The sequence below is a fragment of the Microbulbifer mixtoriginis (SeqCode) genome (genome assembly GCF_052466765.1).
In genome coordinates, this window is record NZ_CP174289.1 from 3,885,001 (window position 1) to 3,942,671 (window position 57,671).

Annotated in this window: 41 protein-coding genes, 1 tRNA gene, 2 rRNA genes, 3 pseudogenes and 1 riboswitch (2 of these 48 only partly in view); of the genes and pseudogenes, 26 read left to right on the forward strand and 21 right to left on the reverse strand. The window is 50.6% G+C overall.

What is annotated here, in order from left to right; genetic code table 11:
* The 3 genes from ACJJIV_RS16940 to ACJJIV_RS16950 all read left to right on the forward strand — a co-directional run.
* Positions 1-1,151, forward strand: a 23S ribosomal RNA gene (locus ACJJIV_RS16940); it begins 1,731 nt to the left of the window's first position.
* A gap of 204 nt (positions 1,152-1,355) precedes the next feature.
* Positions 1,356-1,471 (forward strand): 5S ribosomal RNA (rrf, locus tag ACJJIV_RS16945).
* A gap of 721 nt (positions 1,472-2,192) precedes the next feature.
* Complete coding sequence (locus ACJJIV_RS16950) at positions 2,193-4,403, forward strand: hypothetical protein (RefSeq protein WP_444889702.1); 2,211 nt, start codon at positions 2,193-2,195, stop codon at positions 4,401-4,403.
* A gap of 449 nt (positions 4,404-4,852) precedes the next feature.
* Here the strand turns inward: ACJJIV_RS16950 and ACJJIV_RS16955 are convergent.
* From ACJJIV_RS16955 to ACJJIV_RS16965, 3 genes and pseudogenes are all read right to left on the reverse strand, one after another.
* Positions 4,853-5,041 (reverse strand): annotated as a pseudogene (locus ACJJIV_RS16955) (thiamine pyrophosphate-dependent enzyme); the annotation flags it as partial.
* A 257-nt stretch (positions 5,042-5,298) separates the two neighbouring features.
* Positions 5,299-5,553: pseudogene (locus ACJJIV_RS16960) on the reverse strand (hypothetical protein); the annotation flags it as partial.
* 334 nt (positions 5,554-5,887) lie between these two features.
* A complete protein-coding gene (locus tag ACJJIV_RS16965; protein ID WP_444889703.1) occupies positions 5,888-6,160 on the reverse strand; it encodes a thiamine pyrophosphate-binding protein in 273 nt (90 codons plus the stop codon).
* 287 nt (positions 6,161-6,447) lie between these two features.
* On the opposite strand from ACJJIV_RS16965, the gene ACJJIV_RS16970 reads away from it, so the two are divergent.
* Positions 6,448-8,016 carry a thioredoxin domain-containing protein gene (locus ACJJIV_RS16970; protein WP_444889704.1) on the forward strand — a complete coding sequence of 523 codons (1,569 nt, stop codon included), beginning with the start codon at positions 6,448-6,450 and terminating at the stop codon, positions 8,014-8,016.
* 78 nt (positions 8,017-8,094) lie between these two features.
* Here ACJJIV_RS16970 and ACJJIV_RS16975 read toward each other — a convergent pair whose 3' ends face one another.
* The gene (locus ACJJIV_RS16975) at positions 8,095-9,021 is read right to left on the reverse strand and encodes an SGNH/GDSL hydrolase family protein (RefSeq protein ID WP_444889705.1); all 927 of its coding nucleotides are present in this window, start codon (positions 9,019-9,021) and stop codon (positions 8,095-8,097) included.
* 273 nt (positions 9,022-9,294) lie between these two features.
* A riboswitch (TPP riboswitch) is annotated at positions 9,295-9,393 on the forward strand.
* Positions 9,394-9,478: 85 nt separating this feature from the next.
* Here ACJJIV_RS16975 and thiC point away from each other — a divergent pair.
* The 7 genes from thiC to ACJJIV_RS17010 all read left to right on the forward strand — a co-directional run bounded on the left by thiC (position 9,479) and on the right by ACJJIV_RS17010 (position 16,701).
* On the forward strand, positions 9,479-11,389 hold the full coding sequence (gene thiC / locus ACJJIV_RS16980; RefSeq protein ID WP_444889706.1) for a phosphomethylpyrimidine synthase ThiC: 1,911 nt from the start codon (positions 9,479-9,481) through the stop codon (positions 11,387-11,389).
* Positions 11,390-11,495: 106 nt separating this feature from the next.
* A complete protein-coding gene (thiO, locus tag ACJJIV_RS16985; RefSeq protein WP_252082747.1) occupies positions 11,496-12,572 on the forward strand; it encodes a glycine oxidase ThiO in 1,077 nt (358 codons plus the stop codon).
* Positions 12,572-12,772: a sulfur carrier protein ThiS gene (gene thiS, locus ACJJIV_RS16990; protein WP_108734077.1), complete on the forward strand. Its 201-nt coding sequence runs from the start codon at positions 12,572-12,574 to the stop codon at positions 12,770-12,772. Before thiO ends, thiS begins: the two co-directional genes overlap by 1 nt.
* 2 nt (positions 12,773-12,774) lie before the next feature.
* On the forward strand, positions 12,775-13,581 hold the full coding sequence (locus tag ACJJIV_RS16995; protein WP_252082745.1) for a thiazole synthase: 807 nt from the start codon (positions 12,775-12,777) through the stop codon (positions 13,579-13,581).
* 7 nt (positions 13,582-13,588) lie between these two features.
* Complete coding sequence (gene thiE / locus ACJJIV_RS17000; protein WP_444889707.1) at positions 13,589-15,142, forward strand: thiamine phosphate synthase; 1,554 nt, start codon at positions 13,589-13,591, stop codon at positions 15,140-15,142.
* Positions 15,136-15,885: a HesA/MoeB/ThiF family protein gene (locus ACJJIV_RS17005; protein ID WP_444889708.1), complete on the forward strand. Its 750-nt coding sequence runs from the start codon at positions 15,136-15,138 to the stop codon at positions 15,883-15,885. Before thiE ends, ACJJIV_RS17005 begins: the two co-directional genes overlap by 7 nt.
* Before the next feature lie 342 nt (positions 15,886-16,227).
* On the forward strand, positions 16,228-16,701 hold the full coding sequence (locus ACJJIV_RS17010) for a Dps family protein (protein WP_444884144.1): 474 nt from the start codon (positions 16,228-16,230) through the stop codon (positions 16,699-16,701).
* 38 nt (positions 16,702-16,739) lie between these two features.
* Here ACJJIV_RS17010 and ACJJIV_RS17015 read toward each other — a convergent pair whose 3' ends face one another.
* Complete coding sequence (locus ACJJIV_RS17015) at positions 16,740-17,621, reverse strand: LysR family transcriptional regulator (RefSeq protein ID WP_252082740.1); 882 nt, start codon at positions 17,619-17,621, stop codon at positions 16,740-16,742.
* Between the two features lie 158 nt (positions 17,622-17,779).
* On the opposite strand from ACJJIV_RS17015, the gene ACJJIV_RS17020 reads away from it, so the two are divergent.
* The 4 genes from ACJJIV_RS17020 to ACJJIV_RS17035 all read left to right on the forward strand — a co-directional run bounded on the left by ACJJIV_RS17020 (position 17,780) and on the right by ACJJIV_RS17035 (position 26,232).
* Positions 17,780-19,759 carry an acetoacetate--CoA ligase gene (locus ACJJIV_RS17020; RefSeq protein WP_444889709.1) on the forward strand — a complete coding sequence of 660 codons (1,980 nt, stop codon included), beginning with the start codon at positions 17,780-17,782 and terminating at the stop codon, positions 19,757-19,759.
* A 110-nt stretch (positions 19,760-19,869) separates the two neighbouring features.
* Positions 19,870-20,250 carry a hypothetical protein gene (locus tag ACJJIV_RS17025; protein ID WP_252082736.1) on the forward strand — a complete coding sequence of 127 codons (381 nt, stop codon included), beginning with the start codon at positions 19,870-19,872 and terminating at the stop codon, positions 20,248-20,250.
* Between the two features lie 130 nt (positions 20,251-20,380).
* Entirely contained in the window at positions 20,381-22,216 is a 1,836-nt protein-coding gene (locus ACJJIV_RS17030; protein ID WP_444889710.1) for an autotransporter assembly complex protein TamA, read from the forward strand.
* Positions 22,216-26,232 carry a translocation/assembly module TamB domain-containing protein gene (locus ACJJIV_RS17035; RefSeq protein ID WP_444889711.1) on the forward strand — a complete coding sequence of 1,339 codons (4,017 nt, stop codon included), beginning with the start codon at positions 22,216-22,218 and terminating at the stop codon, positions 26,230-26,232. Before ACJJIV_RS17030 ends, ACJJIV_RS17035 begins: the two co-directional genes overlap by 1 nt.
* Before the next feature lie 233 nt (positions 26,233-26,465).
* Here the strand turns inward: ACJJIV_RS17035 and ACJJIV_RS17040 are convergent, their stop codons facing one another.
* The 3 genes from ACJJIV_RS17040 to ACJJIV_RS17050 form a co-directional block, all read right to left on the reverse strand.
* Complete coding sequence (locus ACJJIV_RS17040) at positions 26,466-27,068, reverse strand: hypothetical protein (protein WP_444889712.1); 603 nt, start codon at positions 27,066-27,068, stop codon at positions 26,466-26,468.
* Between the two features lie 351 nt (positions 27,069-27,419).
* Entirely contained in the window at positions 27,420-27,998 is a 579-nt protein-coding gene (locus ACJJIV_RS17045; RefSeq protein WP_444889713.1) for an HD domain-containing protein, read from the reverse strand.
* 106 nt (positions 27,999-28,104) lie between these two features.
* On the reverse strand, positions 28,105-28,962 hold the full coding sequence (locus ACJJIV_RS17050; RefSeq protein ID WP_444889714.1) for a M90 family metallopeptidase: 858 nt from the start codon (positions 28,960-28,962) through the stop codon (positions 28,105-28,107).
* A 747-nt stretch (positions 28,963-29,709) separates the two neighbouring features.
* On the opposite strand from ACJJIV_RS17050, the gene ACJJIV_RS17055 reads away from it, so the two are divergent.
* Positions 29,710-30,474, forward strand: a complete 765-nt coding sequence (locus tag ACJJIV_RS17055) for a substrate-binding periplasmic protein (RefSeq protein WP_444889715.1) — start codon at positions 29,710-29,712, stop codon at positions 30,472-30,474.
* Positions 30,475-30,670: 196 nt separating this feature from the next.
* On the opposite strand, the gene ACJJIV_RS17060 is transcribed toward ACJJIV_RS17055, so the two are convergent.
* Positions 30,671-30,747, reverse strand: a tRNA-Arg gene (locus tag ACJJIV_RS17060).
* A 368-nt stretch (positions 30,748-31,115) separates the two neighbouring features.
* On the opposite strand from ACJJIV_RS17060, the gene ftsH reads away from it, so the two are divergent.
* The 3 genes from ftsH to ACJJIV_RS17075 all read left to right on the forward strand — a co-directional run bounded on the left by ftsH (position 31,116) and on the right by ACJJIV_RS17075 (position 37,372).
* Positions 31,116-33,074, forward strand: coding sequence for an ATP-dependent zinc metalloprotease FtsH (gene ftsH / locus ACJJIV_RS17065; RefSeq protein WP_444889716.1), 1,959 nt, complete (start codon positions 31,116-31,118; stop codon positions 33,072-33,074).
* 786 nt (positions 33,075-33,860) lie between these two features.
* A complete protein-coding gene (locus tag ACJJIV_RS17070; protein ID WP_444889717.1) occupies positions 33,861-36,149 on the forward strand; it encodes a TonB-dependent receptor in 2,289 nt (762 codons plus the stop codon).
* Between the two features lie 245 nt (positions 36,150-36,394).
* Positions 36,395-37,372: an NAD(P)H-quinone oxidoreductase gene (locus tag ACJJIV_RS17075; RefSeq protein WP_444889718.1), complete on the forward strand. Its 978-nt coding sequence runs from the start codon at positions 36,395-36,397 to the stop codon at positions 37,370-37,372.
* 25 nt (positions 37,373-37,397) lie between these two features.
* Here ACJJIV_RS17075 and ACJJIV_RS17080 read toward each other — a convergent pair whose 3' ends face one another.
* Both ACJJIV_RS17080 and xseA read right to left on the reverse strand, forming a co-directional pair.
* A complete protein-coding gene (locus ACJJIV_RS17080; protein ID WP_444889719.1) occupies positions 37,398-39,713 on the reverse strand; it encodes a transporter substrate-binding domain-containing protein in 2,316 nt (771 codons plus the stop codon).
* A gap of 66 nt (positions 39,714-39,779) precedes the next feature.
* Positions 39,780-41,132, reverse strand: coding sequence for an exodeoxyribonuclease VII large subunit (gene xseA, locus ACJJIV_RS17085; RefSeq protein WP_444889720.1), 1,353 nt, complete (start codon positions 41,130-41,132; stop codon positions 39,780-39,782).
* 172 nt (positions 41,133-41,304) lie between these two features.
* Between xseA and guaB the strand changes: the two genes are divergently transcribed.
* Positions 41,305-42,792, forward strand: a complete 1,488-nt coding sequence (gene guaB, locus ACJJIV_RS17090) for an IMP dehydrogenase (RefSeq protein ID WP_444884158.1) — start codon at positions 41,305-41,307, stop codon at positions 42,790-42,792.
* A gap of 87 nt (positions 42,793-42,879) precedes the next feature.
* The gene (gene guaA / locus ACJJIV_RS17095) at positions 42,880-44,457 is read left to right on the forward strand and encodes a glutamine-hydrolyzing GMP synthase (RefSeq protein ID WP_444889721.1); all 1,578 of its coding nucleotides are present in this window, start codon (positions 42,880-42,882) and stop codon (positions 44,455-44,457) included.
* A 368-nt stretch (positions 44,458-44,825) separates the two neighbouring features.
* Here guaA and rlmB read toward each other — a convergent pair whose 3' ends face one another.
* The 7 genes from rlmB to ACJJIV_RS17130 form a co-directional block, all read right to left on the reverse strand.
* Positions 44,826-45,596 (reverse strand): 23S rRNA (guanosine(2251)-2'-O)-methyltransferase RlmB, encoded by a 771-nt coding sequence (rlmB, locus tag ACJJIV_RS17100; RefSeq protein WP_444889722.1) that lies wholly within the window; start codon positions 45,594-45,596, stop codon positions 44,826-44,828.
* A complete protein-coding gene (locus tag ACJJIV_RS17105) occupies positions 45,593-46,462 on the reverse strand; it encodes a Rossmann-like and DUF2520 domain-containing protein (RefSeq protein WP_444889723.1) in 870 nt (289 codons plus the stop codon). The genes rlmB and ACJJIV_RS17105 overlap by 4 nt, the downstream gene beginning before the upstream one ends.
* Positions 46,462-47,220, reverse strand: coding sequence for a pyridoxine 5'-phosphate synthase (locus ACJJIV_RS17110; RefSeq protein ID WP_444884162.1), 759 nt, complete (start codon positions 47,218-47,220; stop codon positions 46,462-46,464). The genes ACJJIV_RS17105 and ACJJIV_RS17110 overlap by 1 nt, the downstream gene beginning before the upstream one ends.
* Before the next feature lie 3 nt (positions 47,221-47,223).
* Positions 47,224-47,814 (reverse strand): peptidylprolyl isomerase, encoded by a 591-nt coding sequence (locus ACJJIV_RS17115; RefSeq protein WP_444884163.1) that lies wholly within the window; start codon positions 47,812-47,814, stop codon positions 47,224-47,226.
* 128 nt (positions 47,815-47,942) lie between these two features.
* Complete coding sequence (locus tag ACJJIV_RS17120; RefSeq protein WP_444889724.1) at positions 47,943-48,623, reverse strand: TIGR04211 family SH3 domain-containing protein; 681 nt, start codon at positions 48,621-48,623, stop codon at positions 47,943-47,945.
* 26 nt (positions 48,624-48,649) lie between these two features.
* Positions 48,650-48,949: a YciI family protein gene (locus ACJJIV_RS17125; RefSeq protein WP_444884164.1), complete on the reverse strand. Its 300-nt coding sequence runs from the start codon at positions 48,947-48,949 to the stop codon at positions 48,650-48,652.
* Positions 48,950-48,987: 38 nt separating this feature from the next.
* A complete protein-coding gene (locus ACJJIV_RS17130) occupies positions 48,988-49,713 on the reverse strand; it encodes a VC0807 family protein (RefSeq protein WP_252082700.1) in 726 nt (241 codons plus the stop codon).
* A gap of 192 nt (positions 49,714-49,905) precedes the next feature.
* Between ACJJIV_RS17130 and ACJJIV_RS17135 the strand changes: the two genes are divergently transcribed.
* The 5 genes and pseudogenes from ACJJIV_RS17135 (at position 49,906) to rluB (ending at position 54,782) form a co-directional block, all read left to right on the forward strand.
* On the forward strand, positions 49,906-50,877 hold the full coding sequence (locus ACJJIV_RS17135) for a PHP domain-containing protein (protein WP_444889725.1): 972 nt from the start codon (positions 49,906-49,908) through the stop codon (positions 50,875-50,877).
* A 116-nt stretch (positions 50,878-50,993) separates the two neighbouring features.
* Positions 50,994-51,617: an L-threonylcarbamoyladenylate synthase gene (locus ACJJIV_RS17140; protein ID WP_252082697.1), complete on the forward strand. Its 624-nt coding sequence runs from the start codon at positions 50,994-50,996 to the stop codon at positions 51,615-51,617.
* 72 nt (positions 51,618-51,689) lie between these two features.
* Positions 51,690-52,571, forward strand: a pseudogene (locus ACJJIV_RS17145) (segregation and condensation protein A); the annotation flags it as partial.
* 178 nt (positions 52,572-52,749) lie between these two features.
* Positions 52,750-53,928 (forward strand): SMC-Scp complex subunit ScpB, encoded by a 1,179-nt coding sequence (scpB, locus tag ACJJIV_RS17150; RefSeq protein ID WP_444889726.1) that lies wholly within the window; start codon positions 52,750-52,752, stop codon positions 53,926-53,928.
* On the forward strand, positions 53,925-54,782 hold the full coding sequence (gene rluB / locus ACJJIV_RS17155) for a 23S rRNA pseudouridine(2605) synthase RluB (RefSeq protein WP_252082694.1): 858 nt from the start codon (positions 53,925-53,927) through the stop codon (positions 54,780-54,782). The genes scpB and rluB overlap by 4 nt, the downstream gene beginning before the upstream one ends.
* Before the next feature lie 70 nt (positions 54,783-54,852).
* Here rluB and ACJJIV_RS17160 read toward each other — a convergent pair whose 3' ends face one another.
* From ACJJIV_RS17160 to ACJJIV_RS17170, 3 genes are all read right to left on the reverse strand, one after another.
* On the reverse strand, positions 54,853-55,560 hold the full coding sequence (locus ACJJIV_RS17160) for an SRPBCC family protein (protein ID WP_444889727.1): 708 nt from the start codon (positions 55,558-55,560) through the stop codon (positions 54,853-54,855).
* 90 nt (positions 55,561-55,650) lie between these two features.
* The gene (locus ACJJIV_RS17165; protein WP_444889728.1) at positions 55,651-57,027 is read right to left on the reverse strand and encodes an ATP-binding protein; all 1,377 of its coding nucleotides are present in this window, start codon (positions 57,025-57,027) and stop codon (positions 55,651-55,653) included.
* Positions 57,028-57,038: 11 nt separating this feature from the next.
* Positions 57,039-57,671: the 3' portion of a response regulator gene (locus ACJJIV_RS17170; RefSeq protein ID WP_444884168.1), read on the reverse strand. It continues 72 nt past the right edge of the window; only the last 633 of its 705 coding nucleotides appear in the window; the start codon falls outside the window, past its right edge — the gene reads right to left on this strand; its stop codon occupies positions 57,039-57,041.

The window sequence follows — 57,671 nt, forward strand, 5'->3', positions numbered from 1 at the left end:
AAGTGACCAGGTGGCTGCGACTGTTTATTAAAAACATAGCACTCTGCAAACTCGTAAGAGGACGTATAGGGTGTGACGCCTGCCCGGTGCCGGAAGGTTAATTGATGGGGTTAGCTTCGGCGAAGCTCTTGATCGAAGCCCCGGTAAACGGCGGCCGTAACTATAACGGTCCTAAGGTAGCGAAATTCCTTGTCGGGTAAGTTCCGACCTGCACGAATGGCGTAACGATGGCCACGCTGTCTCCACCAGAGACTCAGTGAAATTGAAATCGCTGTTAAGATGCAGTGTACCCGCGGCTAGACGGAAAGACCCCGTGAACCTTTACTACAGCTTTGCACTGAACTTTGAGCCTACTTGTGTAGGATAGGTGGGAGGCTTTGAAGCAGTAACGCTAGTTACTGTGGAGCCGTCCTTGAAATACCACCCTGGTATGTTTGAGGTTCTAACTCTGGTCCGTTATCCGGATCGAGGACAGTGTATGGTGGGTAGTTTGACTGGGGCGGTCTCCTCCCAAAGAGTAACGGAGGAGTACGAAGGTGCACTCAGCATGGTCGGAAATCATGCAATGAGCATAATGGTATAAGTGCGCTTGACTGCGAGTCAGACATGACGAGCAGGTACGAAAGTAGGTCATAGTGATCCGGTGGTTCTGTATGGAAGGGCCATCGCTCAACGGATAAAAGGTACTCCGGGGATAACAGGCTGATACCGCCCAAGAGTTCACATCGACGGCGGTGTTTGGCACCTCGATGTCGGCTCATCACATCCTGGGGCTGAAGCCGGTCCCAAGGGTATGGCTGTTCGCCATTTAAAGTGGTACGCGAGCTGGGTTTAGAACGTCGTGAGACAGTTCGGTCCCTATCTGCCGTGGGCGTTGGAAATTTGAGAAGAGTTGCTCCTAGTACGAGAGGACCGGAGTGAACGAACCTCTGGTGTTCGGGTTGTCACGCCAGTGGCATTGCCCGGTAGCTATGTTCGGACGGGATAACCGCTGAAAGCATCTAAGCGGGAAGCCTCCTTCAAGATTAGATTTCCCTGACTCCTTGAGAGTCCTAAAGGGCCGTGGAAGACTACCACGTTGATAGGCTGGGTGTGGAAGCGTTGTGAGGCGTTGAGCTAACCAGTACTAATTGCCCGTGCGGCTTGACCATACAACAGAGATGGTTACTAACGACTAGCTAAGCTAGCGGATTGTGGAATGAAAGACACACAATGATCGCTTGCGGTGTATTACTACAGATTGTTTTACCGACTTATTTGGGGTTATCGCCGGTCAACAGACCGAGGCAAACAGCGATAACACGGTAGGCCAAGCAAAATTGCTTATAAGACCAACGCCAACCCAAGCCAGTTTGCCTGACGACAATAGAGTTGTGGAACCACCTGATCCCTTGCCGAACTCAGAAGTGAAACGCAACATCGCCGATGGTAGTGTGGGGCTTCCCCATGTGAGAGTAGGTCATCGTCAGGCTTCTAATCTGAAAAGGGCCACCCAATAGGGTGGCCCTTTTTTTATATGTAAAAATATTTACAGAAAAAGATAAGATGGGCTGAAGAAAATTGAGTTCTTAATTTGCTTGGTCAATCTTCTGGTTCAAGCTAGCAATACTTCAACTTAAAACTTAAATCCGGCATTGATCATCAATCTAATCTTGATTTTGTTTTCCATGACAATAACAAAGGGTTCGACTGCTAAGCAGGCGGGCTTTTTTTGTGGATGAAAGAAATATCAGCGAATTGCGATTGGGAATTAAAAATAAAAAAGGGGAGATTAAAAGCTTCCGCCAAATTTATCCTCTCAATAATGTTGCTGGATAATCAATGAAGCTTTCTTTGTCCTTTGTTTATGCTGATGTAATAACTTGAGCTTGATGCTCTTATAAGAAATTATTTGATCTAAATCTCATCCTGGCCTCATTTTTGTGAGACAGTCGTACAACATAGGCATAAAGAACTTGATTTTAATATAGCGATTCAGGATAGTCGCCCGTTGCCTTTTCTTGTGGGTTGAAGGGTTTTTATCTGCTCTTATACGCAACACGATAGAGGCACGTTAAGGCTTCTCACTTGTATGAGTGGTCGATGATAGCTAAAGACGTATTCAGCCGTGTCGGGGAAGACTATACATACCCAGTTTGGGCAGTGATGGCTGTTGCTGCCATTGGGCGCTAAAGATATTGAAGGATAGTTAGATGCACATTCTTACGCTGTACCAATCAATTTCGCGATGGTTTCTATTGCTGACCATTGCAGTTTCACTAGCCGCCTGTGGTGGTGGTAGTGGCGGTAGCGATGACGGGGCTTCTTCCCCGGATCCAACTTCACCAGAAACAGATCCCTCTTATAGCATTACTGTAGAGCTACGTGACTTAGATACGGATGAGTTGATTGAAAACCCCAATCCAGAAGAGCCGGTAAGTATCCATGTGACAGTTAAGAGCGACAATAGTGATCTTGTTGTCTCTGAGAACGTAACTGTTACCACAACCTTGGGTGAGTTGAGCCCTAAAAGTGGCATAGTCAAGACAAATGACAGTGGTGTCGCTACTCTGGAACTGAGTGTTGAAGGACAGGAAATCGGGAGTGTTGGTGAGATTGTTGTTGCCTACGATAGTGTTAGTACAGATCAGGCACCCTACTCGCCACTAAGATTTAGTATCGAAGAGCCTTCTCTACAGCTTGGCTACCTGGATAATAGCCAGCAGTTTGTGTCGGGTGAACTGGAGATTCTTGCTCAGAACCTATCTTCTAAGGGCACAACGCCAGTTAGCGTCTATTTACAGGGTCCTGATGGCAACCTTTACTCCAAAAGGATGCAAGTAGAATTTTCCAGTAATTGCAGTTTGAGCCAACCAGCCGTTGCTACTCTTGATTCTCCGGTTACTACGACAGAGGGTAAGGCAACTTCTACATATACTGCAGAGGGCTGTGAAGGTCAGGATAGCATCACTGCAACGTTAGTAGCTTACCCAAGTATATCTGCCAGCGGCCAGCTTACTGTAATGCCTCCAGAGGTAGGCTCCATTGAGTTTGTGAGTGCTGAACCTGAGATAATCAATATCCAAGGTTCTGGAGGCAAGGAAACATCAGAAGTACGTTTTCAGGTCTTCAGCAAAGATGGCTTGCCAATGAGCGGGGTGGAAGTTAACTTCACTTTGGAAGAGGGAGAGGGAAACGTCAACCTTGCTAGTAGTTCCGGAACGACCGATGCTGCGGGCGAAGTAATTGCTTTGGTTTCTGCTGGAAGCGTAGCGTTGCCAGTTCGGGTTAAAGCTACAATTACTGATAGCAACGGGAACACTTCTTATACTTTTTCTAGTGATTTAGTAGTCTCAGCAGGCATTCTTGATCAAGACTCGTTTTCTTTGTCTGCTAGCGTCCTTAGAGTGAATGGTGATGACTATGATGGTGTCACTTCCGAGATCACTATTAGGGTTGGCGACGATAACAATACGACTCCTGATGGTACCGCTATTTCTTTCAAAACTGAGTATGGGCGCATTGCCGGCTACTGTACTACTGTCGATGGGAATTGCTCAGTGGATTGGAATAGTCAGAACCCCCGAGCACCTCTGGATTATAAATTCCTTGGTGACGATGGTGTGATGCATTCTCTTCGGACTATTTTTAACACGACCTGTCCGGTTACTGGGCTAATGGGCGGCTACCCATGTCCACAGCCACTGGGACAACCTTATGGCGGCCGCTCTACTATCCTCGCTTATGCGCTGGGACAGGAAAGTTATACTGACGCGAATAGTAATGGGCAATATGATACCGGAGAAACGTTTGTAGATTTACCGGAAGCATTTTTAGATCACAATGAAGATGGAGCCTTTGGGAACTCGAGGAGTATTGGTAGCTGCTATCCCAATTGCCCAGAAGAGGCTGGTGATGAAGAGCTATTTATCCCACTAAATGGCAACGGAAAGTACGATAGTGGCAATGGTATTTATAACGGCCTTAGCTGCTCTGTGGCAGCTGAAGCGGATGGTACTTGCTCTAAAGAACTTGTTCATGTAAGTGAGGAGCTCGTAATTCTTGTGGCAGGGAGTGAACCCTACGGAATATTTAGAACCTTAGATGGTAATTATACTTCCAGTCCTGAAGTTGAAGTTGGTTTAGGGGGCGCGACTTACCTTTATTTTTATCTTTCTGACCTTTACAACGGGCTCTTGCCTGAGGGTACTACAGTGAAGACTTACTCAGAAAAATGTCAGGTTAGTCACGGCTCTAATGAGATTGAGTTTGGCCCGGAACTGGTTGCATTTACTATCGTCGCCCCCAGTGACGCTGAGTTAGGTTCTGAGTACGTGAAAGTTGAGGTTAATGTTCCTGCTCCAGGCGGTGATTCGGATAGCGGTGTTACTAAGACTTGGCAGTTTAAGTGTACTGTTAATTAGTTTAATCTGATCAGGTAAGAATCTAGATTCTTAAGCTGATTTTGACAATTACCGGGCCACATAAGTGGCTCGGTTTCATTAATGATTAGTGAATCTCAGGCTTGTGTAGATCACAGTTTTATTCTTTGTAGTGAAACTCTTTTGCTGTGTGGATAATAATCGGAGCAACTTGGTTTCTCTAGGGATTGCTATATTTAAGTAAAAGTGTAATCGCTACTTGCAACTAAGTTTGTGAAGCTTTTATAAATTAAAAGTAAGTGCTCAGATAGACTCTACAAGCTCACTCAAATGATCGGTTAACTTATCATTCTCAGAATAATATACAGGGCAGGCAACCACTGGAACTGTGTGGGCTGCCAAGGCCTTTTTAACAATTTGCTTGACTCTGGAAGTCGACATGACAATGGCGCTCGAGTTCCAGATCTATTTTCCATTTAAAAAGCACATAGCTACTGCCAAAAAATTAAAATAATAATGGGAATACTCTCACTAATTGCAGTTTCAATTTCTTGAGAATTCATCATGAAGCTGCGATCGCCCATCACCGCTAGTACTCTGCACTTAGAGTGGACCAGGTTGATATCAGTAGCATCAGGTAGGGCATAGGACATAATGGCAAGCCTATTAGGAGTTAGGAAGGCTGTTGGGCTTGTAGGCTAGGTATAGGCGTGCCACCCACATTTTCACTGCGCAGGTGTCTGAAAGCACAATATCACCTGTTTGTATCGCTTCTTGAAAGTCTGCGACCACCCTTTGGGATTTCATTGGGTAGGCATTGGTGGCTTTGCCATTGTTAATTTATCTGAAAAGAAGTTTTTGTATTTTTTAATCTTCACTGACCAGGCTTGGCTTTTTCAACCGTGCTAAACTTTTGTAAAAAAAGAGATTTTGGCTTTTATATCACGGCTAATGCAAATGTTGGCATCAACCTCTGCTGGGAAATTATGATTATGGATAATTTTTTGTCTGCATTTAGGAGTATGGGGGATGGAGGCATCTCATGCAGTTCATAGCCAACGCAGATAACAATATCGACACAATCAAAACCAAAATTGGCATAGTCGTAAACCATAACACCCAGAGAGCTTGGATGCTCCTCTGGTATTGTGCTCTTTCCATGAAGTGTGCTGACGAAAACCATATTTAGAGCCTCGGAGAATTGAACCTAAGTATCTTAGGTGTTTGCGATTGGAGGGGTGGGATTTATCTTGGTATTAACAAGCAGGGGCCACTTATTTTGGGGTGCCGCCATATCTAAAATGTCTTCGGGAACACACAAGATAATAGGCCCTTGGCTGATCTTCCTGATAGCTTTTGAAAGCTGCACGTACCAGCTCGGAAGTGGATTCTGGATTTTTAATCATCTTTGATGGCTTGGGGATCAGCTCAAGCATCTTTACTAGAGCAATATATTGATACTTTTCTTTAAAAAGCCCGTCGATACCAGCTTGAGCATTGATGGGCTCGAGAGGCGTGCTATCCGCTTACGTATCGGCGATTCCTACTAGCATATTAGTAACTTCTCGTCCAAGTGTTCCATAGCAGACACCGACGTTCCCAGTTACCAGACCATACATAACTGTCATAAATAAAACGGCCTGTTCTGATAAAGCGAGAATAAATCGTAAGAGGGCGCCATTTTTTACATCGATAAAGCGTATATTTTTTTCTGAGGGGGTTCCAAATAGGAATTTAAGCCCTTCATTTTCAAGACAGGAAATCAAAGGTTCTGAAGTACTTTTAGGAGTATCATTCATAACTAACTCCTTGGTTAAGGTCTTTTTTTATTAAATAAGAAGCTTTGTAGGTTGGAGTCTGGCCAGATTTTCAATGAATGTCGATCAGTTTGTAGATGTTAGCTGAAGGCGCTGTCAGTGATGGCGCTAAACTTATCCGCCCTGTCAGATATCGCATCCTAATGAAATTTCTGACAGATAAATGAACAAGGGTCTCAGTTTCAGTGTGATTCTTACGTTTGTTTTGTAATTATTAGGTCTCAGATTGTGGGCTTGTTAGGATCGGCATGGAAAATAAGGAGGTTATAATGAAAAATTTCAAGCTGAGATTTTGGCTGATTTTATTGGTTATTTTTACCTGTGTTGTTTCTTCGTGTGTAGAAGAAGGAAAAGTGGGCTTGCGGAGTCCTAAACCAGGTGTTGGCTCTGAAGTGGTGGCGCGTATTGGCCGTAATAATATTACATTGCAGGATTTGGATAATGATTTACAGCTGGTTTTTTATGATATTGCAGAGCAAAAATATAATTTGCGTTTGGCTAGACTGAATGCCTTGGTGAATGGAGAAGCTAATTTTAGCTCAAAGAGGGATGATATAGAAATTTATCTGAAGTTGCCCGAGCCGCCACGAATTCAATTACCCGAGAGTTCTAAATTTATTAGGGGTAATCAGGATGCTCCAGTTACCTTGGAGATGTATTGTTCTTACCAGTCTCCACATTGCAAAACGATACAGCCTGTAATACGCCGTCTACTAGAGGTTTATAAGGGTTGGGTTCGTCAAACGCACTTTGATTTTCCACTTAAATTTCATCGTGAAGGAATTCAAGCTGCATCTGCAGCGCGTTGTGCGGCGGTGCAGAATAAATTTTGGGAGTATCACGATGCCTTGTATGTTCTAACTCCTGAGTTTGATAGTGATACTTACCTTCAGTTGGCCAAGCAATTGCAATTAGATATTCATCTTTTTGAAGATTGCTTATCCAGTGATAGCCCAAAAGATTCTGTAGTAGGGTCCCGGGATCGTGCACTAGATCTTGGTCTTAAAAATGTACCGATCATTTTTATTAATGGGTTGTATCTGAAAGGGGTGCGTAACTTTGAGCAGTATGCTTTTTGGGTGGATAAAGAACTGCAATCTATGGGGATAAAATCAAAAGAAAAGTATAGATGGAAGGATAGCGAAACGATTGATGATAGAAATCTACCGGCTACCAGATTGCCACTAATGTTACTGGGGGTTAGCGAATCAACTGTAGAAGGTAAGTCGAAAGCATTGATTGCAGTAAAGGAAGCTACTGCGGAGTATTTCAGTGCAGGGCAAAAAATTTCAGACAATATTTTATTGTTGCGCATCCACTCTAATTTCGCGGTGATAGAGAGTAGAGGCGGACTGGAAAAGTTACCCTTAAAGGGGAGAGAGGGCGCTGAGGTTTTACTCACCTACACTCATGGACAAAGTGAGGAGTTGAAGCGACGTATAGAGCAGCCATTGGGCCCTGGAACGCGCAAGTTGATAGCCTCTTCTGGTGTGCTGACTCTAGGGCAGGCTTGGTTAAGTCGTCACTTGGAGCAGCGAGAGGCTTTGGAGGCTAAGTTTACCGAGGCCGAATTGGAAGTTGAGGGACACCATTTGATGCGACTTGAAGGTGTCGCAGATAATGAGTTCTTCACTGCCTTGGGTTTTCAAGAAAATGATGTATTACTGAGAGTGAATGATAGTTGGGTACATAGCGGTCAAAATAAATTGTGGGATGCGCTTTCTAGTGGCCAGCTTATTGATGTGGCCTTTATGAGAAAGGGACTACCACAACGTATACAGTATGTAGTTGAAGAGTTTAGCTACTTTGAGAAAAATTCAAACACAGAAAGAGAATAGTTTAGGCTGTGAGATAAACTTGGGCTCTCATGAAAGCTCTAGTCAGAGAGCCCAATGTTCACCGATTAGGGAAGTTATTTACTTATCGGGATTACCCTGCCAAAAGATATCGGCAACGATATTTTGGCCTTGTACACTGGGATGGAAACAGTCTCCACCACCCACATCGTCCTTTCCAAACTGGAAAGTCCCAGCATTTACCTCATCTTCACCAGTGTATTCCGCTATAACCTCAACACCATTAACACCATTGTAACTTTCGGCTTCTTCGGCAAGAATCTCGTTGTAACGCCGCTGGGCTGCAGTAATCGCATTATAGCGGGTGGTGAAGTCCTCTCCGTTCATGATACCGCCGTTGGTTGCAATTCGGCAGATACCAAATGTTGACCAAACGTTTTCACAATCTACTCGGGAGTTTTCCGCCTGCTTTTCCAGGCCTGCTCCACGAAGATCCTGTACCCTAGGTACAGATCCGAGCAGAATGGTGGAGCCATTGGGAAGGCCGTCGACGAGTTTATCCAAGCCGGCTTGAACAGCTGAGCGCCATTCATTGTCGGTATATAGTGGGTTATTACAGTTGGCTGGATCGGCACAATCTCGGTTGCAGATGTCATTCCCGCCAAGAACGATTTCAACATGATCTGCCACATTGGTTTGAGCCAAAATGCGATCGGCCTGCACTGCAAAATTCTTATTACCTCCACGCATCTCGGCACCGGATTCAGCCGCTTTTTTATTTGCAGCGATATTGGGTGAAATAATTTTATATCTATCGTAAATACTTTCTACAGAATTATTGTCACCATCAAACCAAGAGTGTTCCGGTTGATCTCCACCCAGGAGGCAAAATAGGTCCCAAAAATACTTATTGCGTGTACAGTCTGCACCGAATGCCATGGTAATGCTGTCTCCTGCAGCGACAGATTTTGACGGGGCTGCCATCACTGATGGCAGCGACATAACACTTAAAAAAAAGACTGCTATAATTCCGTATCTTTTCCACATTGTGATTTCTCCCACACCGACTCTCGTCGTAGATAGTTATTGTTTTAAAGCTATATCGGTGAACCTGAGGAGTTTAGGTTGGTGGGTGAGAGGTGCTACTGCGAATACGCTAGACTACCCGGTCAGATTTTAATAAGTTGAAGCATGTTGAAATTCTGTCGTCGAGAACATTAAGTGATTTTGGTTTCACTTCAAATGATGATTGTTGTCAGACCTAGATACGCCTCTTTGATAGACCACCTATTCATATTCGATGGCTTCCTCTATACTGCGCATTACTTGTCGGAGTGCCTGTGGGCTGAGATCGCTGTTGCGAGATCCGTTGAACCTGATCGGGGTAACCCCCGCGTAGGGAACAAGATCTGAAGTCGCCTGTTTTTTTACATTTTGGCGTCTTTTCTCTTTGTATGTGCCCTGGATGCTGCGACCTTTAAATTCCCAAGTTTTAAGGTTACGCATGTCTGAGATCATTGAACAATCCGGTAAAGCCGGAAAGTCCTCCCGCGCTGCCAGTCGCGATTCCGCTAAAGAATTTCTTGAGAATCTCACGGTTCAGTCTTTTCCCAATTCGCGCAAGGTGTTTTTGCCTAGTGAAACCCCTGGTATCCAGGTTGGCGCTCGCCAGATTTGTCTTGGGGATAGTGTGGTAGGTGGGGATGCCGATAATCCTATTCTAGAACCCAACGCGCCTCTCACCGTATACGATACCTCCGGGCCATATTCAGAGCCCAATTTTAAAGTCGATGTACGCCAAGGTCTGCCCAAGCTACGCAAAGGCTGGATAGAGACACGAGGAGATACTGAACAGCTGGACTCCCGCCAAGCGGCCTACAGTCAACAGCGTATGGCGGCCCAGGGGCTGGACCACATTCGCTTCGAAAAGCTTCCCAGTCCGCGCCGAGCCAAGCAGGGACGTAATGTATCGCAAATGCACTATGCCCGCCGTGGCGTTATCACGCCGGAGATGGAGTTTGTTGCAGTCCGTGAAAATATGGGACGCATAAAGTTAGCGGCGGAGATGAGTGAGAGTGAATACCAAAAAGCGCGTGATGGTATTTACATTCCGGAACAAATCACGCCGGAATTTGTTCGTAGGGAAGTTGCAGAAGGACGCGCAATTATCCCAGCGAATATCAATCACCCGGAAGTGGAGCCGATGATTATCGGGCGCAACTTTCTGTGTAAGGTGAATGCAAATATCGGCAATTCCGCTGTGACCTCTTCCATTGAAGAGGAAGTGGAAAAACTGGTTTGGTCTACCAAGTGGGGGGCAGATACGGTGATGGATCTGTCTACCGGAGCCAATATCCACGAAACTCGCGAGTGGATTCTGCGCAACTCACCAGTCCCCATTGGTACCGTACCCATTTACCAAGCATTGGAAAAAGTAAATGGAATTGCCGAAGACCTCAACTGGGATGTTTTCCGAGATACCTTGATTGAGCAAGCGGAACAGGGAGTGGATTATTTCACTATTCATGCCGGCGTGCTCTTGCGCTATGTACCACTCACAGCCAAAAGAATGACCGGGATAGTGTCTCGTGGTGGTTCCATCATGGCGAAGTGGTGTCTCGCTCATCACAAGGAGAATTTCCTCTATACCCACTTTGAGGAAATCTGCGAGATTATGAAAGCTTATGATGTGAGCTTTAGCCTTGGTGATGGCCTGCGTCCGGGCTCTATTGCCGATGCCAATGATGAAGCTCAGTTCGGTGAGCTGCATACGCTGGGTGAATTAACCGAAGTTGCCTGGAAGCACGATATACAGACCATGATTGAAGGCCCTGGCCATGTGGCTATCCATAAGATCAAAGAAAATATGGATGAGCAGTTGAAGCACTGCCACGGTGCCCCCTTCTATACTCTTGGCCCATTAACGACAGATATTGCTCCCGGTTACGACCACATCACTTCCGGCATCGGTGCAGCGCTTATCGGCACCTATGGTTGCGCCATGCTCTGCTATGTGACACCCAAAGAGCACCTGGGCCTACCCAATAAAGAGGATGTTAAAGAGGGTCTGATGGCTTATAAGATTGCGGCCCATGCCGCAGACCTGGCCAAGGGGCATCCATGGGCACAGAAGCGCGATGACGCTCTGTCAAAAGCCCGCTTTGAATTTCGCTGGGAAGACCAATTCAATCTCGGTTTGGACCCGGAGCGCGCACGCTCTTATCACGATGAAACCCTGCCGAAGGAATCCGGCAAGGTAGCGCATTTCTGCTCCATGTGTGGGCCTAAATTCTGTTCTATGAAGATTACTCAGGACGTGCGTGATTACGCAGCCAAACAGGAGGCGGAACGCGGGATGGAAGAGATGGCAGTTAAATTTAAGGAAATGGGCAGCGAGATTTATCACAAGGGCTGATCGGGTGTTGGGGGAGGGTAACTCCCCCAGCATATTAGAAATACAGTGATGTAAAAGGAGCTTGCTATCGCTGGTATCCAATTGGAATTGTGAAGATAGGTAAGCTGTGTCAAACGAAACCAAAGCCAAAGTGGCTATTGCCGGTGGCGGCCTGTTGGGGCGATTACTCGCCTGGAGGCTCTGTCAGCTTGATGTAGATATTACCCTGTTTGAGGCCGGTAACTTATCGGAATCAAAAGGTGGAGCCTGTTGGACAGCTGCGGGAATGATCTCGCCTTTATCGGAGCTGGTACATAGTAATAAACACATTTATAGCCTGGGGTTAAAAAGCCTTGAGCTTTGGTCTGAGTGGGTCCGGCAGTTGGAGGAGCAGAGCGGGCAGGACGTGGAATACCGCCGAGCGGGCTCAGTCCTGGTGGCGCATGGCAAGGATAAAAGCGAGCTGCTGCAATTTCTGCGGGAACTACAGGGTAAGCTTGGCGAGTCTGCCAGGGGGCAGCTGGAGCCACTAGATAGCAATACTTTAGCGAAATTAGAGCCCTCCTTACATGGCTTTGAGCAGGGGCTTTACCTGCGGGGTGAGGCGGATATCAATAATCACCGCCTATTGCCTGCGTTACTCAGGGTGTTGCACCGAGGTGCTGTCACTCTGCGAGAGCACAGCAAGGTAAATTGCGAAGCCGGGTATATCTCTGTGAACTCGGAGCGCGAACAATTTGATTGCGTGATCGACTGCCGTGGTCTCGGTGCCAAGGGACAGATTGAAGGCTTGCGCGGCGTCCGTGGTGAGGTGATGGTGGTGGAATCCCGGGAAGTGGTTTTGCAGCGTCCAGTGCGCCTGCTCCACCCACGCTATAAGCTCTACGCTGTACCCCGTAGCGATGGACGCACCGTGATTGGTGCCACGGAAATTGAGAGCGAAGACCAGTCGCCCATTTCCGTGCGCTCCAGTATGGAATTGTCTTCTGCGCTTTACTCCCTCAACCCGGCTTTTGCCGAGGCTCGTATTGTTGAGACCCGCGTAAATTGTCGCCCCGCCACTATGGATAATATGCCTTATATCCACAGCGAGGATGGGCTGATTAGGGTGAATGGCCTTTACCGTCACGGTTATCTTTTAGCGCCGGCAGTCGTGGAGCAAGTGGAGAATCAAGTGGCACAACAACTGTTACAGGTGGCTTGATGCAGGTACTAATTAATGGGGAAACACAGAGCCTTGAATCCCCGCTAAAACTCTCTGCGCTTTTACAGCAGCTCGGCTATCGCGGAGAAACGTTTGCCGTTGCGATCAACGGTGGATTTATTCCCCGTACGGAATATAGCAATACACAGATAAATAACGGCGATAGCCTGGATATTGTTGCTCCGGTAGTGGGGGGGTAAAGGTGAGCGATCTATTAACACTTTACGGAAAAACATTTAACAGCCGGCTTTTGGTGGGCACCGCTCTGTATCCCTCCCCAGCGATTATGCGCGAATCCGTGCAAGCCTCAGCTTCGGAAATTATTACTTTGTCTCTTCGCCGGCAAAATCCGGCACAGCAGCAGGACAATCGATTTTGGGATTATATTCGCGAGTCCGGTTGTCAGTTGTTGCCCAATACCGCCGGTTGTAAATCGCCGCGAGAAGCGGTGGAGCTGGCAAAAATGTCCCAGGAAATTTTCCAGACCGATTGGCTCAAGCTGGAAGTGATTGGTGATGATTACAATTTGCAGCCAGACCCCTTTGGTCTGGTAGAAACTGCGCGGGAATTAATTCAGTTAGGCTTCAAGGTTTTGCCTTATTGCACAGATGACCTGGTTCTGTGTCGAAAACTTTTGGATGTGGGTTGCGAGGTATTAATGCCCTGGGGGGCTCCCATCGGTACTGGGCAGGGACTACTCAATAAATATAACCTGCAAACACTGCGCGAGCGCCTGAGTGATGTACCGCTTATTATTGACGCGGGAATCGGTGCGCCATCACAGGCGGCAGAAGCACTGGAGATGGGCTTTGATGCGGTGTTATTGAATACCGCGATTGCAAAAGCCCAGGATCCGGTACTGATGGCTAATGCTTTTAAACTGGCTGTGGAATCCGGGCGCGCCGCCTTTAATGCCGGCTTGATGCTCAGGCGTCAAACTGCCAGCCCCAGCACCCCCACCCTTGATATGCCTTTCTGGCAGCAGGCAGAGAGCATATTGCAGGATTAGTATTTTTATGCGCGATCAACTCCAATTGAAAAAGCCAATTGTCTGGACCATTGCCGGCAGTGACTCCGGCGGTGGCGCCGGCATTCAGGCGGACCTGCTGACTTTTGCCGACCTCGGCTGCTATGGTTGCAGTGCTATCACGGCCAATACTGCACAGAATACGGTGGAAGTTACTGCAATTAATGCAGTTTCCCTAGAGGTCTTGGGTTCTCAGTTACAGGCTTTACAGCGGGATCTATTTCCTGCCGCAATTAAAATCGGTCTGCTAGCGAATGCTGAACAAGTTGTTGCGGTGGCAGATTTCCTGCGCCAGCTGCAAGCGGTGCAGCCGGTTCCGGTTATTTACGACCCGGTTGCAGTTGCTACCAATGGAGCCGGACTCACTGAAGGAAGTATTACCGCAACGGTGTTGGCTCAGTTGATGCCACAGTGTGATCTGGTCACTCCCAATTTACATGAATTGGAATGGCTTACCGGAGCCAGTGTCACGGGTGCGGAATCTATTGTGCAGGCTGCGCGTCAGTTGCACGCCCACGGCGGTACCGCAATTTTAGTTACCGGCGGCCATACGCAATTGCGTGCGGGAGAAGTTGCCGACTTACTGTGGGATGGTGGAAAAGCCGATTGGTTTATTGGCCGGGAAGTGTCCAGTACAGGCACACATGGCACTGGCTGCACCCTGTCCTCCGCTATTGCCGCTTGCCGCGCTTTGGGCTACCCGTTGAGAGATGCCTGCGTTGTGGGTAAAGCCTATGTTCAGCGGGGTTTGCGCCGGGGAAATAATGCACACATCGGCGCTGGTGCCGGCCCTGTAGGCCACTGTGGCTGGCCCCTGGATTTAATCGACTTCCCGGAGATTCTACTGCCCGGAGAAGAGCGTGCGTCGGATTATGGCTTTGATACTGTCCGACCTCTTGTTCGAGGGTTTGCTGAAACAGATACTCAAGCATTGGGCTTATATCCGGTTGTGGATACGGTGGAGTGGTTGCAGCGCCTGGCTGAGCTGGGGGTGCGTACTCTACAGTTGCGAATAAAGAATCCGGGTGGGGACCTGCGCGCACAGATTGAGCGTGCAGTGGCTATTGGCAGGACGTATAACCTGCGCCTGTTTATCAATGATTACTGGCAGTTGGCGATTGAGTGTGGCGCCTACGGTGTGCATTTGGGCCAGGAGGATTTGCAGGCTGCTGATCTGAGGGCAATTCAAGCGGCAGGATTGAAGCTGGGTATCAGTACTCATGGCTTCTATGAATTACTGTTGGCCTACCGTTATCGCCCCAGCTACTTGGCGATTGGTGCAATTTATGCGACCAACACCAAGGATATGTCGGATCAGTTGCAGGGCGTGCAGAAACTTGCGCGAATGGCAGCACTATTGCCCGATTATCCTCTCGTGGCAATTGGTGGTATTAATATGCAACGGGCCAGTGAGGTTATTGCAAGCGGTGTTGGCAGTATCGCCGTGGTCAGCGCTATTACTAAAGCGGAAGATTACAAGCAGGCGGTTGTCGATTTTAATGTCCTGTTGAAAGGTAAGCATGCGGAAGTAGAGCCATGTTAAGTAGTAAAGAATTACAGCGTTACAGTCGCCAGATAATGTTGTCCCAGGTGGGTGAAGAGGGGCAGAAAAAACTGTCTTCTGCGCGAATTCTGATTGTTGGCTTAGGTGGGCTCGGCAGCCCGGCAGCGATGTATCTGGCCGCAGCCGGTATTGGAGAGTTGCACCTGGTGGATGGTGATCATATCGATCTCTCCAATTTACAGCGCCAGGTTTTGTACAAAACCAATCACCAGGGAAAATCCAAAGCCATGGTGGCTGCACAACAATTGGCTGCAGCCAATCCAACTATTCGCATTCACCCCCACAGCCAAATGGCGAATGAATCCTGGCTGCGCGAGCAGGTAAAACAGGTGGATCTGGTGTTGGACTGCACCGATAACCTGGAAATCCGCCATACGATCAACCGGGTTTGTTGTCAGGCAGGGTGTCCGGTGGTAATGGCATCGGTGCAGGGGTTTTCCGGCCAGCTGATTAGTTTTGATTTTTCTGAAGGAAAAGGCCCCTGTTATGCCTGTCTGTTTCCGCCCCAGGAGCAGGCTGAAGTGCAGAACTGCGCTACAGCAGGGGTGATCGGTCCTGCGTTGGGGGTCGTTGGCAGTCTGCAGGCTCTGGAGGCCATGAAGTACCTGATGGATTTGCCGGTATCGAGCTTGAATAAATTGCACTTAATCGAGACGGAAACCTTAGCTCTGCAAACTTTGCAGCTGCCGAGTCATAGTAATTGCCCGGTTTGTAATACCTAGCTAACTTTGTTTTCTCTTAAATTTTTCTTTCCGTAGATTGATACAGTGTTAGCACTATAAGTGTATGCATAACCAACATGTTTTATTTATTTTTCTTTTTTGGCGGATTAATTAACTTTTCAGTTTGGACACACAGTTGTTCCAGGGCAGGATACCGCTAGATTCAAGGCATGTTCCGAGTTAGTTGCCAGGATAAATATGTTTGTCTTTTTAGTGTCTTATAAACTTGGCTCGGCTATATAGATAAGCTATCAACCCGATAGCTTGTGGTAAAACCATAAAACTATCAGAATGGCAGTGAAACCATTTCGGTGGCAAAGTCTTGGAAGAAGGATTTGTTTAATGAAAAAAATTGATATTGGTATTAGTGAAAAGGATAGGGAAAAGATTGCTGGCGGCCTCAAGCACTTGCTGGCGGATAGCTACACTCTATACCTGCAAACGCACAACTTCCATTGGAATGTTACCGGGCCATTTTTTCGTGAACTGCACCTGATGTTTGAGGAGCAGTACAACGAACTGGCTACGGCGGTAGATGACATTGCAGAGCGAATTCGCACTTTGGGTGTTTCTGCACCGGGCACCTATCAGGCTTTTGGACAGCTGAGTTCTATTGAAGAAGTTGTAGAAGTTCCCGCAGCAGAAGATATGGTGAAAATTCTCACCAAGGGCCATGAGCAGGTAATAAAAACTTGTCGCGATGTATTAAAGGCCGCGCAAAAGGGCGAGGATGAATCGACTATTGCCCTGGTATCTGACCGTATGCGTGTGCATGAAAAAACTACCTGGATGCTGCGCGCTACCAGTAGTAAATAGTTACTGGCACTCTGGGTAAATTACTATTCCTGTAGTGACTACTGCCCGGTGAGTAACTCCAGGAAAGCGCTGGCGGGTGCAGAGAGGTTACCGCGGCTTTTAAATAGTGCGCCAACTTCTTGCATTACCGCCGGCGCGGTAAGAGGCAAGCAGATTAAACCGTACTCTCGCATTTGTGCCTCACAAAGGCTTGGTACAGCACTGATTCCCAAGCCCGCTCTGACCAGCTGCCCGATAGTACTGAGCTGATTAGCTTCACAAATATATTGAGCAGCTTGTCCACACTGGTCAAAGGCAGTATCCGTCCAGCGTCGCACTGCCGATCCACGGTTCATCGATATAAAAGGATGAGCGGCCAAGTCGCGCCAGCGTACGGCCTTCTTTTCCGCCAATATGTGGTCTTCGGGCATTATTGCGATAAAACGGTCGTGTTCAATGGGTGCGAACTCCATTCCACCCAGTTCGTCCGGGCGAAAGCTAATGCCCAGCTCCGCGCGTCCCTCCTGTACAGATTCTACAACCCGCTCCATAACCACATCTTCCAGCACAACATTGATTTGTGGATATGTCAGGTGAAAGTTAGCTAATAGAGCGGGTACTCGGTTTAAGGCGAAAGCGGGGATAACTGCCAGTTGCAGTTGTCCACGTTCCAGGCGGAAGCGCTGCTGTATAGCATCCAGTGATTGATCCCAGCTGTTAAGTAGTTGCTCCGCACGAACCAGGAACTCACGCCCTTCTGGGGTCAAGACCAGTTGGCGGCTATCGCGACTAAATAGAGGCCCTCCAGCGGCCTCTTCCAGATTGCGGATAGCCACGGAGAGCGCCGGCTGGGAAGTGTGTAACTGGGCACTGGCCTGCGCCAGACTGTGGCTTCGGGCTACAACAACGAAGGCGCGAAGCTGTTTAATGGTGGCGCTCACTATGGCTCCGGATGCATTCTATGAATGTTAAGTTTTATTTAATAAACCATCGAAAGATTAAAATAGTTTAAAGTTGTCGGGCAAGGCATGATTGCCGCTTTCGCCCTGGCGAAGGTCAAACAATCACCGAGAATAATGAACCTAAAAGGTCTGCTGAGATGAAGGACAACGCACAAGCCCTTTGGCAACCGAGCCCCAAGGCCGTAGCCGCCACCCAGATGGATGAGTTCCGTCGCCTGGTTAATGTGAAACACCAGCTGCAGCTTGAAGACTACAGTGCGCTTTACCAGTGGTCTGTAGAAGAGCGTGAGGTCTTCTGGAGCGACTTATGGGATTTCTGTGAAGTGCGGGCCAGTGCGCGTGGAGAAGAGATCTTGGGCCGCGACAACATGCCGGGTGCTGAGTGGTTCCCCGGTGCACGACTCAATTTTGCCGAAAACCTGCTGCGCTACCGCGACGATAAGACGGCTTTGGTTGAGCGCCTGGAGAATGGCAGCCGCCGCCAGCTCAGCTACGCGCAGTTGTACGGTCGGGTAGAACGCTTGGCTTCAGCCCTGGCGAATCAGGGCATATCCGAAGGGGATCGTGTAGCTGGCTTTATGCCGAATGTGATGGATACCGTAGTGGCCATGCTGGCAACCACCAGTCTTGGTGCTATATGGACTTCCTGTTCGCCGGATTTTGGTATCAATGGCGTGTTTGATCGTTTCGGCCAGGTAGAACCGAAGGTGCTGATCGCCTGCGAAGGTTATTTCTACAACGGCAAAGTGATCGATTCCCTGCCGCGATTGCGCGAGATAGTGGCCCGTATCGACTCGATCGAGAAACTGGTGGTAGTGCCAGTTGCCCGCTCGCAGGAAAAAGTGGCTCAGGTACTAGCAGCAGAGCCGCTGGATAAAGCGGTGTTGCTACAGGAGTTCGAAGCCACAGCGCCTGAGCGCGAGCTTACCTTTGTTCAGACTGCTTTCGATCACCCCCTATACATCATGTATTCCTCAGGGACTACTGGGGTGCCGAAGTGCATTGTGCACGGGGTGGGCGGCACCTTGCTTCAACACCTGAAGGAGCATCGCCTGCACTGCGACTTGCGTCGTGAGGATTCCTTATTCTACTTCACTACTTGCGGCTGGATGATGTGGAACTGGCTGGTAAGTGGCTTGGCTTGTGGTGCAACCCTAGTGTTGTTCGATGGCTCTCCCTTCTATCCAGAGGCTAGGAGCTTGTGGGATATGGCGGATGAGGAGGGCATCAGCGTATTTGGCACCAGTGCCAAGTATATCGCCGCCTTGGAAAAGAGCGGCTGTAAGCCCCGCGAAAGCCACAAATTGGAGAAGCTGCGCGCGGTACTGTCTACAGGCTCGCCACTGGCTCATGAAGGCTTTCTATATGTCTACCGAGATATAAAGGAGGATCTGTGCCTGTCTTCTATTTCTGGAGGCACGGATATTATTTCCTGCTTTGCCTTGGGTAACCCTACGTTGCCAGTTTATGCGGGAGAACTTCAGTGTCGAGGATTGGGCATGGCTGTGGAAGTCTGGAATGACGATGGCAAGCCGGTAACTTCAGAGAAGGGGGAGCTCGTGTGTGCCAAATCTTTCCCTTGTATGCCGATCGGTTTCTGGAATGATCCCGATGGGGCGAAATATAACAGCGCTTACTTCGAAAGTTGGCCGGGAGTTTGGGCACACGGCGACTATGCAGAAATTACTACCCATGGAGGAGTGATTATTTACGGTCGTTCCGATGCGGTACTGAATCCCGGTGGCGTGCGTATTGGTACTGCCGAGATCTATCGCCAGGTAGAGAAAGTTGAGGAGGTGCTTGATAGCATCTGTATCGGTCAGCAGTGGCAAGACGATGTACGGGTTGTACTGTTTGTGGTGTTGCGCGAGGGCGTAGAGCTGAATGATGATCTGGTGCAGAGAATCCGCTCCACCATTCGCGCTAATACGACCCCGCGCCACGTACCCGCCAAAGTGATTCAGGTGGCCGATGTTCCGCGTACTATTAGTGGAAAAATTGTCGAGTTGGCGGTTCGCAATGTCGTGCATGGTAAGGCGGTTAAGAATAAAGAAGCCCTCGCCAACCCAGAGGCTCTGGCACTCTATGAAAATTTGCCAGCCTTGGCGGAAGACTAAAGAGATTAAGGGGGGGGAGGGCGCGTAGACGGGCGTCATTTTGTTTGACTCGGTTCTGCGCTACCCTTGCCCTGTAGTAATACCAATAAATTCAAGGCAGAAGAGCAAGTATGGTTACCTATCTCTACTGGGCAGCGGTTATCGCTCTGGTTATTCTCTCCCTCTTTGCTGGCAGCCGCATGGGCAGCTTGAAAATTGGCGCCATTGTGGCTGCAGTTTTCTTCTTTGCAGGTTGGCTGGCTTATTACTTCCACTATGAACAGGTCTTTGTAAAACGCTTCGGTGGTGTGATGCGTATTTCTGTACCTGACGGTTACCGGCATATTGGCGCCACCTGGAAAGAGGATAACCTCTGGATCGAGAACTACGACCCCAAAACCAATCAATGTATTTTTACTGAATACTCCAAGGGCAATATTCTCGAGGGGCGGGTGATTATCAAAGACTGTAATCCGTTACTTGGCAGCCCGAGCACTAGCAGCCAGCCATAAACCATTTGCTTTCTCTCTGCCGGCGATTAAAACGGGACTATTAGCTATTTCGTCTCTCGTCGGCAAACTCTACCCGGGCAATATCTGTACCGGGACATTATCAGGTGTGAAGGGATGGATACCCGGGAGTATGCGGACTAGCCGCCGTAGTCAACGGATTAATATTTTGCGAGTTCTCTTTGCCTTCCTGCTTATCGGTTTTGTATTACTGCCCTTCCAGCAGGCAGTAGCCATTCCTTTTTTTTCCAAACTTCCCGCTTTTTCACTGTATGTGCAGGGCGACCCGCAATTGCAGGAAAAATTGACTAAAGAGCTCAATGAGTTGCGTAAGAATAGTAGCGCCCTTGAGAGTTATGAAAACCTGCGGGATATCGCTCATTATGAGCGTGGAAATCTGGAAAAAATACTGCGCGCTGAGGGGTATTACGATGCTACTGTACGGGAATCGGTGCAGGGTAGTGAAATTATTTACCAAGTAATTCCCGGTCCTCAGTATTTGATAAAGAGCCTGGATATTGAAATGCCCGCGAATCTGCGGGCGGGCTTTCCCGGCTTGCCTATTTCTATCGGCGATCCATTACAGGCAGATGAGGTACTCGAAGGTGTGCAGACCATCACCAGATACCTTAATGAAAATGCCTGTCTGCTCAATGTCGATGTTACCTATCAAGCTACAGTGATTCACCAGGAGGCAGCTGCACGTTTGGTGTACCGTGTGGCACCCAGTCCAGAGGTGTTGGTGGGTGAGGTAGAAATCCTTGGTGCCACTTCTGTTGAAGATGACTATTTGCGCAGTAAGTTGAATATTAACCCTGGGGATTGTTTCAGTCGCAGTAAGCTGGATGCGGCTCAATTGCGTTTATTGCGCACTAATTTAATTTCCAATGTAACTCACCAGATATCAGAGCCCTATAACGGTCTGGTTGATGTCATCTTTATTGTGCAGGAGCGCAACCACCGCACTATTACTTTGGGGGTGGGGTACACCTCTGATGAGGGCCCCGGTGTATCTGCCAGCTGGGAACATCGCAATATTTTTCACCGTGGCGAAAAGCTGGAAGTGGAGAGTAAAGTGAATAAGGTCAAGCAAACTCTAGAGAGTAAGTTGACCATACCGCGTTTTTTTAGGGATAAACAGCGCTTTACTGCGAGTGTGGCCTTAACCGGTGAGGATGTAGACTCCTACAGTTCCAAGGCCTTGACCCTTAAGGGGCTGGTATCGCGCAAGCTGAGTAAGCACCGTACCATCAGTGGTGGGGCTGAACTGAAATTCAGCCGTGTGGATGAAAAAGTAGATGGTGCTGTGGAGGATGGGGACCCGGATGAAAATTATCATTTATTGGCGTTCCCGTTGGGTTTTAAGTTAAACACAACAGATAAGCCTCTGGATGCCCGTCGTGGCGCCACCACAGCACTGGAGATTAAGCCCTATGTGGATCTCAAAAATAACAGTACTTCTTTTGTCAAAAATATCCTGCAGTTAACCGCTTATAAAACGGCGCTATCGGCGCGCTACGAACCAACTTTAGCATTGCGTATCAAGGCCGGCGCCATTACTGGCGCACCCAATTTGGAACTGCCGGCGGATGAACGCTTTTATGCAGGTGGGGGTGGTTCAGTACGAGGTTATGGGTACCAGGAGTTGGGTCCACGTATTGTTGAAATTAATGAGGACGGCCAGGAATCCCTGTCCGATGCGATCGGTGGGCGCGGCCTCAGCGAAATATCAATTGAAGGGCGTTTCCGCTTTAGTAAAACTTGGGGCGGAGTCCTGTTTCTCGATGGAGGAAATGCCTATGAGAATCCACGCCCTAACTTCTCTAACCTCTTCTGGGGGGCGGGATTTGGTGTTCGCTACAATACCTCCTTCGCTCCTATCCGCTTTGACTTAGCCTTTCCTCTGGATAGGCGCGACGGAGTAGATGATCACTACCAGGTCTATGTCAGCCTGGGGCAGGCATTTTGATGTCCAGATGGAGTGTATTGGCTCTGGGCTTTGCTGGCGCACTGCTAGGTTTTTTGCGGGGGTTGTGGCGTTCCCTCGGAGCCGGGGGCTACCTGATCACGGGTCTGGTGCTATTTATTCTGCTTTCATTAATTTACTTTCTAGGCACAGAGCAGGGGCGGGTTAATTTGACCCGCACGGCTTTTTACGGTGCAGAACAGGTAATCAACGGCCTTACGATTGAGGCTGAAGGGATTGGCAGCGAGCGCCTCGGGGCCTGGTTTTTCGAACGTCTTCGGGTCGATTTTGAGAACAATACCCTGGCAGAGGGAAGCCAGCTGGAGTTTCAGCTACAGAGTTTTTCCAGTAATCCAGTCAATATTGAGCGTATCGCTGCCAAAGATTTTCTGCTGAATCTCGATGTGCTGGATGAATTACTTAAATCCTTGACTGAAGCAGAGCAAGAAACTGCACAAGTAGTAGAGGATGAGACGGACACAGTCAAAACTTCCAGCTGGGAAGCCCTGTTGCCGAGTTTTCGCTTAGGAGAGTTAAAGCTTGAGCGATTGCAGTTAATTAGCAGCAAAGTCAGCGATATTCCAGCGCTCTCTGTATCCGCTAATAGCCTGTATCGCTGGGAGGGGCAGCCCACTCAGTTGCAGCTGGAAGTTCGCGAGTTAAAAGGTGGTGATCTGCAGTTTATTGCCGAGGGGCGGGAGCAGCAGCCGGGGCGGTTTGTTCTGGACTTTTCGGCCAGTGAAACAGCTCAGGGCTTTGTGGGTCGCCAGCTACACCTGCCGAAAGGGCAGGCGTTGGATGCACGTGGCAAAATTGCTCTGCGCCGTCGCGATGAGCAGGTACAGATCGATATAGAGTCTATTTCCATTCCACTTTCCCAGCATCAATTGGCATTGACCGGTAGCCTGCTAATTGACCTTTTTCCCTGGCGCATTCACTCCGAAGGTATTTGGTTGCAGGTGGATGGGCGGCGCAGCACTGTTTCAGGCAGTATTGGTGCAAATGAGATCAGTGCTGAGCTTCACCTCAACCGCTTGCCAATTACCCTCTCCCGCCCTTGGCAAGATGTATTACACAGCGGCTGGTTTAGTGCTGATTTAACCCTATCCGGTACACTGCCACTACCCAGTATCTCTGGTCAGATTGAGCTGAATAGTCACTATCGGGAGCAGCCACTGAGTCTGCTGGGTGAGGTGAATACTGATCAGGGGGTTATTCTGTTGGAGTCCCTTCGACTGGCGTTTGCCGGTGCGCAAATTCGTACGGCGGGCGCTATTGATACCGACAACAAGTCCCTGGACATCAATGTAGCGGCGCAAGAGCTGGGGGTTGAAGAGATTCGTCGATTGCTATCTGCTTTACCGCAAACAGAAGCACTAAAAATCCCCGATGACTTCTCTGGGACCCTGCATCAACTTCAGCTACAGATAAAAGGGCCCTGGGACAAGCCGGTTTTTGATGGGGATGTGAGTGCTGTTACCGCTTACCGAGGCCTACAAAATGAGTTGACGGGCAAGGTGAAGGGTAATTTACAGGGGCTGACAATTACTGATCTGAGCTTGGTGGGGGAAAAGCTGAATGTATTCGGTGGCGGCTCGGTGGATATCGAGGCAAAAACACTGAATTTGCAGCTGCATTTGGATATTCGCAACCTCAGCCCTTATGAAGATCTCGGATTTGTCTCTGCACAGGGGGTTAGCCTGGGTTTAAAGGGGCTGCTGGGTGTCGAGGGCCCTTGGTCTAATCCCTACTTGAATGCCAGCCTGGAATCCGATGGTCTGGTTCAAGAATACCGCTATAACCTGAAAGGTGATGCCAACGGAAACCTGGAAAAAATTGACCTGCAAGGCTTGCGACTGGAACTCTTTGCCAACGGCACCATGAACTACTTTGATTCACGACAGTTTCAGGGCCCGCAATCGCCAGTGATTATCCCAGGTATCGCCAAGGGCGCGGTACAGCCTGAGCAGAGCGCGAGTCGCCTGACAGCCCTGGCCGAGGAAGCACAGCGTCTGGGGAAGCAGGGCGTCGTATTGGTGGAGGCGCAGGGAGTAATTGAGCCTAAACGGGACCAGCTCCAGGTGGGAGTGAATGTGCGCAACTTACCCTTGAGCTTGGTGGAAGTGTTTGGAGCAGTATTGCCCACTACTATGGAGGGTGAGCTGAGTCTGGATGGAGAAATTAGTGGGGCGCTTACTAACCCGGAGGTAAGGGCCAGTGTGCTGGCGCAGGGCGGTTACCGCTATGAGCCCTGGGTGCTGCAGGGCGCTCTGGATTATGCCGATAAGAGTTTGATTGTTGAGGGGCTGGAGTATTTGTGGGCGGGACGTAACCAATTGTCGGTCCATGGCAGCCTCAATGAACAACGTCTGGACCTGCAAGTTTTAGGTAGGGCTTCTCTGGAAGATCTCTCCCGTGAGGTAGCATTTAATATCCCCGATCAAGGGGATATCTCCCTGCATGCGAGTATCACCGGTAGCCCACGTCAGCCACAGCTTGAGGGCGATCTGCGTCTCAGCGGCTATATGCCAGGCAGGGAAAAAGGGCGGGTTCAGGTACAGCCGCTCTCTATGGCCCTGGAGTGGTATACCGAGGGCGGTGAGTTGCAAGTGTCTCTGGTAGCTGATCATGGCAATCGACGCGCAGTAGATAGCAGCGCTAGCCTGCTTATTACACCCATAATGGAGCGATTTTTCGCAGATAACCCATCTGGACCTATAAGTGATGTTCCCCTGCAGTTGGTCAGTGATGGTACTGCAGACTTGTCTGTGGTTGCGGAGTTTATGGACCCGAGGGTGAATGTTATGCGGGGCCTGTTGAGTTTCTCTGCTGGTGGTGCAGGCACGCTTGGCGAGCCCCGGCTCAATGGTGCGATAGAACTCAGCGGGGCCAGCTATGAGCACCGGCCCAGTCACACGCGCATTGCCGATATCGATTTTTATATGCGCCTTACACCAGAGGAATGGCGTATTGAGCGTGGCAGTGCCACTGTTGTGGATGGCGGTACGATTAACCTGGGAGGAGCGGTGTTCTTCCCTGAGCAGTCGCCACCACAGATGAGCCTCAATTTAAACCTAAATAGAGCACACTTGTTAAATACTCCGGGGGTGCGCGGTGCCATTTCGGGAGAGGCAATTCTGTCCGGCTCCAGCCAGGATGCGGAAATTACCGGGCGCTTTACTTTACGTCCATTAGGGGTACAGATTGAACAGTGGATCGGTAGCAGTGTTCCGGAAATCCAGGTGGTAGAAGTCCAGGTGGATGGCCCGCAAGTGGAGCGCGCTCCACCGCTACTCAGTAAGATTAACCTGGGGGTGGAAGTGGTTTTAGACCAGCAATCTTATGTGCGTGGTCTGGGGCTTAACTCCCAACTGCGTGGTCAGGTGGATATTCGTGGAACTGCGGCCAAACCCGAGGCTTCAGGAAAACTGACCATTGTGAGAGGTAGCTTTGATCTACTAGGTAAGAAATTTAATTTGCAGGAAGGGGAGGTACGCTTTGAAAATAACGAAGTGGCTGTATTTGTCGAAGGCGTTTACAAATATAGCGACGGTGAAATCACAGCAAATATTTCTGGTTCTGCAACAGATATGGATATTACTTTCAGCTCTGATCCCTCAGCTTCCCAGGATGAAATCTTAGCTCAGCTGCTGTTTGGTAAGTCCTTGTCAGATATTTCTCCGTTGCAGGCGGTACGTTTAGTGAGTGTGGTTCGCAGCTTGCAAACCGGACGCGCTGTGTTAGACCCGGTAGCCAAAACCCGGGAATTGTTGCGGCTGGATACTCTGAATATTGAGCAAGAGGAGGGTGATGAGGGGGATGAGTATGCTCTGAGCCTGGGAAAATATATTACCAACCGTATCTATGTAGAGTTGCAACGTAGTACTGATCCCCTAAGCCCCTGGCAGGCAGAAATGCAGATAGAGATAGGCGAAGACCTTAATCTGGAGTTTAAAACAGCGGACGAGGGCGATAGTGGCTCCGGAAGTGTGGAATTGCAGTGGAAGAAGGATTATTAATTTGCAATTATTAAAAGTTATCAATAAGAATGAAAAGGCTTGCTTTCGACTTGGCAGCTGATAACTCGCTTTATTTAAGTCTTTTCGTTAAAAGAACTTTTGACTGGATCATAGATTTATTCAATTGTTTAATCAGTTTTTTGAGATTTTGATATTCTCAAAGACTATATATATGTAAATGGCTGAATTACTCTCTTTTTTTTGGAAAATGGTAAGAGTGTTCAGAATTTTGCCTACTCTTTAGATGACCTCAAGTGTTTAGTGATTAGCATATTTGTAACCTCTAAAGTGCAGCCCTCTTTTGGTGGGTGATCAACTCCCCAGTTGTCAATAACGATCATCATCGACTCATCAAAAATAGTTGGGCCTTTCTCACGGTAAGCATGCCAGAGTTGATTAGTGTTTTCACACTTTGTCGCCGAAGGGGCACACACTCGAATGTCCCATTGATAAGAGCCGCTTTTGGGTCCTGAGAGAACTTGGCTGGAAGTAAAAGTGATATGCTGGCTAGTGCCACTATCGACCCTGATGGCGCCATGTTGGTTAATCCACTCTGCCTGCTTGGGATGACCTCCCCAATTGGAGGCTAGGTCACCGGGGCCATTGAGGCCCATTGTTTCTACAAAGTCCACTTCTCGTTCCCCGCTGCTCCAACATCCCCCAGATTCTCCACACCAGGGGAACATGTAAACAGCAATCCACTCGGTTGGGTTACATTTGCCCGCAGGAATAGAGATCTTGAAATCTATCGCAGCAATTTCCTCCATCTGTAGGTTTTTATTGCCACATTGGACAGCTGTGGTATAGGCACAAGCCCCTTTGCTATTGCGCCGCATTATGATCGTTGCCGATCCGTCGATACTACTGGGTTGGAAGTCAATTTGGGTGCACCTATTGTATTGAGCAACCTTATCATCCTGATGGTTAAATAAGGGTTGGCACTTAATAGGCGAATTGGCTGATGCGGTGTGAAGCAAAAAAAGAATAAAGGCTCCGAGGATTGGCAGGGCTACTTTTGGCACGATTTATATTCCAGAAGGAGTTGGAAACTATTCAGATATTGGTAGCAATCAAGGGAAGCTATACAAGAATGGTATTGATTGTAGAACAGACTAAGGTGGTTGAGCATTATCCTGTGGGAAGTTTATGGCTCAAATTTATATGCTTGATTCTATTCAAGTAGGCCCTTACTTGAGGATGCCATCTTTGATTGCTCCCTCTAGCATGCTGCTAATCTCAGACCAAAGTTCTTCACTACCCTTTCCAATACGTGCGTTTAAAGAAAATATTTGATCCTTGGTGATGCCGTATTGTTTCCAACTGTGTCCCTCACCATAAATGTTATGTAGTAGGGGAGGGATTCGGTCAATGGCCTTGGCAAATCGGGCGTCAGCCGTTTCTCCAGACTCGAATTCCTCCCATAATTTCATCAATTCTATATTCATACTTCCAGGTAATAATGATAATAGTCGTTCTAATCCTTTCTTTTCTTTAGTCTTTACCTCGTTTGTTTCACTTGAATAGATTATGGTATCCCCTGCATCAATTTCCCCAAGATCATGTATTAGTAGCATTTTTAAAACCCGGTTTATATTAATTGGGTCATTTGAATAATCCTTCAAAATTAGCGCGCATAGACAGACATGCCAGCTGTGCTCTGCGGAGTTTTCGAAGCGATTCAATCCCACTGGTTTTGTTTTCCGTTGAACGTCTTTGAGCTTCTCTATTTCGATAATAAAGCTAAGCGCTTTCTCAATTGCTTCCATTGATACTTCCTGGCATTAGTTTTCTGGAATTATGTTCGATATCATTTTTCTTTTATAAGCTGCCATTAGCTTATTGTATTTCTATGTTGATTTTAAAGAGAAAGAGTTATAGCCCTGGAGAACTATCTGCTTTTCCTCCGACCAGTGTTGCTGGGTCCAGTCGATAGAAGCGGCTCAGTTCCCTGTAGAGCTCTGGATGTAGGGAGCGCATAGCAATGGGGATGGTGTAAAAGCTCTCAGTGGCTACAGCAAAAAATTCAGCGGGCGATTGGGCTCCATATAAATCCAGCACGGAAGGGCTGTCACCGGGGAGCTGGCCAAATTCAGCTTTTTGGCGCAAGCGATGGAATTCCTGGCTCATTACTGCAGCCCAGTTGTCACCATCGTTGGACTTCTCAAAGAGTGGGCGGCCATCAAAGTAGCCATCTTCCTCATCTACTTTATGGGCAAATTCATGTAGAGCGACATTGTGTCCTCGCTGAGGGAACTCTAAATCTTCCTCCAAATCACCCCAGGAGAGTACTACGGGGCCGCGATAGTGTGCCTCGCCTTCCCGTGCGCAGTGCTTGTGGGTCTCTATATAACCCTCTCGGTGAGTTTCCTGGGCAACGTAAGTGTCCGGATAGAGTAGTAAAGTGTAGAGGTTGGGGTAACACTCGTTTTTACGACCTAGCAGTAGAAGGCATGCATGGGCGGCGATCGTGACTTTCATTTTTTCATTCACTTGTAAGCCTTCGCAGCCGACAAATTCTTTGTCATGAAGAAAAAGTGCGATATTCCCACGTAGTTCTTTCTGCTGGCCACTATTTAGATCGTGATATAGAGGAAGCGCTTCCTTGAGAAGCTGTAACTGCTCCTGAGTCAGTACTTGTGCACGTCGATAGTTGATGCGCCAGCGGCGATAAAGAATCGGTATTAACCAAATTGCCAGGGCGAGCAGGATAATTGCAATAAAAGCGCTCATAGATTATGTGCCTGCTGTTTGGCTGAATTATTCTCGTCTATTGAAAAAGTTTCACAGGTCGTACCTTGGTGGTACTTTATTTGTTTCTGCCGTTTATTGAATATCCAAATAGAGGGTAGCTTGCAGAACTGATAGGGGTTTTCCTGCTGATCGTTGTGTGCGGTCCGAAAAAGACGTAACCGAAATGGTTCAGAGAGTGTTATGTATTTATGATCTTGACTGTGAGCTATCCACTTGCTGTTTTTCTCCATCTGCACCATTGAGGCTATCGAGTTAACATTAAAGCTGCGACCAGGCTTTCTTACTTCTCGAAACTCAGTGCTCAATAGTGAGTCTAGGATTGTCAGATTATTGCGATTATCTGTATTGTGTAGAGTTCTTTTATATTTAGTGAGTTGTTTCTGAATCGATACCATACTGGCTGGCCTTTGCTTCAGTCTCTTTGGAATTCTAGCGGGGTGTATAAACCTGGTTGAGCAAAATACAAGTTTGACTTTGCAGTTCTCAGGAAAAAGATTGATGTTGAGAGTTTTCCAATAGGGGTCTATAGCCATACCGCTTTACTATTTTCTGAGTTGGGGGGATTACGTGCCGTTTTCAAGTTCTTTGGCTAGAAAATATGTCTGGCATAGGGGGTGGCTGAGTATAAGTCTGTTTCTATGGTGGAAAGATGCGACTTGATAAATAGCTATTCGGTGTCAACACTTAGGGCGTCTGGGTGATTTTTCTGTCGCTTTGGAGATGGTTATGCGTATGCGCTCCGTTGTTGTTTTTCTCGGGTTGATGTTCGGTGTTCTTGTTCAGGCGGTTGCCCAATCGGGCGGCACACCCTTAAAGGTGGCAATAGCTGGCGATGCTCCCCCCTATGTGATCAACAATGCTACCAGTGGCCTGGAGGTCGATATTGTACGGGAAGCGCTGCCTGGGTATTCGGTGCAGTTTGAACAGATGGGTTTTGCAGAGACAGCCCCAGCACTTGAGCAGGGTAAAGTACAGGCAGCTGTTAATGTGATGAAGAAAGATGATGGTCTTTTTTACTCTAATAACATGATCAGTTTTGCCAATTACGCGATTACCAAAGCTACCGATAAAATGAAAATTGATAGCATTGCTGATTTGGCCGGTAAGAAGGTGATTACTTGGCAGGGAGGGCCTATGGATTTAGGGCCGGAATTTGAAAAGATGTATGGACCCAATGGTACGCAGCGCCAGAATATTATTCAGGCTCCAACAGCCCCCGATCTTGTCGCTCAATTTTGGAAAATGAAAGACGTGGTGGCGGTTGTAGATATGGAGCTGTTTAAGCATTTGAGTAATAAAATGGGACATAAAATGGATCAGGTTAATCTTTTCCCGATCTTCGTTCCAATGACCGATTTCCGTGTAGGGTTCCGTGATCAGAAGGTGCGCGATGATTTCAATAGTGGGCTTGCCAAGCTGTGCAGCAGTGGCCGCTATCAGGAGTTGTTGAAGAAATATGATGTTGTACAGAAGGAGAACATCTGCAAGTAAGCAGGTGTGAGAATCTCCGTATTGTACGGCGAGTGAAGAGGCCCCGGTTGTTATCAAGGCCTTTTCAATTTTTCAGGGACTAACCAAGCTTGGCTATCTTGCCAGCTAACTTAGCTGAAGGTTGTTAGCTATAAGGTAGGTAAAAAGTCAGAAAAATAAAAAGGGCCTGTAACTTGCGTTACAGGCCCTTTTTGTATGGCGCGCTCGGGAGGATTCGAACCTCCGACCGCCTGGTTCGTAGCCAGGTACTCTATCCAGCTGAGCTACGAGCGCGTTATGGGTGCGAACTATAGTCAGTTGATTTGCTTAAGTCAACTGCTTTTAAGGAAAATCCTTTAAAAATCCGCAACTTATCGAACTTTTTCGTCCCTTGGCGCAGGGCCAGAGAGTTCGATAGGGCGCGAATTTTGCCGCGTGGAACGAGAGTTTGCAAGTTCTTTTTAACAATAGTTGCCACAGGCCTTTAGGTGGGGTTGATTGGGACCGCAGAGCGTCGCCCTCATTCGTTAGCCCGAGGCTTTATGAGCCTATACATATGCCGGCTCTGCATAGTTGGCGGAGAACTATACTGATTGTTCCAGCATAAAGGGATTGCGCTTCAATTTGTGGATAGTAGGCTCCCCCAATATCAGTGAGATCTTATGGCAATGGCGGATGACGATGAGAAGGGGAAGAAGTTACCTGCCGAGGAACCAGGTTCCCCTCTCTCTGGCCAGTCTCAGCAGAGCCCACTTGGTTGGCTGCAGTATGTCGTACTCCTTTTCCTGGTGATCCTCACTCTTCAATACTGTTCGAATGGGCAGTTTGGTTCAGAAAGAGAGGTTTTATCTTACAGTGACTTTAAGAGTGCGCTAAGCAAGGGGGAAATTGCCAGTGTACTTTTTGAAGGACAACGTATCACCGGAGTCTTCAAACAAGTAGCCAGTAAGCAGCCCGAGGGAAAGAGTGAGACTAAAGATAAAGCCCAGAAGCCAGAAGAAAAACGCTTTGAGACGACCATACCCCCGGTGCAGGACCCAGAGTTAATGCCCTTACTGGAAAAGCAGCAGGTAATAATTGAAGCGGAATCATCCCAGGGCGGATTTTGGCAAAGGATGGCGATCTTGCTGTTGCCGTGGGTTTTGATAATTGCCTTGCTGGTTTGGTTGGGGCGCCGGATGCAGGCCCGAATGGGCGCCATGACCCCAGGCAATCCATTCAGTTTTGCCCGGTCACCGGCCAAACGCTATGAACGCAGTGAATCCGAAGTGACTTTTGCTGATGTGGCTGGCCTTGCCAATGCCAAGAGGGACTTGCAAGAAATAGCCGGCTACCTAAAAGACCCTGAACACTACCGTAAACTCGGGGCAAAGATTCCTCGCGGTATTCTGCTGATGGGCCCCCCAGGTACAGGCAAAACATTGATGGCCAAGGCTTTGGCAGGAGAGAGTGATGCTCCCTTCTTCAGTATCAGTGGTTCGGAGTTTATAGAGATGTTTGTCGGTGTCGGGGCATCGCGGGTGCGGGATATGTTTGCTGAAGCCAAGAAAGAGGCTCCAGCGATCATTTTTATCGATGAAATTGATTCAGTAGGGCGGGCGCGGGGCACGGGTCTGGGAGGGGGACACGATGAGCGTGAGCAAACCCTGAATCAGATTCTCGGCGAGATGGACGGCTTTGATCCCCAGGAGGCGGTGGTTGTGATAGCGGCAACCAACCGTCCCGATGTGTTGGATGCGGCACTGCTTCGCCCTGGACGCTTTGATCGCAAGATCACCCTGGATTTACCGGATAGGCCTGCTCGAAGGGACATCCTAAGTATTCACACTAAGAATGTCCCACTACATGGGGAAGTCGACCTGGAGCGCTTGGCTGCCTTAACGGCGGGTTTCGCCGGGGCGGACTTGGAAAACCTGATTAATGAAGCCGCGTTGTTGGCGGGCAGGCAAAATAGGACAGCCGTGGATATGGATTGTCTGCTACAGGCCAGGGACAAAGTAGTACTTGGTGGCGAGCGGGAAGTGATAATGGGGGAGGAAGATCGAAAGACGGTTGCCTATCACGAGGCTGGCCACGCCCTCACTGCGATGCTATTACCCCATGCCGATCCGTTGGAGAAAGCCACTATTATTCCCAGGGGACACAGCCTCGGGGCAACAGAACAGATTCCACTAGAAAATCACCACAACATGAAAGTGAGCTACCTGCGTGATCGCATCGGTGTGATGTTGGGGGGTAGGGTGGCTGAGCAGGTCGTGTTTAATGAAGTCAGCAGTGGGGCAGAGTCCGATTTGAAGCAGGCCACCCGCTTGGCCCAGCATATGGTAACGCACTGGGGTATGAGTCAGAAACTTGGACCCGTGGCCTTTCGCCGAGGGGAGGAGCATATCTTTCTTGGTAAGGAAATGGCGCAGCAAAAAGATTTCAGTGAGCATACTTCTGAGATTATTGATGACGAAGTCATCGCCCTGGTCAGCGCAATAGAGGCGGAAGTCCAGAATCTTCTACAGGGCCATCGCAAGGAACTCGATGCCCTGGCACAAGCGCTACTAGAAAAAGAAACCCTCGATGCTTCTGAGATGCATCAAGTAATCACACTTGGGGGCAAAGCAGACTCTTGATCTGCAAGCGGTTAAGGGATCGGATGCATCCTAGCGCTGAATTTGCAGTTGACGAATTGATAAGGAATTGCTCGGCCAGCTTACCGGTGGGTCGTTTGCTATGTACTAATAAGGTGAAAATAATTTGTTACTTCTGGCAATAAAGTGGCTGGACTTAATGGTCAAATCTATTTTTGTATCAAGTGGAGAAATTTGTAATTAGTGTCACACCTTTTTAACAGAATATTCATAAGTACCATTTCTCAGTATCCACACCCAGAAAAATCTAGTCTATTAACCGAGTAATTTTGCTGACTGCTAGGTCTTTTATGTTGAAGATAACGAAGTTTGAGCCTGTATTTCGCCGTTACTGCATTTTTTAAATTCATCAAGCTAGATTTAACTCACGTCTTGGCTGCTCTTAACAAAAATAAATTTTGATTCCTTACTTTTTAAGGGGAATATTGGGTGTGGGCGAGTAAAAAGTTCGCACTCAAATAGTGCATGTTTAGTTCTATTTTTTTAGTCAGGATTTAGTTTTTCCTCTTCCAACGAACTTTCCAGACTAATTGAGTTATTTTTATCGTTATCCGCGATAAATAGACTTCCACCGGGCGTGGCTAGCCTGTAATCTGTTTGAGTCACAGAAAACATGCGAATTCTGTGCCTCTTTATCAGCGCGGTCTTGGATCGGAATCCCGCAAAGTCGGAACCTCCACAGAGAGAGTAGAGCGGCGGGATAAGGCAGTACCGATTGCGATAAGTCCGTTGTTGTAGATAAAAACAATAAAACAATGGAGAGAAAACATGGGAAGTCCGTCAAAACTTAAGCAGCACTCCGCTCTGCTTTCCGCCTGTTCTGTAGCGACTCTTTGGTTGGCCAGTGGTGCGATCCCCAGCTTTGCCGCTGAGGGTTCGGTAGGTACTCTAATGGAGGAGGTGCAAGTCACCGCCCGCAAACGTGCCGATGCAGAAATCCTGCAGGAGGTTCCCGTAGCGGCCACCGCCTATTCTGGCGATCAGTTAGAGGCTCTGCACACCAAGGATCTGCAAAGCCTTTCCTTCAAAATGCCCAATGTTCAATTGGAAGATGTGGGCACGGTAAAAAATACCGCAAACTTCACGGTACGCGGCCTGGGTATCAATAGTTCTATTCCCTCTATTGATCCTACCGTCGGTGTGTTTGTGGACGGTATGTATCTGGGTGTGAACGCCGGTGTGGTGACCGACCTGTTCGATCTGGAAGGTGTTGAAGTCTTGCGGGGTCCACAGGGCCTGCTATTTGGCCGCAATGTAACTGGTGGTGCAGTGGTCATAAAGACTGCCCGCCCCACGGATGAATTTTCTACACGCTTTAAAATATCCACCACCGACAATCTCGATACTGTCGCAGCCGGCTCCATTAACGGCGCCATTTCCGATACGGTCAACGGCCGTTTAACGGTTTATTACAACGATGACCGCGGATGGTTCGAAAACGTTGCCACTAACAACGACAATGCCGGTGCTTCCGACAGCTGGTTTATTCGGCCAAGCTTTAGTATCCAGCTGAGCGATACAGCGGAGCTATTGGTGCGTATGGAGCACGGCCGCATGGATTCTGATGGTGTGGTGGCTCAGAACCGCGGTTATGAATCGACTTATGTTCAGACTAGGGAAGGTTTGCAATTTGCTCCAAGTGCCCCACTGATTGCTGCGTCAATTGGCATTGATGATTGGGATAACGGCAGAGATTCTTTTGAGGTGGCACAAAATGAGGAAGGCTACCAGAAAGATGAGTGGAGCCAGATTATTACCGAGTTCAATAAAGATGTTGCCTTTGGTGATGGCACCATCACCAATATTCTCGCCTGGAGGGAATATGAGGCTCACGGGCTGGGTGATATCGACTCTCTACCGGTTACGCTGTTCCATGCTGATTCCAGTGTGGATCAGAGCCAGCTTAGTAATGAGCTGCGCTACTCTGGGCGTTTTGGTCGCACTGCTCTGACTACTGGTGTTTACTGGTTTAGCCAGGATGTCACCTACTTGGAGAATCGTCTTTTAAGTTTCGGGACAATTGACTGGACGGGAGGCGGTGAACAGGATCACAGCACTTATGGCGTATTTGCCCAGGCGGATATTGACTTAAATGAAGCTTGGGTTTTGACCCTGGGGGGGCGCTACTCCAGTGAGAAAAAAGATGCCAAGATAGCCTCTATTCCTCTAAATACCTGCACCCTCAGTGGTTGTACAAGTTACGACTTTAAGGATAGCGAGAGTTGGAATGCCTTTACGCCCAAGGTGGGCCTGCAGTGGTCCGTCTCCGATGATACACAGTTGTATACTTTCTGGACCAAGGGCTTCCGCAGCGGCGGTTACAATTTCCGTAATGCAGGAATTAATCCTTTAACTGAAAGGCCCTATTCTCCACAGGTTACCGATCAAGAGGAGCAGAGCAGCTTCGAGATTGGCGCCAAAGTGGATTGGCTGGATGGGCGTCTACGCACCAATATGGCGGTATTCCACAATACTATCGATGATATGCAGCGTGAGGAAAACCTTCCTGATGCGGTAACAGGGGTTGCACAAATCATCCGCAATACTGCCGATGCAACCATCCGCGGGGCCGAGTTGGAGGCTATGGCGGCCCTTAGTGAAAATCTGCTGTTTACCTTTAATGTTGGCTATGTTGACGGTGACTACGATAAGGTGCTGGGTGATCTGAATGGCGATGGACTTGTAGATAGTACCGATCTCGGTCTTGAGATTCCGCGTCTGGCCCCCTGGACCTACGGCATGGGCTTTATCCACGACTTGCAGTTAGGCGCCTTCGGCACCCTGACTTCTCGTGTGAATTTTAATCATAGAGACGAAGCTCCTTACACCGATGACAATCGCGGCATGTTGTCAGAAGTGGATATGCTGGATTTCAGCATCGGCTATACACCGGATAATGGAAGCTATACGGTTTCGTTGTTCGGCAAGAATATGCTGGATGAAATGGCGGAGGGTAACAATACCCAGTTACCTCCTGTTATGGGAGGAATTGGCGCCAGTTTCACACCACTGAATAAAGGCCGTGTGATGGGAGTGGAGCTCCTATACGAGCTTTAAATCGCAACTCACTTTTGGAATTAATTGAGATATTGGCTCTCATTTAATGCATTTCTTGGCCGGGCCACTTGCATACAGGATCTTTCGGTGATTTGTGCAAGTGTTCCCGGCCACATTGCTTTTACCCTCCTGTAATTCCCTCCTATTAGCGGTACAGTAGTGCTCAATATCTCTCTGATGGTTTGAGGGTTTGTCGCCATCACTGAATCGGGTCGTGAAGAATTTAAAGGATAAAGGAGCGAATAATGCGTGCTATTGATCTACCGGAATATGGAGGCCCTGAGGTTATGCAGTTGGCGGACCTGCCCAGACCGGAGGTCGCCCCAGGTGAAGTGTTGGTTGAGGTAGCTGCCGCTGGTGTCAATCGTCCCGATATCGTTCAGCGCAATGGTCATTACCCACCGCCTCCAGGTGCCTCACCTATTCTTGGGCTTGAAGTTTCCGGTCGGGTGGCCGCTGTGGGTGAAGGCGTTGAACGCTGGCAAGTTGGCGATAAGATCTGTGCCCTAACTAATGGCGGCGGATATGCGGATTTTGTGACGGTTCCAGAAGGGCAGTGCCTACCAATACCCGGTGCTTTTTCTATGGTGGAGGCTGCGACATTACCGGAGACTTTCTTCACGGTTTGGGCCAATGTATTTGATCGGGCTCGTTTGCAAAGTGGAGAGATCTTCTTGGTACATGGTGGTAGCTCGGGTATTGGGACTACCGCTATTCAGTTGGCACATCAGCTGGGTGCCAGGGTTTTCGCCACAGCCGGTTCCGCAGAAAAATGTGTGGCTTGTGTGCAACTCGGCGCCGAGCAAGCAATAAATTACCGGGAAGAAGATTTTGTGCAGGCAGTAAAAGAAGCTACTTCAGGACATGGAGCGGATGTGATTCTGGATATGGTGGGTGGCAGCTATATTGATCGTAATATTCAAGTGGCTGCGAATGATGGCCGTATCGTGAATATCGCCTATCTGCAGGGAGCCAGAGTCGAAGTGAATATGTTACCGGTGATGTTGAAGCGGCTTTCCCTTACCGGCTCGACCTTAAGGCCAAGATCCACACAGGTTAAGGCTAATATTGCACACTCTTTGGAATCACAAGTTTGGCCATTAATAGAAGCTGGTAAAATTCACCCTCAGATTGCTGCGCGTTTCCCTTTGGAGGAGGTTGCCGAAGCACATCGGCTTCTTGAGTCTGGCAAGATCGTTGGGAAAATTGTGCTCACCTTGTGATCTTTGGAGAATCTACGTTATCAGCTTACGGAGCGGAGTAATTGGGTATCTGCTGGATAACCCCCTCTGGGGTGTGGAGTGGTGAGCAATAGCTGATACTCGGTGCTTTCTGTAGGGGCACAGCTACACTGGCATCGTCGCTCATCATTTCTACATAGGCCTTGTAGAGATTGCTGATATTACGCACATATTGCACGGGCTCCGATCCCCGTACATAGCCATAACGCGCACGCTTAAAATACTGGGGCTGGGCCAGCTTTAACATGGCTACTTCTACATTGTCGAACCAGACGTTGGGGTCTAGGCCCAACTGTTTGGCGAGGCGCTGTGCATCGAGAAGGTGGCCATAACCAGCGTTGTATGAGGCTAGAGTGAACCAGAGTTTGTTTACCGTGGGCAGGGAGGGGTTAAACCGGTCTCTGACCCAGTCCATATATTTCACACCGGCTTTAATGGCGCGCTCCGGTTCAAATAGTGGGGGTGGAAATCCCATTTCCTCTGCGGTTGCCGGCATTACCTGCATCAGACCTTGTGCACCAACCGGTGAAACCGCTTTTGGATTGAAATTACTTTCCTGCCACATTTGTGCAACGATCATGCGCCAGTCAAAATCATATTTATAAGCCGATTCTTTTACCAGGTCATCATAGGGGGAGAGGTTTTCTCCTGGGATTATTCGGGTGCTAACCCTCTGCATAAAGCGTTTGTTGGGCTCAAAGTAGGCCGCATACTGTTTTTTATACTTCGCAGTTTTTCTATAGCCCTCGATAAATTTATTGAGGTTCTTCAGTAGATGCCAGTTCTGGCGTAGAACCAGCCAGCCTTGGGGCTGGGGGTCTCCGAGTAATGTGCCTAGTACCAAATTGGGCTGTACTGAAGCCTCAATTTTTGCGCGCCCAGAATTTGAAATGGTGGCATCGATTAGACCGTCCGAGATCAAAGAGAAAATTTGTGATTGGGACATATCCGGCGGTGCAACCTGAACTTCTACGTCAATACCTGCGTTGCGCAGAGTTTTAGCTGTGTCAATAAAAGAAGAGTAGGCACGTAGAGTGAGTTTTCGGCCGCTCAAGTCCTGAATTTTTTCGATTGGGGGTTTATTTTTGCTACTTATGATTTGCTCTGCCGACTCTACATAGGGTTTGGTGAATACCATTCCTTTTGGCTCATAGGATGAGGTGATATTGAGTTCCGATCCGGCAAAATCCCCGCGTCCGGCCCTGAGCCAGTCCGCTAAGCTCTCTTCATACGGCACCACAATAATTTGTAGCTGCAGTTTGTGTTTGTCTGCGAAGGCTTTCGCCAATTCATAGTCAAAACCCATTAACAGACCTTTCCAAATAAAGTAGGTCGTGGGGCCGTTATAAGTAAGCAAGCGAATAACGCCAGATTTTTTAATGCCCTTCCAGTCGGTGATGCGCTCTTCCTGGGCCTTCACCAGATTGCGAGTAATAAAGTTATCCACTGTGGAATTGAGTCGCTTAGTGTCTTTGCGCATTCCCCAGGCGATATTCTGCATCTCGCTAACATAAGCTCCTAGGCGTAAGTCGTCCCTATAGTTACGTAAATCCTCCGCAGAAAAGTTCTCGAGAATCGCGACCCGATTATTTTTCATATTGAGCATATCGATCAAACCATCGCGATTACCGTGAATAACAAATTCACGCACAGAAAGTTTCGCATCAGGATATTTGGCAATTAATTGTTGCGCAGCTTCTATATTGGCAGAGCCCTGCGGAACAATTAATTCAACATCGTTAAGTTTGCTCGGGTCGCTAATATCTGGACCGGAAGGGCCAGTAACTAGCTGCAGGCGGGATTGGCGCATGGGTACGCTGAAGTCAATGATTTTCTTGCGCGCATCGGTCACTGTTAGGTTATAGGCAATGACATCAGCTTCACCGGCAATTAGCATTTCTACTGCTTTGTCGGGGGTTGGGGCCTTAATCCACTTGGCTTCCAGCTTTAATTGGTCGGCGAGTTTGTTTCCCAGCTCGAAGTGACGCAGGCTGACTACTCCGTCTCTAGGTAATAGGTTTTCCGCTGCTCCGGTCAAGTTCACGAAGCGGATGGTGCCGTGTTTTTTTATTTCCTTGAGGTCCCCGGTTTCAATGTAATTGACCTGTTGTTCTTTTGCAGGAATAACAGTAGGACTTTTTTTCTCCTCGGTTGGGGTATTTGCCTGAGGGCTACTTTCTGAAGAGGCCGTAGGTTGTAAAGTACCTGACTTCTCTGAATCTTCGGGTGCTTTTGGGGAGCATCCGGCAAGTGCGAGAATTAGCATAAAAAAGTATAAAAAAATCCAGCAATAGGGGCTGATAGCTTTATAACGGCACCTCATAGATAGCTCCAAAAGCTCTCTATGTGTGGATTATAGTGTCGTGCCTCTTCAGCCCATTTTCTGGTTTTAGTGACTGATGTTCTCTACCTTGGCGGAAAAGTGACCCCGGGCCAATTGAACTTCAATTTCCTGGTTTATTTCGAGCGTGCGGCTGTCTTTTAGAGGTTTACCTTGGGAATCCTTGGCAATAGCATAGCCGCGCTGTAAAACAGCCAGTGGGCTCACATTGTGAAGTAACTGCGCTTGGTGGTTGAGCCTGTCCGCTTTTTGCAGCAAAAGGCGCTCAGCCGCGCGTTGCAAAGTGCTTTGCACAAATTTCAGCTGTTCTCCTTTTTTCTGTAATTGCCTCTGGGGTTGGTAGTGGGTAAAGGCCCGCTGAGCTGCTGCCAATTGGTTGCGGCGCTGCTGAATTTGCTTCTGGCCTGCGGCCAATAGGCGCATCTCCAGGTGGTCCAGGCGTTGCGAGCGGTTTTGCAATTGTTCGCGCGGGTGGCGTAAACGATTACGGCTCAACATAATTTTCTGCTGCAGGTGGAGAACTTGCTGCTGCATTGCCCTATATAATCGAAGCTTGCTATTTTCCAGCCGTTGATATAACTCAGCGGCATTTGCACTGGCAATTTCCGCTGCTGCTGAGGGGGTGGGTGCGCGTAGATCGGCAGCCAGATCGGAAACGGTCGTGTCTGTTTCGTGGCCTACTGCAGAAATTGTGGGAATGGGGCAGGTGGCCAAGGCTCGCGCAACAACCTCCTCATTGAAAGGCCAGAGATCCTCCAAAGAGCCGCCGCCACGCCCCACGATAAGTAGGTCGTGGCGACCGCTGCGGCCAGCTTTTTCAATAGCCTCGGCGATTTGTTGCGCCGCTCCCTGGCCTTGTACAGCCACTGGCCAGAGTTCAATTTGCGCTCCAGGGTGGCGTCGACCCAATACATGGATCATATCGCGAATCGCGGCACCAGTCGGGGAAGTGATAATGCCAACATTGGTGGGCAAATAGGGCAGGGCGCGTTTTCGGGCGCTGTCGAATAGCCCTTCGGCCTGTAATTTGGCTTTGAGCTGTTCCAGTTGGCGCATCAGGGCGCCGAAGCCGGCTTCCTCCATATGTTCCACGATCAACTGGAATTCACCGCGGCCCTCATAGAGGCTAACCCGTGCGCGGATCAGCACTTCGCGGCCGTTTTGTGGGCGAAAAGCTATACTGCGGTTTCGCCCGCGAAACATGGCACAGCGCACCTGGGCGCGGGCATCTTTCAAGCTAAAATACCAGTGGCCGGAGCTGGGCACAGTAAAATTGGAGATTTCCCCGCTGATCCACAGTAGTGGAATGCTGCCCTCCAGCAGCTGTTTCACCTCCCGGTTCAAATCGCTTACCGACAGGACACTGCGTTTGCTGTTGGGAGTTGCTGGGCTGGATTGCATCTGTGCCTCTCAAGTGAAAACTGGCGGAGCAATATTGCAGTATCCCCTTTATAGGTAAAGTGCTTTACTCGTTAAATCCGATTTTCTATGAAATGCCATTTGCGCTTTTATTCCTGAGAGGTATAATCGCGCCGATACCCAATCCCGCCTATTCGAGGTTTGAGTGTCAACAATGTCTGAATCCAATCTGCGCATCGCGCGCGAAGCCCTCACTTTCGACGACGTCCTACTTGTGCCCGGTTATTCCGAGGTGACCGCCAAGGATGTCAGCCTTAAAACCCAGCTGTCCCGCAATATCACCCTGAATATTCCCATTGTCTCCGCTGCTATGGATACTGTGACGGAAGCGCGCCTGGCAATTGCCCTGGCACAGGAAGGTGGTATCGGCATTATTCACAAGAGCATGTCCATTGAAGAACAGGCTCTTGCGGTGCGTGCGGTGAAAAAATTTGAAGCCGGTGTGGTAAAAGACCCGATTACGATCGAGTCGGATGCCACCGTGCGTGAATTGATCGCCCTGACAACCCATCACAATATTTCCGGTGTTCCGGTAATGGATAAAGGAGATCTGGTGGGTATTGTTACCAGCCGCGATGTTCGCTTCCTTACCGACCTGGATGTGAGTGTTGCCAGTGTCATGACGCCAAAGGAGCGCCTGGTAACTGCACACGAAGATGCTTCTTCTGATCATGTGCGCGAATTGCTGCACAAGCACCGCATCGAGAAAGTACTCGTTGTGAACGATGATTTTGAGTTGCGTGGCCTGATTACCGTTAAAGACTTTAATAAGGCAGAGCAGTACCCAAACTCCTGTAAAGATTCCGATGGTCGCCTGCGTGTTGGCGCATCAGTGGGCACTAGTCCTGACACCGATGATCGCGTAGCGGCTCTGGTAGAGGCCGGTGTGGATGTGTTGGTTGTGGATACTGCCCACGGCCATTCCCGCAACGTGATTGATCGCGTGCGTCGTATTAAGGAAATGCATCCTCAGGTGGATGTAATTGGTGGCAATATTGCCACTGGTGACGCCGCGCGCGCATTGGTTGAAGCTGGTGCGGATGCGGTGAAGGTAGGTATTGGCCCCGGCTCTATTTGCACCACCCGAATCGTGACGGGTATCGGTGTGCCCCAGGTAACGGCAATTGCTGAGGTTTCCGCTGCGCTTAAAGGAACAGGGGTACCTATGATCGCCGATGGTGGCATCCGCTATTCCGGTGATATTTCCAAGGCAATTGTTGCGGGTGCTTCTTCCGTAATGATGGGCTCTATGTTTGCCGGTACCGAAGAGGCGCCGGGTGAGGTGGAGCTATACCAAGGGCGTACTTACAAGTCCTATCGCGGTATGGGCTCCCTCGGTGCCATGGCGCGCACTCAGGGCTCCTCCGATCGCTACTTCCAGGATGCCAGCAAGGGCGCTGAAAAACTGGTCCCGGAAGGTATTGAAGGGCGCGTCCCTTATAAAGGCCCTCTGTCTGCCATTGTGCACCAGATGCTCGGTGGCCTGCGCTCTGCTATGGGGTATACCGGTAGTGTGGATATTGAAACCATGCGCACCCGTCCAGAATTTGTGCGGGTAACTGCCGCCGGCATGGGTGAGTCCCATGTACACGATGTGCAGATTACCAAAGAGGCGCCCAACTACCCGGTGGGCGGACGCTAAGCCTCTCGGTGAACAACTTTCAGTAGCAAGCCGCAAACGGACCTTTCAGGTCCGTTTGCCGTTATTTATTCTGTTAATGAGTCAATCATGAGCCAAGATATCCACTCCAGCCGAATTCTGATCCTCGACTTTGGGTCCCAGTACACCCAGTTGATCGCCCGCCGTGTGCGCGAGCTAGGTGTTTTTTCCGAAATTCGCGCTTTCGACATGAGCGAAGAAGAGATCCGCGAATATAACCCGAAAGGTATTATCCTGGCCGGTGGGCCCGAGTCTGTACCGGAAGAGGGCTCTCCCCGCGCGCCAGAAGTGGTTTACAGCTTGGGCGTGCCTGTTCTGGGGATTTGCTATGGCATGCAGACCATGGCACAGCAGCTAGGTGGTGCCGTACAGGGAAGTAACGTCCGCGAGTTTGGCTACGCCCAGGTAAAAGTAGAGGGCACTTCCAATCTGCTGCGCGATATCAAAGATCACCTCAACGATGAAGGTGAGGCGCTGCTGGATGTATGGATGAGCCACGGCGATAAAGTCGTGCAGATGCCGGAAGGCTTTGCGCTGATGGCCTCCACCGATTCCTGCCCTATTGCTGGTATGTACTCCGCTGACAAGAACTTCTTTGGGGTACAGTTCCATCCGGAAGTGACACATACCCTGCAGGGTATGCGCATCTATGAACACTTTGTCATCGACATCTGCGGTTGTGAAAAGCTCTGGACCCCGGCCAATATTATCGAGGACTCCATTGCCAAAGTGCGCGAACAGGTAGGTGATGGCAAAGTGTTGCTGGGTCTCTCCGGGGGTGTCGACAGCTCTGTGGTGGCGGCACTGCTGCACAAGGCGATTGGCGATCAGCTGACCTGTGTTTTTGTGGACAACGGCTTGTTGCGCAAAAATGAGGGCGATCAGGTGATGCAAATGTTTGCCGACAATATGGGCGTGCGGGTTGTTCGCGCCGATGCGGAAGAGGATTTCCTCTCACGTCTGGCAGGTGTGGATGAGCCTGAAGCCAAGCGCAAAATTATCGGCAATACCTTTATCGAGATTTTCGATCGAGAAGCGTCCAAATTGCAGGATGTGAGGTTCCTGGCTCAGGGTACTATTTATCCAGATGTGATCGAATCTGCCGCCGCGAAAACGGGCAAAGCCCATGTAATCAAGTCTCACCACAACGTGGGCGGCTTGCCGGAAGATATGCAGTTTGAACTGGTGGAACCACTGCGTGAGCTGTTTAAAGATGAAGTGCGCAAAATAGGCCTGGAATTGGGGCTGCCTTACGATATGGTCTACCGCCACCCCTTCCCAGGACCGGGTTTGGGGGTGCGTATTCTCGGTGAAGTAAAAAGAGAGTACGCCGATATCTTACGCGAGGCAGACGCCATCTTTATCGAGGAGTTGCACAAGGCTGATTGGTACCACAAAACCAGCCAGGCATTTGTGATATTCCTGCCGGTGAAATCGGTTGGTGTGGTGGGCGATGGCCGCCGCTATGAATATGTAGTGGCGCTTCGAGCCGTGGAAACCGTGGACTTTATGACGGCGCGTTGGGCGCATTTGCCCTACGAGTTGATTGAGAAAGTCTCCAACCGCATTATTAATGAGATAGAGCATATCTCCCGCGTGGCTTACGATGTATCGAGCAAGCCACCGGCTACCATCGAGTGGGAGTAAGCGCTTAATCTCACTTCTTTAATGGGGCGCTTGGCGCCCCATTTCTCTATTTTCCCCGCCAAGCGTGCCACTTTCCACAGCTGAGCCCTTTACTTCAAATGGCGCTTAACTGGTGCGCACGTCTCTTGCTTTTATCTTGTAATTCACTGTAACTCGTTGATTTTTTGGGCGTTTCAAAAGCTGGTCATTTTTTCTTCAGATTGTCACATTGGCGCAACCATGGGCCTTTGCGACAGGGAAAGAATAGTTATCCTCAGAGATATCCACAGAATCTGTGGGTAGCCAATCTTCGAGAGGGGTGTAGTTGGTAATTAGGGAGCTGAAAGTGAAAGAAGGGGCACCTTTTGCACAGAGATGCCCTGGGCGGATTAAACTTGGCGCCGGAAGCTGATCAGTGCCGCAGTAACCGCTACGTTGAGGCTCTCCACACCATTTTGCATGGGTATGCACACTAGCTCGTTACACTGCTTGGTGACCGCATCGCTAACCCCGCGGGTTTCATTGCCCAGAACAAAAATAGTTGGTTTGTTACCGGAAACCTCTGCAAGGGTCATTGAGGCATGGGAGGACAGGCCACAGATACGTGCGCCGGAATCGCGAAAATCGCTTAGTGCATCGGCCAGGGTGTCGCACCGTAGTATCTGGGTTTTAAACAGAGTGCCGGTGCTGGCTTTGATAACCAGTGGGTCAACCTGTGCGCAGCCCTTTCTTGGCAGGAGAATACCATCCACACCGCCGGCACAGGCTGATCGGATAATCATGCCGAGATTTTGTGGGTTGGTAATACCGTCCAGGGCTAAAAGTTCGTAGGTCTTAGCTTTATTCTTGGGCAGGAAGGCTTTGTAATTGCCGTAGTTGGGTAGGGCCAGATCCAGCGCTACACCCTGGTCCTGGCGAGAATTTTTCGAGATGCGGGAGAGTTCTTTCCGATCCAAGTAGGAGATTTCTATCTGGCGCTCCTCGGCCAGAGACTCCATTCGACTGATCAGCTGGTCGCGTCGGTTGCTGCTAGCCAGGTGCAGCTTGTGTACCGGAAGTTCTGGGTCTTCCAGTGCTTCGAGCACCGGCTTGCGCCCATAAATAGTTAGTAGGCTGTCGAAAAAGGCCCTTTTTTTTAGGTATTCAGAGGAGTCTTTCACCGCATTGGCTCGCTCAGTAGTTCGATCAATTTGGCCGCGCTTTCATCTGAAAGCTGGCCCCGCCGCGCCAACTCTACACAGGCGAGGCCCAGTTGGCGATAGTGGTGCGCGAGTTCCGGGGCTGTCGAGGTTAAGTCTTTCAGCTGGTTGGCTACCGTTTCCAGGTCGCCCCGGGCGATCGGGCCGGTGAGAGAATTCTCCGGCCCAAGAACCATATTGTTCTGTGCAGTCTGCAGAACAATCGGCTCCAGTAACTTGAGGGCACTATCGCGGTCGATACCCGCCGCAGCGAAACTGCTCAGGCTGAGATCTATGAGTACGGTGAGGTAGTTGCACGCGATCACCGAACCCGCATGGTATAGAGACTTGTGCTGGGCTTCGATGTTGAGTATTTCACAGCCTATGGCAGTGAAAGCTTCCTCTAAAGCCTTTGTTGCAGAGCTTTCACCCTCTAGGGCGACGCTACTGCCGGCGAAACTGTCGAGGGAGCGCAGCGGATCGGCAAAGCTGTGCACCGGGTGGGCGCTGGCGATAGCGGCAGGGTGTAGCACTTCGAGCACTTGTGAGCTCAGGGCGCCACTGCAGTGGAAGGCAGCTATGTTTTCGCGTTCGCCAAGGTGGTTGGCGAGGCGTTCAGCTGTTGCGGCAATCTCGCTATCGCTGCAAGCGATTAACCAGAAGTCTGCGGGCTTCATCAATTCCAGCGTGGCTACTGCGTGCCCGGCGCCGATAAACTCGGCGGCGGCCTGTGCGCTATCCCGGCTGCGATTCAAAATCGATTGAACCTGAAAAAAACCGGTCTGTTGCCACAAGCGCCCGAGCGTTTTCCCCAGGCGCCCGGCACCAATAATGTTGAGTGTCTTCATTAGTTGCCGGCGAGGCAGTCCAGGTAAGCTTTAACAGCATTCTCCAGCCCCATACCGATGGCGTCTACGGTGAGGGCGTGGCCGATTGAGACTTCCTGTAATCCCGGCAGGGTGCGATAGCGGGGCAGGTTGACCAGGTTCAGGTCGTGGCCCGCATTTACCCCCAGTCCCAATTGGCGTGCATGCTCGGCTGCGGCGCAGTGAGCGCTGAAGATATCTTCCAGTTCCGCGCTCTGTTTTGCGGCTGCTTCTGCATAGGGGCCTGTATACAGTTCAATGCGATCAGCACCCACATCCTTGGCCAGGCTGATCTGCTCAAGATCCGGATCCATAAACAAGCTAACTCGGACACCGGCGTCCTTGAGTCTGGCGATCAGGGGGACCAGGCGCGGGCCATCGAGTTTGAGGTTGAAGCCGTGATCGGAGGTTAGCTGGTCGTTGCTATCGGGGACCAGGGTGCACTGATCTGGTTGGGTTTCCAGTACTAACGGCATCAGGCCGGGATAGTCCCCCTGGTGCAGGGCGAAGGGATTGCCCTCAATATTGAACTCAATACCCTGGCGATCGCGGCACAGTGCAGCCAATTCGCGTACGTCATTGGGGCGGATATGGCGCTGATCTGGGCGTGGGTGTACGGTGATACCCTGCGCACCAGCATCTAGGCATATCCGACCGTGGGCAGTGACATCGGGGAAGTTACCCTCGCGGGAATTGCGGATCAGGGCGATCTTGTTGAGATTAACACTGAGAGCGATCACAGCTTATTCTCCCTTGCTGTTGGTGGCGACGGCGTTGTCACCGGTGTCTATACGTTTGGCCTCAAGGATGCGGATGGGCGTGTTGGGGGCGCTTGGGTGCTGTCGATAGAGGCCCCTTGGCTGCTCTACCATCTTTTCCACAATATCCATGCCGGCAATCACCCGGCCAAAAACGGCGTAGCCGGGTTTGTCTTCTTGGGCGTCGAGCCTGGTGTTATCGACCAGATTGATAAAAAACTGAGAGGTAGCGCTGTCTGGGTCGTTGGTTCTTGCCATGGAGAGAGTGCCGCGCAGGTTTTGCAGGCCGTTGGCGGATTCGTTGACGATGGGGTCTTGGGTTTCCTTTCTCTGGAAATCGAAAGTAAATCCGCCACCCTGAACAACGAAGCCCGGTACTATCCGGTGGAAGATGATCCCATTGTAAAAGCCGTTATCGGTATAAGTAAGGAAGTTCTGTACGGTGACCGGAGCTTCTTTGGCGAAGAGTTCGATCTGAATAATGCCCAAGTCGGTTTTAAGTTCCACACGCGGGTTTTTGGCCAATGCGGGAAGGGCAAGGGTTGCACAGAGTAGCATTGCAAATAGTTTACGCATCATCCTAAGTCCTTTAGGTTTTAAGGCGGTGTTGCGACACAGCCGCTTTTGAGTTGGATGTAGGGCCTGGGGGGATATCACTTCCCCCGGGGCTCAATAGTATGCGATTTCGACGAGAGTGGGCGAAATCAGTTCGCCCACTCTGAGTGGCGCTTGCGCGGGCGTAGGTGCGGGGCAATCATTGCAAGGAGGGCGCCCAGAAGTACAGACAGAGCGCCATACATATACCACTTGTGGCTTTCACTGCCGGATAATCGCTGAATTTCCGCTTCTGCCATGGTCTTCTCCTGCTTGAGTAGTTCGTGCTGGTGCAGGAGCTTCTGGTGGCGCTCATTGAGTGCCAGGGCATCTGCCGATAACGCCTTTAGGGTTTTCAGCTCGGCTGCGAGAGTCTGGCTCTGTTGCTGGGCGGACTCCAGGGAGCCACTCAGCTTGCTATTTTCTTCCTCCAGGCGGCGGACTTCCCCACCGAGGTTGCCTTCCATTTTCTCAAAGCGTGCCAGGTTTGCTTCCGCTTGTTCCAGCTTGAGTTTGGCCACTGGGTCGGAGACCAGGTATTGGCGCCTCACCCACCCCTCTGTGCCACCCTGGGTGCGCACACGGGTCCACCCCTCTTGCGGGGCATCTTCGAGAACACTGAGCTGGGTGCCGCTGGGTAAGCCGCGGTGCAGGATACGAAATCCATTGCCTTTACCGGCGCGCATGGGCACATGTAGCTGGTCGGTGATATAGCGAGTTTCGGCGGCGGCAGTTGCCGGGACTGCGTTGAGCAGTGTGGCGGCGATCAGGCCGCACAATAATTTCTTCATTGCGATACAGCTTGTGCTTGTTGTTATTAGGGCAGTACTAATTTGAATGGCTTGACAGAAGTTGAAGCGTAGACGCCAGCAGCCACATAGGGGTCGCTGTCGGCCCAGGCCTGAGCCTCCTCAAACGAGGGAAATTCGGCAACCACTAGGCTGCCGCTAAAGCCAGCTTCACCGGGTTCTTCGCTATCAACGGCGGGGTGTGGGCCTGCAACCAGCAGGCGCCCCTCGTCTTTAAGACGGTTGAGTCGGGCTAAATGGTCTGGACGCGCTTTTTTGCGCAAAGGGAGACTATCGCTAACATCTTCACTGATGATTGCGTACCACATTGTGAATTTTGCTCTTGTTAGTTGATCAGGAAATTTTGTTATTGGGCAACCATGACTTCTTCCAGCTTCAACCCGGTAAGCTTGCCGATACGGGAAAAGAGGAAAAAGAGAACCAGCATTAAAATAATGGTGGCCGGCAGGGCGATCACCGGATAGCTGAGTGCGGTCATTTTACCCAGCTCCTCATTGAAGGCTTCCGTACCCGGAGGGCTCTGTAAAATAACTTTCGCCAGTACGTAGTTGAGTACTGAGGAGAGGAAAAAAGAGGCGGCGATCATCCAGGACGCCTGTTGTAAGGTGCGCTCAAAGGCACCCTGGTTGCCTTTGTTGGCGAGACTTTGGGCGATCTTGGCGGTATCCAGTATCTGGTCGTTGTACAAAAGTGTCTTTACCAGTGGCCAGCGGGTGTAGAGGGAGGCAACGGTGGCGATACCCAGCAGTCCTGGAATGGCGGCTTCTTTAATGGCGATATACTGCGGATCCAACTCCAGCAGGCTGATACCACCGGTGAGCAGGATGCTGATAGTTCCTAGGGCGGAGAAGAAGTTGACCTTGCCAGAGCGAATGAGGTCGCGCAGTCCGTAGCCGAGAGGGAAAGCCAGTGCGACCACTAGGGCCCATTTGGTGCCAAGCCAGTCGTCCCCGGAGAGTTTGGTCAGGACCAAGGTGGGGATAACGATGTTGAGAAGCAGGTTGCCGAGCAGGCCCTCTTTCTTCTTGGGCTTCTGTTGGGCTACTGGGGTGGTCGAATTCGTTTCGGTCATACTCAATTCCGGTGATAATGCCCGCGGGAAGCTGGTTGAGAGGTCATATTGCTATGGCCCTCAAGGAAAATCGCTTCCCCACTGACAATACTGCTGTCAGACTCCGGTTCCTCGTGGCCGCCAAGGGAGACCTATGGTCCGGGCCCTATCCTTGAAAACACCGGTTGCGAGTAGGACAGCGCCACCGGATGATTGTTCCAAATAATAGATACTGCGACTTTTAACCCTAGAGAGAGTGAGAGCCTGCTGTTGAGTTTCCCGCCAGAAGATCTGAATACAGACCTTGTAGACCTTCACTGCCACAGTACCGCTTCCGACGGTATTTTAAGTCCTGCTGAGCTGGTGTCGAGGGCGAAATCTCAAGGTGTGACACTGATGGCACTCACTGACCACGATACGGTGGATGGTGTAGCTGAGGCACAGGCGGTTGGTGACCAATTAGGCATCACCGTGATGACGGGGATCGAATTCTCCAGCCTTTGGGGGCGGCGCTCCGTCCATGTAGTTGGATTGAATGTTGACCCGGCAGCCGAGTGCTTGCGGCAGGCAATTGCCCTGCGCGAGCGATTGCGCCAAGAGCGCGCCGAGCGGATTGCCGAACGTCTAGAGAAGCGCGGTTTTCAGGGCGCTTTGCAGGGGGGGCGTGCGATTGCCGGTGATTCCGTACTGGGGCGGCCGCACTTCGCCCGTTGGCTGGTGCAAGCCGGGCACGTTGAGGACACAGCGCGGGCATTCAAACGTTATCTGGGCGCCGGCAAGATCGGCGATGTGCGCGTGGAGTGGCCACAATTGCAAGAGACTGTAGAAACTATACAGTCTGCTGGTGGCGCGGCAGTGTTGGCACACCCTCTCAAGTACAGTCTCACTCGAGCCCAATTACTGCGTCTGCTGACAGAGTTCTACCGCAGTGGCGGGAATGCTATAGAGCTGCTCTGTGGCCGGCAGAACCCCACGCAGACCAGAGAACTGCGCACCCTCATGGCGTTGGCCGTTGGCGATTCCTGCAAAGCTCCATTGTTGAGCTCTTTGGGGAGTGATTTCCACCAGCCGGAGCAGCCCTGGAGGGAACTGGGCTGTGTGCGTTTACCCGAAGACGTCGAGCCGGTGTGGAATCTGTGGCACACTCTGCACCGGGATCGACCCGGGGAAGCAGTATCTGCCTGACGGTGTGAATTTTCACATCACACCAGAGGGGGAGTCGGCATTGGTCGAACCCTAATCCCCGGCGGGTATCAGAGCCCGCCGCAAGAGGTTTCAATTGATTAAAGCTTGGGGGCTTTGTGGCGCAGTTCTTTCAAATTCATCCGGACAATCCTCAAGGGCGGCTGATCAGTCAGGCCGCAGATATAGTGACTAGTGGGGGGGTGATTGTTTATCCCACTGATTCTGCCTACGCGATAGGCTGCCGATTAGGGGAGAAGCTAGCGGTTGAGCGGATTCGCGCCCTGCGTCAGCTGGATAAAAATCACAACTTTACCCTGATGTGTCGCGATCTTTCCGAGTTAGCCACTTACGCCAAGGTGGATAACCAGATGTTCCGCCTGCTAAAGAACCACACCCCGGGCTCCTATACCTTTATTATGCCGGCCACCGCAGAGGTGCCTCGCCGTCTAATCCACCCCAAGCGCAAAACCATTGGCATTCGCGTGCCCGACAACCCCATTGCTTTGGAGTTGATTGAGGCGGTGGGTGAGCCGTTGATGAGCTGCAGCCTGATTATGCCTGGCGATACGCAGCCGCTGACCGACCCCTATGATATTCGCGACACTCTCGAGCACCAGGTGGAGCTGGTGATTGATGGTGGCTTTTGTGGAATGGAAGCGACTACGGTAATTGACCTGACAGGCGATGAGCCCGAGCTAATTCGCCAGGGCTGTGGCGCCACAGATGAAATACTGGGCTGATTAGCGCCTCACTGGTGTATAATCGGCCGTTTGCGATTTTGAGGGTGGGGCAGGGTGTCCAGTGAAGAACTAATAGCCGAGGTGGAGGAACAGGTACTCGCCGATGTTGCAGCTACCGAATCTGCCGCCCCTGCTGATTCGCCCACGGAAAACCCGCTCTCCGAGGAGAGCGAAGAGGGCGACGGCCCTCTCGCACTCGTGTTGGGGGAGGCATTTACCGACCTGCCCCCAGATCTCTTTATTCCACCAGATGCTCTGGAAGTTATCCTGGAAGCCTTCGAAGGCCCACTGGATCTGCTGCTTTACTTAATCCGCCGCCAGAACCTGGATATTTTGGAAATTAACGTCTCGGACATCACCCGCCAGTATATGGCTTATGTGGAGATGATGACGTCGATGCGTTTTGAGTTGGCGGCGGAATACTTGGTGATGGCGGCAATGCTCGCCGAGATTAAGTCGCGCATGCTGTTGCCGCGCCCGCCAGCAGCGGAAGAAGAAGAGGGTGAGGACCCTCGCGCTGCACTGATTCGCCGCCTGCAGGAATACGAGCGCTTCAAAACTGCCGCCGAGGATCTCGATGAAATACCGCGCATGGGCCGCGATATCCATCAGGCCAGTGCCGAAGGACCGGACCGTAATATTACCCGGCCCGACCCAGAGGTGGATCTCAAGGAGGTATTGGTTGCGCTGGCGGATGTGTTGCGCCGCGCCGATATGTTTGAGAGCCACCAAGTGGAACGCGAAAAGCTCTCTACCCGCGAGCGTATGACTCAGGTGCTGGATCAGATCCGCCACGGCCAGTTTGTGCCATTCGTGAGTCTGTTCACTGCGGAAGAGGGGCGCCTTGGCGTGGTGGTGACTTTCCTGGCGGTGATGGAGCTGGTCAAGGAATCCCTGGTCGAGCTGGTGCAAAATGAAGCTTTTGGGCCCATTCATGTGCGCGCAGCTAGTCAGGGTAATGAAGCCGGTGATGATGAACTTGACGAAAGTACAGATGACTCCTATGCAGAAGAGCCGGGGGAAGCACCCCAGTTTTCCGGCGCGGAGACTGCCTTGAGTCACGACTTGAGTGATCAGGAGTCACATTCTGAGGGGCAGGTGGAGCCCAGAGAAGAAGAGTTGGAACAATAAGATGACAATCGCTCCGGAATTACTGCGCAGAATCCTGGAGGGTGCCTTGTTAGCTTCGGCTCAGCCCCTCAGTGAGGAAAAATTGTTGTCCTTGTTGGACGAGGAGGAGCGCCCCTCCGCCACAACCCTACGGGATGTGCTCGGTGAGATTGCCGAGAGTTGTGCCGGACGCGGTTTTGAGCTGAAAAAAGTTGCCAGTGGTTGGCGATTCCAGGTGCCGGAAGATCTGGCCCCCTGGGTGAACCGTCTATGGGAGGAAAAAGCGCAAAGGTATTCCCGCGCAACTCTGGAAACACTGGCGATTATTGCTTACCGTCAGCCGGTCACCCGTGGGGATATTGAGGAGATCCGCGGGGTTGCGGTCAGCTCCCAGATAGTGAGAACCCTGTTGGATAGAGGTTGGATCAAGGTAGTTGGTCACCGAGATGTGGCCGGCAAGCCCTCCCTCTACGCGACCACCAGGGATTTCCTAGATTATTTCAATCTGTCCTCCCTGGATGACTTGCCCACTTTGGCTGAAATCCGTGATATCGAGAGCTTGAATAAGATTCTCGAATCAGAGGGGCTCCCCCCTGAGGAAATCGCGGCTGCACTCGCCGCTGAGGGAGAGGAACTTTCAGAGGGCGAGCAGGCGAGTGTGGAAACGGAAGAGGGGGCCGGCGCACTGGAAAGTGAGGAGCAGCAGGAATCTGAAGATGCGGAAACGGATACCGATGCTGAGGAGGATGCTCGGGTCGCTGCAGCGCTTGAGGAAATCGCTGCGGAGGCCAATATACAGCTAGAGAACGATGCCGAGCAGCCCGAGATAGAGACCGAAGCTGCCGAAAGTGATGATGTGGCAGTAGCTGAGTTATCCACAGAGGCGCAAGAAGAGATCAAGGATGCGGCGCCGGAAGATGAATGGGAGTTGGCGCAGACGCAGTCTGAAAGCCCAGAGGCTTCTGAGCCTTTGAGTGTTGGCGCCGAGGAGGAGTCAACTCCGGAAAAAGAACATGAAAGCGAAATTGAACAGGACGACGACGCTGGGGAGCCACAAGCCCCTATCGCGGCAACACTGCCCAAAAGCAGCCTGTTTGGTGATATCGACACTGAGGCTGCAACCGATCAAGAGGAGCCGGGAAGTAGCGATGTCGATGAAGATTCCCAAGAAGTAGTGCAAGCGGAAAACACCACCCCATGAGTGATGGCACCTCGCCAGCAGGCGAAAAATTGCAAAAAGTATTAGCGCGCAGCGGCCTGGGGTCGCGGCGTGAGATGGAGCGCGCGATCGATGCGGGTCGCGTGACCGTTAACGGAAAAGTAGCGGAACTCGGCGAACGGGTGACCGGTGCGGATCATATTGAATTTGATGGCCAGGGCTTGCCCTCCAGCGGGGAAAACCGCTGCCGGGTAATCCTATACAACAAACCTGTCGGCGAAATCTGCTCGCGCCACGATCCGGAAGGGCGCCCCACGGTTTACGATCGCCTGCCCCGGCTGAAAACCGGCCGCTGGATATCCGTTGGCCGCCTGGATTTCAACACCAGTGGTCTGCTGCTGTTTACCAATAGTGGCGAGCTGGCCAACAAGTTGATGCACCCGTCATCGGTGATCGATCGCGAATACCTTGTGCGCATCCAGGGAGATGTGGATGAGGAGATGAAGCGACGCCTGCTTAAAGGGGTGCTATTGGATGACGGCTCCGCGCGCTTTACCGATATTGTCGAAAGCGGCGGCGAGGGTAGAAACCGCTGGTTTTACTGCGTGGTGATGGAGGGACGCAATCGCGAGGTGCGCCGTTTGTGGGAGTCCCAGGGGGTGCGCGTGAGCCGCCTGAAGCGGGTGCGCTATGGCAGTGTATTTATTCCATCCCACGTGCGCGTGGGCCAGTGGATTGAGATGGAGCCCAGGGAAATTGACGACCTGTGTATCACCGCCGGTCTGCCCAAGCTGGGCCAGCGACCGCTAACCCAGGGGGAAAAACAGAACCTGGAACGCCAGAGGCGCAAACTGCGTAAGTCACCGGTACCGGCGCAGCGTCGTAATAAGTCCTGATACGGTTACTTTTTTTTACGAAAAAGCCCGCATTCTGCGGGCTTTTTCGTGCTTGGGTGCTAGCTTTAGCCTACGGCTGGTTCTCCTTTTGCTCTTCATTTTCAGGAGTTTCTCCAGCCTCTTCTTGCTGTTGATTCTGCATCTCAGACTGTACACCCTGCGGGCCACCACCCATGGCGTCGTCGACATCGGAGGGAATATCGGACACCGAATTACTGGTGTCATTAGTCTCCTCCTTATTGGCTCCCTCGGTTTTGGTACTGGACTCCATCAGTTGCTTGAGCTTTGCCAGTCCTTGTTCGTAGGACTCCCCCACCATTTTTTTGATGGCCAGCCCCATCCAGCGCTCCCTTGGGCCGCCACCGGTGTCGGTGTTAAAACTCCAGACGACCTGGGTGCCGCCATTCTGGGGCATTAACCTGAATTCCGCGGAGGCTTCACTGCCGTCACCAAAATTAAGCTTGTTGAGTACTGTTGAGTCTGGCGTGCTGGCGATGATGGTCTGGGTCCCGCTGCCCTCATTGGAGTTTTCGCCATGCCAGCTCATGGTTGCCCCTACCCCCTTTTCAGGACCACTGTATTTATATTCCATAGCGGGATCTATATGCCGCCAGGGGGACCAGCTGTTGAATTTTCGATAGTCGTTGACGTAGGGGAATATGGTTTGGGGTGGTTTGTCGATGTAGATACTGCGCTCCAAGGAGACTTCACGGGGAAACAGATAACCGGCTAGGAGCAGTAGTATCAGAAATACGAAGATATAGAGTATCCAGCGCATAGCGGGGCCCTTTGCTATTTTCGGGATCGCTGACCCCGATTGCCGGCGAATAGCCGGCACTAGTCAAGGTTATAGCAGTTCCTCTGCGGTTTAATCGTCGCTGAGATGGATAAGTGGCAGCTTGATCTCGACACAGAGGCCGGCACCGGGGTGATTGCGCGCGGTAATGCTGCCACCGTGGTGCAATATCGTGCGCTGGGCGATAGCCAGTCCCAGGCCAAAACCACCACTCTCGCGAGTGCGGGCGCTGTCCGTGCGGTAGAAGGGGCGGAATATGGCTTCTAGGTCGGATTCTTCCACACCGGAGCCAGAGTCGATTACAGAGATACTGCAGCTGTCTGTGGACTCCTGCACCAGTACCCGCACCAGTCCGTGGCTGGGGCTGTATTTGATCGCATTGCGCAAGATATTCTCCAGAGCTGCGGTCAGGGAGCTGCCGCGAGTAGCGACTAGCAGTTCTTCGCCACTGGCGCTCATATCAAAGCCGAGATGTTTATCCGTCGCTTCGATCTGCAGGTCGTCGATCAGGGCTGAGAGCAAACTGTTGAGCTCTACTACATCATCCAGTGGGCGCTGCTCCTGGTTGCTGACCGGCAAGGAGAGAACGTCGGCGATAATATCTTCGAGATAGTCTGCCGCTTTGCCGATTTTATCCAGTTCAGTATCGAGCCCTACAACTTGCTTCTGGCGGGCGATGGCAAGGGCTACCTGCAGTCGTGCCAGGGGCGAGCGCAATTCGTGGGACACATCTTTAATCAGGCGGCGCTGTTCGGACATGGACTCCTGAAGCTGGGCGGTCATGGAGTCAAAGTCCAGTGCCAAGTCGGTCAATTCATCGTTGCGGGTGCGCAGGCTGGGGGCGACCCGGTAATCCAATCCTCCGGCGGCGACACGCTTGGTGGCGGCGCGCAGCTGTTCTAAAGGTCGGCTCAGGTAGCTGGCCAACCAGTAACAGGCGACGCCTGAGGCAATCATAGAGAGCAGCAGCATGGGCCAGAAGTTGCGCCAAAGGAATCGCAGTAGCAGTCCCTCCTTGCTATCTCCGGCAACCAGGGCAATACGCAAAGGGTCTCCTGTGCGCAGTGGCAGGAAGAAGCCAACGGTAGGTTTGTTATCCACCAGCATATGGGCCTCGCGATTGCGGTAGTCGAGGCTGTTGATCAGCGGTGCCATGTTCTGTGGCAACGGTCGCCCCAGCAGGTCGTTGCCTTCGTTATCTATTGCGTAAACCCGCCGCTTAACCTTCTTCGGCGCGCGTTCCAGCCAGTGCTGAAATTGCTCGGGCCCGTGGCGGCGAGCGATACGCATATTGCGCATGACCTCTCGAAACAGTGCGGGCCCCTCCCAGCGCTCTTCCTGGCGGGGGTCACCAAACTCGCCAAAATGGGTAATGTAAATGGCGGCAACCACCATCACCATGGCGGTGATCCATGCGCCAAAAAACATTTTCCAGAAGAGGCTGCGCATTTTGATACTACCTACTGCTTGGCCTGGGTGAGCATATAACCGGCGCCGCGTATATTGATAATCAGATCGCGGCTGGCGCCTTTGTCCGCGAGCTTCTTGCGAATGTTGCTGACATGTACATCAATGGAGCGGTCGTAGGGCATCAGTTTACGCCCCAGGGCATTCTCGGTGAGTACCTCTTTGCCCACTACATCCCCAGCACTTTGCACTAACACCTTGAGCACAGAAAATTCGGCCCCTGTCAGGGATAGGGCTTGGTCACTCCAATAGGCCTGATGCTCGGTTGGTAGCAGGCGCAACGGGCCGCTGCTAAGGCTGTCGTCGTTATTTTCTACCTCAACCCGACCGCGACGCAAGATTGCGCGCAGGCGCGCTGCCAACTCGCGGGGATTACAGGGTTTGGGTAAGTAGTCGTCGGCACCCATTTCCAGGCCCACGATTCGGTCTACGGTGTCCCCTTTGGCGGTCAGCATAATAACCGGCAGGGAGCGGCTGGTGGGAGAGGCCTCCTCGCGCAGCTTGCGCAGTACATCAAAGCCATTGTGCACCGGTAGCATCACATCTAACACCAGGGCATCAAAGTGCTGGCTCTGGGCCAATTCCAATCCACGGCCACCGTCGTTGGCGGCAGTTACATCAAAGCC

What these genes read in the sequence shown, in the direction of transcription:
- ACJJIV_RS16950 (WP_444889702.1), top strand. Translation starts at nt 2,193, where the DNA reads ATGCACATTCTTACGCTGTACCAATCAATTTCGCGATGGTTTCTATTG.
- ACJJIV_RS16965 (WP_444889703.1), bottom strand. Translation starts at nt 6,160, where the DNA reads ATGAATGATACTCCTAAAAGTACTTCAGAACCTTTGATTTCCTGTCTT.
- ACJJIV_RS16970 (WP_444889704.1), top strand. Translation starts at nt 6,448, where the DNA reads ATGAAAAATTTCAAGCTGAGATTTTGGCTGATTTTATTGGTTATTTTT.
- ACJJIV_RS16975 (WP_444889705.1), bottom strand. Translation starts at nt 9,021, where the DNA reads ATGTGGAAAAGATACGGAATTATAGCAGTCTTTTTTTTAAGTGTTATG.
- thiC (WP_444889706.1), top strand. Translation starts at nt 9,479, where the DNA reads ATGTCTGAGATCATTGAACAATCCGGTAAAGCCGGAAAGTCCTCCCGC.
- thiS (WP_108734077.1), top strand. Translation starts at nt 12,572, where the DNA reads ATGCAGGTACTAATTAATGGGGAAACACAGAGCCTTGAATCCCCGCTA.
- thiE (WP_444889707.1), top strand. Translation starts at nt 13,589, where the DNA reads ATGCGCGATCAACTCCAATTGAAAAAGCCAATTGTCTGGACCATTGCC.
- ACJJIV_RS17005 (WP_444889708.1), top strand. Translation starts at nt 15,136, where the DNA reads ATGTTAAGTAGTAAAGAATTACAGCGTTACAGTCGCCAGATAATGTTG.
- ACJJIV_RS17010 (WP_444884144.1), top strand. Translation starts at nt 16,228, where the DNA reads ATGAAAAAAATTGATATTGGTATTAGTGAAAAGGATAGGGAAAAGATT.
- ACJJIV_RS17020 (WP_444889709.1), top strand. Translation starts at nt 17,780, where the DNA reads ATGAAGGACAACGCACAAGCCCTTTGGCAACCGAGCCCCAAGGCCGTA.
- ACJJIV_RS17025 (WP_252082736.1), top strand. Translation starts at nt 19,870, where the DNA reads ATGGTTACCTATCTCTACTGGGCAGCGGTTATCGCTCTGGTTATTCTC.
- ACJJIV_RS17030 (WP_444889710.1), top strand. Translation starts at nt 20,381, where the DNA reads ATGCGGACTAGCCGCCGTAGTCAACGGATTAATATTTTGCGAGTTCTC.
- ACJJIV_RS17035 (WP_444889711.1), top strand. Translation starts at nt 22,216, where the DNA reads ATGTCCAGATGGAGTGTATTGGCTCTGGGCTTTGCTGGCGCACTGCTA.
- ACJJIV_RS17040 (WP_444889712.1), bottom strand. Translation starts at nt 27,068, where the DNA reads ATGCGGCGCAATAGCAAAGGGGCTTGTGCCTATACCACAGCTGTCCAA.
- ACJJIV_RS17045 (WP_444889713.1), bottom strand. Translation starts at nt 27,998, where the DNA reads ATGGAAGCAATTGAGAAAGCGCTTAGCTTTATTATCGAAATAGAGAAG.
- ACJJIV_RS17050 (WP_444889714.1), bottom strand. Translation starts at nt 28,962, where the DNA reads ATGAGCGCTTTTATTGCAATTATCCTGCTCGCCCTGGCAATTTGGTTA.
- ACJJIV_RS17055 (WP_444889715.1), top strand. Translation starts at nt 29,710, where the DNA reads ATGCGTATGCGCTCCGTTGTTGTTTTTCTCGGGTTGATGTTCGGTGTT.
- ftsH (WP_444889716.1), top strand. Translation starts at nt 31,116, where the DNA reads ATGGCAATGGCGGATGACGATGAGAAGGGGAAGAAGTTACCTGCCGAG.
- ACJJIV_RS17070 (WP_444889717.1), top strand. Translation starts at nt 33,861, where the DNA reads ATGGGAAGTCCGTCAAAACTTAAGCAGCACTCCGCTCTGCTTTCCGCC.
- ACJJIV_RS17075 (WP_444889718.1), top strand. Translation starts at nt 36,395, where the DNA reads ATGCGTGCTATTGATCTACCGGAATATGGAGGCCCTGAGGTTATGCAG.
- ACJJIV_RS17080 (WP_444889719.1), bottom strand. Translation starts at nt 39,713, where the DNA reads ATGAGGTGCCGTTATAAAGCTATCAGCCCCTATTGCTGGATTTTTTTA.
- xseA (WP_444889720.1), bottom strand. Translation starts at nt 41,132, where the DNA reads ATGCAATCCAGCCCAGCAACTCCCAACAGCAAACGCAGTGTCCTGTCG.
- guaB (WP_444884158.1), top strand. Translation starts at nt 41,305, where the DNA reads ATGTCTGAATCCAATCTGCGCATCGCGCGCGAAGCCCTCACTTTCGAC.
- guaA (WP_444889721.1), top strand. Translation starts at nt 42,880, where the DNA reads ATGAGCCAAGATATCCACTCCAGCCGAATTCTGATCCTCGACTTTGGG.
- ACJJIV_RS17105 (WP_444889723.1), bottom strand. Translation starts at nt 46,462, where the DNA reads ATGAAGACACTCAACATTATTGGTGCCGGGCGCCTGGGGAAAACGCTC.
- ACJJIV_RS17115 (WP_444884163.1), bottom strand. Translation starts at nt 47,814, where the DNA reads ATGCGTAAACTATTTGCAATGCTACTCTGTGCAACCCTTGCCCTTCCC.
- ACJJIV_RS17120 (WP_444889724.1), bottom strand. Translation starts at nt 48,623, where the DNA reads ATGAAGAAATTATTGTGCGGCCTGATCGCCGCCACACTGCTCAACGCA.
- ACJJIV_RS17125 (WP_444884164.1), bottom strand. Translation starts at nt 48,949, where the DNA reads ATGTGGTACGCAATCATCAGTGAAGATGTTAGCGATAGTCTCCCTTTG.
- ACJJIV_RS17130 (WP_252082700.1), bottom strand. Translation starts at nt 49,713, where the DNA reads ATGACCGAAACGAATTCGACCACCCCAGTAGCCCAACAGAAGCCCAAG.
- scpB (WP_444889726.1), top strand. Translation starts at nt 52,750, where the DNA reads ATGACAATCGCTCCGGAATTACTGCGCAGAATCCTGGAGGGTGCCTTG.
- rluB (WP_252082694.1), top strand. Translation starts at nt 53,925, where the DNA reads ATGAGTGATGGCACCTCGCCAGCAGGCGAAAAATTGCAAAAAGTATTA.
- ACJJIV_RS17160 (WP_444889727.1), bottom strand. Translation starts at nt 55,560, where the DNA reads ATGCGCTGGATACTCTATATCTTCGTATTTCTGATACTACTGCTCCTA.
- ACJJIV_RS17165 (WP_444889728.1), bottom strand. Translation starts at nt 57,027, where the DNA reads ATGCGCAGCCTCTTCTGGAAAATGTTTTTTGGCGCATGGATCACCGCC.